Source organism: Micromonospora sediminimaris, assembly GCF_016863575.1.
Taxonomy (GTDB): Bacteria; Actinomycetota; Actinomycetes; order Mycobacteriales; family Micromonosporaceae; genus Micromonospora; species Micromonospora sediminimaris.
Genome location: NZ_BOPD01000025.1, coordinates 55307 through 112977 on the forward strand (window position 1 = coordinate 55307; position 57671 = coordinate 112977).

43 protein-coding genes and 2 pseudogenes (2 of these 45 running past the window's edge) are annotated in these 57671 nt (G+C 71.3%); 20 read left to right on the forward strand and 25 right to left on the reverse strand.

From position 1 onward, the window contains the following. Window positions 1-908, forward strand: partial view of a glycoside hydrolase family 13 protein gene (locus Vse01_RS20265; RefSeq protein ID WP_093410665.1) — the 3' portion only. Its footprint begins 736 nt before the window's first position; only the last 908 of its 1644 coding nucleotides appear in the window; its start codon lies off the left edge, out of view; the stop codon is at window positions 906-908. Between the two features lie 41 nt (window positions 909-949). On the opposite strand, the gene Vse01_RS20270 is transcribed toward Vse01_RS20265, so the two are convergent. The 3 genes from Vse01_RS20270 to xylA all read right to left on the reverse strand — a co-directional run bounded on the left by Vse01_RS20270 (window position 950) and on the right by xylA (window position 5162). Next, window positions 950-2374 carry an MFS transporter gene (locus tag Vse01_RS20270; protein ID WP_093410543.1) on the reverse strand — a complete coding sequence of 475 codons (1425 nt, stop codon included), beginning with the start codon at window positions 2372-2374 and terminating at the stop codon, window positions 950-952. A 132-nt stretch (window positions 2375-2506) separates the two neighbouring features. Then, a complete protein-coding gene (gene xylB, locus Vse01_RS20275; protein ID WP_093410545.1) occupies window positions 2507-3964 on the reverse strand; it encodes a xylulokinase in 1458 nt (485 codons plus the stop codon). Window positions 3965-3974: 10 nt separating this feature from the next. Beyond that, entirely contained in the window at window positions 3975-5162 is a 1188-nt protein-coding gene (gene xylA, locus Vse01_RS20280) for a xylose isomerase (protein WP_093410547.1), read from the reverse strand. Between the two features lie 49 nt (window positions 5163-5211). Here xylA and Vse01_RS20285 point away from each other — a divergent pair, with 49 nt between their 5' ends. Beyond that, window positions 5212-6471: an ROK family protein gene (locus Vse01_RS20285; RefSeq protein WP_093410549.1), complete on the forward strand. Its 1260-nt coding sequence runs from the start codon at window positions 5212-5214 to the stop codon at window positions 6469-6471. A 126-nt stretch (window positions 6472-6597) separates the two neighbouring features. After that, complete coding sequence (locus Vse01_RS20290) at window positions 6598-8277, forward strand: PP2C family protein-serine/threonine phosphatase (protein ID WP_232511449.1); 1680 nt, start codon at window positions 6598-6600, stop codon at window positions 8275-8277. A gap of 86 nt (window positions 8278-8363) precedes the next feature. Here the strand turns inward: Vse01_RS20290 and Vse01_RS20295 are convergent, their stop codons facing one another. After that, complete coding sequence (locus Vse01_RS20295; RefSeq protein WP_232511450.1) at window positions 8364-8915, reverse strand: MarR family winged helix-turn-helix transcriptional regulator; 552 nt, start codon at window positions 8913-8915, stop codon at window positions 8364-8366. A gap of 92 nt (window positions 8916-9007) precedes the next feature. Between Vse01_RS20295 and Vse01_RS20300 the strand changes: the two genes are divergently transcribed. Continuing rightward, the gene (locus Vse01_RS20300) at window positions 9008-10219 is read left to right on the forward strand and encodes a PP2C family protein-serine/threonine phosphatase (protein ID WP_093410551.1); all 1212 of its coding nucleotides are present in this window, start codon (window positions 9008-9010) and stop codon (window positions 10217-10219) included. On the opposite strand, the gene Vse01_RS20305 is transcribed toward Vse01_RS20300, so the two are convergent. The 7 genes and pseudogenes from Vse01_RS20305 to Vse01_RS20335 all read right to left on the reverse strand — a co-directional run. Next, entirely contained in the window at window positions 10148-11632 is a 1485-nt protein-coding gene (locus tag Vse01_RS20305) for a sugar transferase (RefSeq protein ID WP_093410553.1), read from the reverse strand. The genes Vse01_RS20300 and Vse01_RS20305 overlap by 72 nt on opposite strands. A gap of 206 nt (window positions 11633-11838) precedes the next feature. Continuing rightward, complete coding sequence (locus Vse01_RS20310) at window positions 11839-13602, reverse strand: substrate-binding domain-containing protein (RefSeq protein ID WP_093410671.1); 1764 nt, start codon at window positions 13600-13602, stop codon at window positions 11839-11841. A gap of 145 nt (window positions 13603-13747) precedes the next feature. Beyond that, window positions 13748-14782 (reverse strand): lactonase family protein, encoded by a 1035-nt coding sequence (locus Vse01_RS20315; protein ID WP_170863616.1) that lies wholly within the window; start codon window positions 14780-14782, stop codon window positions 13748-13750. Between the two features lie 129 nt (window positions 14783-14911). Beyond that, the gene (locus Vse01_RS20320; RefSeq protein ID WP_093410557.1) at window positions 14912-15514 is read right to left on the reverse strand and encodes a GTP-binding protein; all 603 of its coding nucleotides are present in this window, start codon (window positions 15512-15514) and stop codon (window positions 14912-14914) included. Further along, the gene (locus Vse01_RS20325; protein ID WP_093410559.1) at window positions 15495-15884 is read right to left on the reverse strand and encodes a DUF742 domain-containing protein; all 390 of its coding nucleotides are present in this window, start codon (window positions 15882-15884) and stop codon (window positions 15495-15497) included. Before Vse01_RS20325 ends, Vse01_RS20320 begins: the two co-directional genes overlap by 20 nt. Continuing rightward, a complete protein-coding gene (locus Vse01_RS20330; protein ID WP_170863617.1) occupies window positions 15874-16293 on the reverse strand; it encodes a roadblock/LC7 domain-containing protein in 420 nt (139 codons plus the stop codon). The genes Vse01_RS20325 and Vse01_RS20330 overlap by 11 nt, the downstream gene beginning before the upstream one ends. 200 nt (window positions 16294-16493) lie before the next feature. Then, window positions 16494-19127: pseudogene (locus Vse01_RS20335) on the reverse strand (sensor histidine kinase); the annotation flags it as partial. Between the two features lie 297 nt (window positions 19128-19424). Between Vse01_RS20335 and Vse01_RS20340 the strand changes: the two are divergent. From Vse01_RS20340 to Vse01_RS20350, 3 genes are all read left to right on the forward strand, one after another. After that, window positions 19425-20021 carry a hypothetical protein gene (locus Vse01_RS20340; protein ID WP_093410567.1) on the forward strand — a complete coding sequence of 199 codons (597 nt, stop codon included), beginning with the start codon at window positions 19425-19427 and terminating at the stop codon, window positions 20019-20021. A gap of 10 nt (window positions 20022-20031) precedes the next feature. After that, window positions 20032-20958 carry a hypothetical protein gene (locus tag Vse01_RS20345; protein ID WP_093410569.1) on the forward strand — a complete coding sequence of 309 codons (927 nt, stop codon included), beginning with the start codon at window positions 20032-20034 and terminating at the stop codon, window positions 20956-20958. 148 nt (window positions 20959-21106) lie between these two features. Continuing rightward, window positions 21107-21487, forward strand: coding sequence for a hypothetical protein (locus Vse01_RS20350; RefSeq protein ID WP_093410571.1), 381 nt, complete (start codon window positions 21107-21109; stop codon window positions 21485-21487). A gap of 201 nt (window positions 21488-21688) precedes the next feature. Here the strand turns inward: Vse01_RS20350 and Vse01_RS20355 are convergent, their stop codons facing one another. Next, complete coding sequence (locus Vse01_RS20355; RefSeq protein ID WP_093410573.1) at window positions 21689-23497, reverse strand: glycoside hydrolase family 6 protein; 1809 nt, start codon at window positions 23495-23497, stop codon at window positions 21689-21691. 532 nt (window positions 23498-24029) lie between these two features. On the opposite strand from Vse01_RS20355, the gene Vse01_RS20360 reads away from it, so the two are divergent. Next, the gene (locus Vse01_RS20360) at window positions 24030-25064 is read left to right on the forward strand and encodes a hypothetical protein (RefSeq protein ID WP_093410673.1); all 1035 of its coding nucleotides are present in this window, start codon (window positions 24030-24032) and stop codon (window positions 25062-25064) included. Beyond that, window positions 25048-25749: a class F sortase gene (locus Vse01_RS20365; RefSeq protein WP_093410577.1), complete on the forward strand. Its 702-nt coding sequence runs from the start codon at window positions 25048-25050 to the stop codon at window positions 25747-25749. Before Vse01_RS20360 ends, Vse01_RS20365 begins: the two co-directional genes overlap by 17 nt. A 32-nt stretch (window positions 25750-25781) precedes the next feature. Here the strand turns inward: Vse01_RS20365 and Vse01_RS20370 are convergent, their stop codons facing one another. After that, window positions 25782-30836 carry an NAD-glutamate dehydrogenase gene (locus tag Vse01_RS20370; protein ID WP_093410580.1) on the reverse strand — a complete coding sequence of 1685 codons (5055 nt, stop codon included), beginning with the start codon at window positions 30834-30836 and terminating at the stop codon, window positions 25782-25784. A 286-nt stretch (window positions 30837-31122) separates the two neighbouring features. Between Vse01_RS20370 and Vse01_RS20375 the strand changes: the two genes are divergently transcribed. After that, entirely contained in the window at window positions 31123-33078 is a 1956-nt protein-coding gene (locus Vse01_RS20375) for a penicillin-binding transpeptidase domain-containing protein (protein WP_093410584.1), read from the forward strand. 443 nt (window positions 33079-33521) lie between these two features. Here Vse01_RS20375 and Vse01_RS20380 read toward each other — a convergent pair. The 6 genes and pseudogenes from Vse01_RS20380 to Vse01_RS20405 all read right to left on the reverse strand — a co-directional run. Further along, window positions 33522-34497 (reverse strand): annotated as a pseudogene (locus Vse01_RS20380) (arginase family protein); the annotation flags it as partial. A gap of 177 nt (window positions 34498-34674) precedes the next feature. After that, window positions 34675-35586, reverse strand: coding sequence for a tetratricopeptide repeat protein (locus Vse01_RS20385; RefSeq protein ID WP_093410588.1), 912 nt, complete (start codon window positions 35584-35586; stop codon window positions 34675-34677). A 99-nt stretch (window positions 35587-35685) separates the two neighbouring features. Beyond that, complete coding sequence (icmA, locus tag Vse01_RS20390) at window positions 35686-37374, reverse strand: coenzyme B12-dependent isobutyryl-CoA mutase large subunit (protein ID WP_093410591.1); 1689 nt, start codon at window positions 37372-37374, stop codon at window positions 35686-35688. Window positions 37375-37478: 104 nt separating this feature from the next. Then, on the reverse strand, window positions 37479-37871 hold the full coding sequence (locus tag Vse01_RS20395; RefSeq protein WP_373870690.1) for an Asp23/Gls24 family envelope stress response protein: 393 nt from the start codon (window positions 37869-37871) through the stop codon (window positions 37479-37481). A gap of 97 nt (window positions 37872-37968) precedes the next feature. Beyond that, complete coding sequence (meaB, locus tag Vse01_RS20400; protein WP_373870693.1) at window positions 37969-38904, reverse strand: methylmalonyl Co-A mutase-associated GTPase MeaB; 936 nt, start codon at window positions 38902-38904, stop codon at window positions 37969-37971. 65 nt (window positions 38905-38969) lie between these two features. Then, on the reverse strand, window positions 38970-40169 hold the full coding sequence (locus tag Vse01_RS20405; protein WP_093410597.1) for an acetyl-CoA C-acetyltransferase: 1200 nt from the start codon (window positions 40167-40169) through the stop codon (window positions 38970-38972). A gap of 61 nt (window positions 40170-40230) precedes the next feature. Here Vse01_RS20405 and mce point away from each other — a divergent pair, with 61 nt between their 5' ends. The 7 genes from mce (at window position 40231) to Vse01_RS20440 (ending at window position 49386) form a co-directional block, all read left to right on the forward strand. Next, entirely contained in the window at window positions 40231-40704 is a 474-nt protein-coding gene (gene mce / locus Vse01_RS20410) for a methylmalonyl-CoA epimerase (RefSeq protein ID WP_093410599.1), read from the forward strand. Window positions 40705-40958: 254 nt separating this feature from the next. Next, window positions 40959-42314 carry a crotonyl-CoA carboxylase/reductase gene (gene ccrA / locus Vse01_RS20415; protein ID WP_093410601.1) on the forward strand — a complete coding sequence of 452 codons (1356 nt, stop codon included), beginning with the start codon at window positions 40959-40961 and terminating at the stop codon, window positions 42312-42314. 290 nt (window positions 42315-42604) lie between these two features. After that, complete coding sequence (locus Vse01_RS20420; RefSeq protein WP_093410605.1) at window positions 42605-43873, forward strand: DivIVA domain-containing protein; 1269 nt, start codon at window positions 42605-42607, stop codon at window positions 43871-43873. A 183-nt stretch (window positions 43874-44056) separates the two neighbouring features. After that, window positions 44057-46300 carry a coiled-coil domain-containing protein gene (locus Vse01_RS20425; protein ID WP_093410607.1) on the forward strand — a complete coding sequence of 748 codons (2244 nt, stop codon included), beginning with the start codon at window positions 44057-44059 and terminating at the stop codon, window positions 46298-46300. Between the two features lie 721 nt (window positions 46301-47021). Further along, entirely contained in the window at window positions 47022-47822 is an 801-nt protein-coding gene (locus Vse01_RS20430; protein WP_093410609.1) for a helix-turn-helix domain-containing protein, read from the forward strand. Then, a complete protein-coding gene (locus tag Vse01_RS20435; protein ID WP_093410611.1) occupies window positions 47813-47995 on the forward strand; it encodes a DUF397 domain-containing protein in 183 nt (60 codons plus the stop codon). Before Vse01_RS20430 ends, Vse01_RS20435 begins: the two co-directional genes overlap by 10 nt. 128 nt (window positions 47996-48123) lie before the next feature. Beyond that, a complete protein-coding gene (locus tag Vse01_RS20440) occupies window positions 48124-49386 on the forward strand; it encodes an AI-2E family transporter (RefSeq protein ID WP_232511453.1) in 1263 nt (420 codons plus the stop codon). A gap of 45 nt (window positions 49387-49431) precedes the next feature. On the opposite strand, the gene Vse01_RS20445 is transcribed toward Vse01_RS20440, so the two are convergent. The 5 genes from Vse01_RS20445 to Vse01_RS29655 all read right to left on the reverse strand — a co-directional run bounded on the left by Vse01_RS20445 (window position 49432) and on the right by Vse01_RS29655 (window position 54225). Then, a complete protein-coding gene (locus Vse01_RS20445; RefSeq protein ID WP_093410613.1) occupies window positions 49432-50241 on the reverse strand; it encodes an alpha/beta hydrolase in 810 nt (269 codons plus the stop codon). Between the two features lie 77 nt (window positions 50242-50318). Continuing rightward, window positions 50319-50606, reverse strand: coding sequence for an Rv1322 family protein (locus Vse01_RS20450; RefSeq protein ID WP_093410615.1), 288 nt, complete (start codon window positions 50604-50606; stop codon window positions 50319-50321). A 74-nt stretch (window positions 50607-50680) separates the two neighbouring features. Then, window positions 50681-52465 (reverse strand): 3-hydroxyacyl-CoA dehydrogenase family protein, encoded by a 1785-nt coding sequence (locus tag Vse01_RS20455; protein WP_093410617.1) that lies wholly within the window; start codon window positions 52463-52465, stop codon window positions 50681-50683. A gap of 161 nt (window positions 52466-52626) precedes the next feature. After that, window positions 52627-53691: an alpha/beta fold hydrolase gene (locus Vse01_RS20460; RefSeq protein WP_373870691.1), complete on the reverse strand. Its 1065-nt coding sequence runs from the start codon at window positions 53689-53691 to the stop codon at window positions 52627-52629. Between the two features lie 78 nt (window positions 53692-53769). Beyond that, the gene (locus Vse01_RS29655; RefSeq protein ID WP_093410621.1) at window positions 53770-54225 is read right to left on the reverse strand and encodes an FHA domain-containing protein; all 456 of its coding nucleotides are present in this window, start codon (window positions 54223-54225) and stop codon (window positions 53770-53772) included. 252 nt (window positions 54226-54477) lie between these two features. Between Vse01_RS29655 and Vse01_RS20470 the strand changes: the two genes are divergently transcribed. Continuing rightward, window positions 54478-55974: an aldehyde dehydrogenase family protein gene (locus Vse01_RS20470; protein ID WP_093410624.1), complete on the forward strand. Its 1497-nt coding sequence runs from the start codon at window positions 54478-54480 to the stop codon at window positions 55972-55974. A 12-nt stretch (window positions 55975-55986) separates the two neighbouring features. On the opposite strand, the gene nucS is transcribed toward Vse01_RS20470, so the two are convergent. After that, window positions 55987-56646, reverse strand: a complete 660-nt coding sequence (gene nucS, locus Vse01_RS20475; protein WP_093410627.1) for an endonuclease NucS — start codon at window positions 56644-56646, stop codon at window positions 55987-55989. Between the two features lie 71 nt (window positions 56647-56717). Here nucS and Vse01_RS20480 point away from each other — a divergent pair, with 71 nt between their 5' ends. Beyond that, on the forward strand, window positions 56718-57338 hold the full coding sequence (locus Vse01_RS20480; protein ID WP_093410677.1) for a DUF4126 domain-containing protein: 621 nt from the start codon (window positions 56718-56720) through the stop codon (window positions 57336-57338). 84 nt (window positions 57339-57422) lie between these two features. Then, window positions 57423-57671 carry the 5' portion of a DUF1540 domain-containing protein gene (locus Vse01_RS20485; protein WP_093410630.1) on the forward strand. Its footprint extends 51 nt past the window's final position, so 249 of the gene's 300 nt are visible here — the first part of the coding sequence; it begins with the start codon at window positions 57423-57425; its stop codon lies off the right edge, out of view.

Below are 57671 nucleotides of genomic sequence, written 5' to 3' on the forward strand. Positions count from 1 at the left end.
ACCAGGACGGCGTGCACGAGGTCTACCGCGACTGGCGACGGCTGCTGGACGGCTACCCCGGCGAGCGGATCCTGGTGGCCGAGGCGTGGGTGGAGCCGGCGGAGCGGTTGGCCCGCTACGTACGTCCCGACGAGATGCACCAGGCGTTCAACTTCGAGTACCTGCTCGCCTCCTGGACAGCGCCCGCCCAGTACGCCGTGATCACGCGATCGCTGGAGGCCACCGACGCGGTCGGCGCCCCCACCACCTGGGTGCTCTCCAACCACGACGTGGTGCGACACGCTTCCCGGCTCGGGCTGCCGATCGGTGCGCCCCGACCCAACGGCATCGGGATCGGCGACGAGCAGCCGGACGCCGCCACCGGGCTGCGTCGGGCCCGGGCGGCCACCCTGCTGATGCTGGCCCTGCCCGGCTCGGCCTACCTCTACCAGGGTGAGGAACTCGGGTTGCCGGAGCACACCACCCTGCCCGACGAAGCACGGCAGGACCCGACCTGGGAACGCAGCGGGCACACCCAGCGGGGCCGCGACGGGTGCCGGGTGCCGATCCCGTGGGAGGCCGACGCTCCCTCGTACGGCTTCGGGCCGACCGACGCGAGCTGGCTGCCGCAGCCGCCGGTCTGGGCCGAGTACGCGCTGGACCGTCAGCGCGGGGTGCCCGGCTCGACGTACGAGCTGTACCGGGAGGCGTTGCAGCTGCGCCGCGCGTACGGACTCGGTCGGGGCACCCTGGAGTGGCTCTCCTCCACCGACGAGGTGTTGACCTTCCGCAACGGCGATCTGGTGGTGTCCACCAACTTCGGTGCCGCCGCCCCGGTGCCCGAGGGCGAGGTGGTGCACAGCAGCGCCCCGCTGAACGAGGACGGCTCGCTGCCCACCGACGTCACCGTCTGGGTCCGCACCGCCTGAGCTGCCGGGGGTGGGGCCCGTCCGGGTCCTACCCCCGGGGCCTACAGCTTGTCGGCGCGGGTGTGCAGCAGCTCGCGGACGTCGGTGATGTCCTTCGGAGAGGTGCGGGCGGCAAGCCAGTACATGACGCCGGTGGGGATGAAGAAGAGCTGGAAGGCGGCCAGCCCGACGGCGTAGTTCAGCGGCGGTGGGAAGGCCAGCCGCAGCCCGTTGAAGGCCACCCCGACCAGGCCGTTGCCGGCCGCCCGCCCCACCCCGTTGACCAGGTTGCCGAGGCTGTAGACCGTGCCCCGGTGTTCCGGCGGGTTGACGTCGGCGATCAGCGCGAACCAGTTCGGCGAGTTCGCCGAGGTCAGCGCCAGGGCCAGCAACGCGGCGAGCAGGCTCAGCCCGACCGTCGGTTCGCTGACCACACTGGCCAGCACCGCCCGTACGACCGCGCCGGTGCCGGCGCCGTCGGGCACGTCGATGCGCATCGGCACGAAGAACAACACCAGGTAGAACGGAAGTGCGGCGAAGATGCCGACGGAGGCGACCATCGCCCGGCCCGAGGGCGTACGCCGTTGCAGCGCGTCGCCGATCAGCCCACCGACGATGGAGAACGCCCCGCCGAGTTGGAACAGTGTGGCGAAGACGCTGCCCACCACGATGGCGGTCGCCTCCGAATAACCCTGGTCCTTGGCCCGCTCGATGAACAGGTACGGCAGCCAGACCAGCGAGCCGAAGGCGGCCTGCGCGGTGAGGCCCTGGAGGATGAGCCACCTGTTGGTCCTGCGGCCCAGGATGACGGGCAGGTCGGCCCGGCTGATCCGGTAGTCGTAGTCCCCACCGGTGGCGAGCGCACCGGCCAGTGCCGGCTCGCTCTGGCCGCGCCGGATGTCGTACGTGAACAGGTAGGCCGCCGTGGCGACCAGACCGACCACGGTGAGCACCAGGAACGGCCGACGCCAGTCGGTCGCGCCGAGCAGTCCGCCGACCAGGGTGCCGGCCAGGGTGCCGACGCCCTGGGACAGCCCCCAGAAGCTCATCACCAGGCCCCGACGGCGCGGCGTGATCAAATCGGTGACCACCGAGTAACCGACCGAACCGACCGCGCCCAGGCCCACCGCGGCGAGCAGTTGCGCCGCCAGGAACGTGGGGTAGTTCCCGGCCAGTGCGCTCCCGCCCGTTCCGGCCGCCCAGATCAGCGTGCCGATCATCAGCAACGGCTTGCGGTTGCTGCGGTCGCCGAAGTACGCCCAACCGACCGCCGCCACCGCGCTGGTCAGGAAGCTGATCGCGGTGACCAGGCCGAGCAGCCGTTGCGGCACGTCGAAGGAGTCGGCGATCGCGCCGTACAGCGGCGGCACCAGACCGATCGCCACGTTGTCCAGCGAGGCGAGCAGCACGAAGACCACGACGCTGTAGAGCCGGCGCGGCGCGCTGCTGCCCCAAACCCGCGCGGGTCCGCCTGTGGTCGAGGTCATGCGGGCAGCCAACCAGGACGGGATAACGAGCCGATCACCGGGCCACCCCCGAGCGCGCCCGAGATCGTGCTCGGTCCCGGATCGGGTGGCTCCTCGTCACGCGGACGCCACCCGACCCGGGAACCGGCGTGATCACCCCTGGGACAACCGGTCCAGATGGCGTTCCCGGGCCTGCGCGTAGCGCTCCCGGATGCCGGGCACCGACTCGGCGGCGTGCTCCTCGGTGCCGGACGGTGTCCAGGACGGCGGTTCCCCCGTGCCCAGAGCCAACCACGCGGCCTGCCGGGCGGCACCGTCGGCGACGTACTCGCCGGGCGGTGGGACCACCACCGGGCAGCCGAAGACCTGCGCCGCGATGCGACGCACCGCCGCCGAGCGGGCGCCGCCGCCGACCAGGATCACCCGGCGTACGGCCGCACCCTGGGCGGTGAGCGCGTCGAGCCCGTCGGCGAGGGCGCAGAGCATCCCCTCCACGGCGGCCCGGGCCAGATGCGCCGGAGTCGAGGTACGCAGGGTCAGCCCGTGCACCGCCCCCGTGGCGTCCGGCCGGTTCGGGGTACGTTCACCCTCCAGGTACGGCACCATGACCAGCCCGTCCGCGCCGGGCGGCGCGGACAACGCCAGGTCGGCCAGCTCGTCCAGATTGACCCGCAGCATCGCCGCGGCGGCGTCCAGCACCCGGGCCGCGTTAAGCGTGCAGACCAGCGGCAGGAACCGGCCGGTCACGTCGGCGAAGCCGGCGACGATACCGCTCGGGTCGGCCGCCGGAGTGTCCGCGACGCTGAAGACCGTGCCGGAGGTGCCGATCGACACCACCACGTCGCCGGGACGCGCACCGACGCCGAAGCCGGCGGCGGCGTTGTCCCCCGCCCCCGGCCCGAGCAGCGCCGCGCCCGGGTCCGCAGCGGCCACGGCACCGGACAGCGCCGCCGGAGCCAGCGTGCCGGCGGCCTCGGCGGGGCCGAGCACCGTCGGCACCCGCACCACCCGGCCGAGCGCCCGCTCCAGCAGATCCGGGCGGTACTCGCCGGTGCCCGGGGACCAGTAGCCGGTGCCACTGGCATCGCTGCGGTCGGTCCGCAGCGCGTCCAGCCCGGGAGCACCGGCCAGCCGCCAGGTCAGCCAGTCGTGCGGCAGGCAGACCGCCGCCACCCGGTCGGCGTTTGCCGGCTCGTTGCGGGCCAGCCAGCGCAGCTTGGTGACGGTGAAGCTGGCCACCGGCACGCTGCCCACCGCATCGGCCCAGAACCGGGGCCCGGCCTGCCCCTCGCCCGCCTCCTGGATCAGCTCGGCCGCGGCACCGGCCGACCGGGTGTCGTTCCACAGCAGCGCCGGCCGTACCACTTCGCCGGCCTCGTCGAGACAGACCATGCCGTGCTGCTGACCGGCCACGGAAACTGCGGCGACGTCGGCCAGCCCACCGGCGGCGTCGATCGCCGTCTGGAGAGCCGACCACCAGGCCGAGGGGTGGACCTCGGTGCCGTCCGGGTGCGGTGCCCGGCCCTGCCGGACCAGGGCCCCGGTCTCCGCGTCCCGGACGACCACCTTGCACGACTGGGTGGAGGAGTCCACCCCGGCGACGAGCGGCATGCCGGCCGCCTCAGCGTGCGCCGAGCAGGTGCTCGACGGCGAGCTGGTTCAACCGGACGAAGCCGAAGCCCTTGGCAGCTACCGCGTCGACGTCGAACTCCTCGAACGCGCTGGTGTCGGCGAGCAGCTCGGTGTACCCCTCGCCGTCGCCGAGGGTCGGCACGCCCAGTTCGGCGACCTTGCTCGCGGACAGCGCCTCGGCGACCTCCGGGTCGGCCCGGAACGCCGCAGCCCGCTCCTTGAGCAGCAGGTAGGTGCTCATGTTCGCGGCTGCCGAGGCCCAGACCCCGTCGATGTCCTCGGTGCGGGAGGGCTTGTAGTCGAAGTGGCGGGGGCCGTCGTAGCCGGGGCCGCCGGCCGTGCCACCGTGCTCCAGCAGGTCGACCAGCGCGAACGCATTGAGCAGGTCACCGTGGCCGAAGACCAGGTCCTGGTCGTACTTGACGCCACGCTGACCGTTGAGGTCGATGTGGAACAGCTTGCCCTGCCAGAGCGCCTGGGCGATGCCGTGGACGAAGTTCAGCCCGGCCATCTGCTCGTGCCCGACCTCCGGGTTCAGTCCGACCCGCTCCGGGTGGGCCAGGGTGGAGATGAACGCCAGGGCGTGCCCGACGGTCGGCAGCAGGATGTCGCCACGCGGCTCGTTGGGCTTCGGCTCCAGCGCGAAGCGCAGGTCGTAACCGCGGTCGATGACGTACTGGCAGAGCAGGTCCACCGCTTCGCGGTAGCGGTCCAGCGCGGCCTGGACGTCCTTGGCGACGTCGTACTCGCCGCCCTCCCGGCCACCCCACATGACGAAGGTCTTCGCGCCCAGCTCGGCGGCGAGGTCGATGTTGCGCAGCACCTTGCGCAACGCGTACCGCCGGACGTCGCGGTCGTTGCTGGTGAAGCCGCCGTCCTTGAAGACCGGCTGCTGGAACAGGTCGGTGGTGACCATCGGCACCACCAGGCCGGTCTCGTCGAGCGCCTTGCGGAACCGCGCGATCTGGGCGTCCCGGGTGGCGGCGTCCGCGCCGAACGGCACCAGGTCGTCGTCGTGGAAGGTGACACCGTACGCGCCCAGCTCGGCGAGTCGGTGCACCGACTCCACCGGGTCCAGCGCGTCTCGGGTGGCGTGGCCGAACGGGTCTCGGCCCTGCCAGCCGACCGTCCAGAGCCCGAAGGAGAACTTGTCGGCAGGGGTGGGACGGGGTGCCATGGCAGACCTCCGGTGGTGTCATCCGCTATTTGTTCAGTGGTTGAATTAAATGACTGTGATGTGGCAGTGTCAAGGGGTGAAGCCACCCGCAGCCCCGGCCGGCGCGGTGCGGCAGGGCAGCCTGCGTGAGCTGAATCTCGCTCTGGTGCTCGGCCGCATCGCCGCCGCCCGTCGTCCCCCGTCGCGGGCCGCGCTGGCCGCTGACACCGGCCTCACCCGGGCCACCGTCTCGGCCGTGGTGGAGGATCTGGTCGCCGGCCGCCTCGTCACCGAGGCCGAGCCGACGCCCCGGGCCGGCGCCGGTCGTCCGGCACGCGGTCTGATGTTGGCCGGCGACGGTCCCGCCGGTCTGGGGCTGGAGATCAACGTCGACTATCTGGCCGCGTGCGTCGTCGACCTTGCCGGTCAGGTAAGGCACCACACGGTGCATCGGGCCGACCTGCGACCCGTCTCCCCGGCCGACGCGCTCGGCCGGCTCGCCGAACTGGCCGGCCGGGCTCGCGTCGACGCCAACGCCCAGGGCCTGACCCTGGCCGGTGCGGCCCTGGGCGTGCCCGGTCTGGTCGACGACGCCGGTCGGGTCCGCCTCGCACCCAACCTGGGCTGGCGGGACGTGCCGGTGCCGGAGCTGCTGGCCGACCATCCCCCGCTGACCGAGACGGTCGACGGGGTGCCGCCCCTGGTGGTGGACAACGAGGCGAACCTCGCCGCGCTTGGCGAGTTGCACGCGGGTGCCGCGCCCGGCAGCTTCCTGCACATCTCCGGCGAGGTAGGCATCGGCGCGGGCATCGTCCTGAACGGCGCGCTGTTTCGAGGTGCCCGTGGTTGGAGCGGCGAGATCGGGCACATTCCGGTCCGCCCGGACGGGCCACCCTGCCGCTGCGGCGGCCGTGGCTGTCTGGAGCTGTACGCCGGGCAGGAGGCGATCCTGTCCGCCGCCGGCCTGGCCGGAGCGGACCTACCGGCCGACCGGGCGTCGACCCGGCTGACCCAGCTCGCCACCGCCGAGCACCCCGCCGTGCTGCGCGCCCTGGCCGAGGCCGGCACAGCGATCGGAGTCACCGTGGCGAGCGTGGTCAACCTGCTGGACCTCGACACGGTGGTGCTCGGCGGCGGCTACGCCCCGCTCACCGGCTGGCTCCGGCCACCCGTACTCGCCGAGATCGAACGCCGGGTGCTCACCGCGGCCTGGTCGCCGGTCACCGTCCGACCGGCCACCCTCGGTGCCACGGCCGCCGCGGTGGGAGCGGCCGGATCTGTGGTACGCCGAATTATCGCCCGCCCCGGCGGATGGTTGGCCCGGCTCTGACGCTCTCGACAGGAGCCGCTCAGGAACAGCTCGGTACGCTTGCCCGCAGGCAACCAACCGTCACCCCGAGGAGTGCACCACCGGCATGCGTACTGGTCGACAGCGCCCGGCGCCCGGTGTCCGCCGGTGACCAGCACCCGACAGGGCGCCTTCACCGGTGCGGCCGGCGAATGGGCCGACGACGGGCGGTCGGGCCGCGCCGCCACCGAGGTACCGCACACCACACCTCCCGTGGACACCGATCTCGCCCGTGAGCTGCTCGACGGGCTCGACGAGGCGGTGCTGACCACCGACGCCGCCGGGCTGGTGGTGTTGGTCAACACGATGGCTGGGCAGTTGCTGCCGGACATCGTCGTCGGAACCGACCTGGCGGGCTGTCCGGTGCCGGCGCTGGCGGCCGCGAGCGCCTCAGGTGGGGATGACTTCGAGGGTGAGCACCACGGCCGGCGGCTGCGGGGGGTCCGCCGCGCCCTGGGCGGCAACCGATCCGCCTGGTACGTGCGGGACGTCACCGACGAGCACAGCCGGGTAACGGAGCTGCTGGCCGAGCGTCGACGTACCCAGTTCCTGGCCCGCGCCGGCCGTCGGCTGGGCCTGGCACTGGAGCGTGACCAGGCGCTGCAAGCCGTTGCCACCCTGCCCGTGCCCTATCTGGCCGATCTTGCCCTGGTGGTGCACCTGCCACCGACGCCGACCGAGTACCGGCCGCACTGGGTCCGGTACGCCGCTGACGACACCGCGCCGATCACCGGCACGGTGGACTGGGACGTGGTCGCTGCCGTACCCGGTCTCGTCGAGGCCCTCGACGGCGAGACCACCGATCCGCGCCCCTGGCCTACTCTCGGGCCGGAGAGACTCGACCCGTTGCTCCCGGCGGACCTCGATGCACCCGCGACCCTGCTGGTCAGCCCGATGCCCGGCGCCGGTCGGACGGCCGGTGCCCTGGTGCTGCTCCGCCGACCTGAGCGGGCCGGCTTCGACCGCCGCGACGTCGAACTGGTCCGGGAGCTCGCCGCCCGGGCCGGTGCCGCACTGGCCACCGCGCAACTGCACGACGCACAGAGTCACCTCGCCCAGGTGCTCCAGGACAGCCTGCTGCCGCCGAGGCTGCCCACGGTGGCCGGGATGAGCCTGGCCGGCGGCTATCGCGCGGCCGGGGACGGCCTGCGTATCGGTGGCGACTTCTACGATGTGCTGCCGACCGGCGATGGTGCGCTGTTCGCCGTCGGGGACGTCTGCGGCAAAGGCGTCGGTGCGGCGGTGCTCACCGGCCGGGTACGCCAGTCGTTGCAGACCCTACGTCTGGTCGAGCAGCAACCGCGGGAGCTGCTCCGGCTGCTCGACCAGGCGCTGCTCGACACTCCGGACGCGGCCCGGCGCGGCCAGTTCACCACCCTGCTGCTGGGTGCCGTACGCGTCGTACCCGAGGGTGGGCTGCGGGTGCGGATCGCCGGCGGCGGGCACCCGGTGCCCCTCGTGATCCGCGCCAACGGCACGGTGACCGCGATTCGGGTGGGCGGAATGCCGGTCGGCGCGTTGCCCGACGCCCGGTTCGCCACCGCCGACGTTCGGCTGCGCCCCGGTGAGTTGCTTTTCACCCGTACCGACGGAATCGCCGAGGCCCGGGGCGGCCCGCGCGGCACAGAGATCTTCGGTGAACGGCGGCTACGCCGGACGCTGGCGGCCGGCGTCGGGCTGCCCCCGGCCACGCTTGTCGACCACGTGCTGCACGAGGTCGACACGTGGTGTTCCGGCCACCGACACGACGACATAGCGATGCTGGCGATCGGCTCGGCCGGGGACTGATCCGACGGCCATCCGGCTGGCCGGCACCACCGACGACGGTGCGCCACCGGTGCCCGATACGGTGCGGCCCCGTCCGGTGCCCCCGGTCAGGCCGTCCGGAAGACGGAGGCGTCCCCCGCCGCCCAGCCCCGCGACGCCGCCTCGACGGCATCCCGGCCTTCGGTCTGTTCCACACGTGGTTCCTCGGCCTGCGGCACCAGCGGCGACACCGGTCGGACGACCCGCGCGCGGGCGGCCTCGTCGAAGGCGCGCAGCCCGCGCAGCAGCGCCTCCCGGGCCTCGGGAGTCATGTCGGCCAGGATCGCCGCCAGGTGCTGACGACGGTCGTCGCGCAGCTCGGCCAGCAACCGGCGGGCCTCGGCGGTCAGATGCAGCGAGATCTCCCGCCGGTCGGCACGACCCGGCTCCCGTTCCAGCATCCCGGCGGCCACCAGCCGGTCGCAGAGTCGACTGGCTGAGGAGAGCAGCATGTCCAGGCCGGTGGCGAGGCGACGCAGGTTGATCCCGTCGTGCCGTTCGACGAGCATGACGGCGCGAAGCTGGGCGGTGGAGATGCGGTTGGCTGCCCGCTCCCGCGCACCGTCCCAGACCGTCAGCAGGGCACCTGCCGCGGCGTCCAGCTCGGCAGCCATACTCATCTCGGGTCCCGGTGGACCATGCAGTTCCGCCATGGTGCGCCTGAGCGTACCCCGATTCCGTCGGCGGATGGGCTTGTGATCAAGGAGAGACCATGACCGAGCCGGTCGACAAGGGCCGCGCGGCCATCACCGCCGCCCCCGTGGACCTCCTCGTGACGCGCGTCGGGGAACTGTTCGAGCAGGAGTACGGCATCGCCGACACGGAACTCCTCCAGGTCGACTACCGGCTCGCGGCGCTGCTGCCACTGGGCGGTGGGGAGGCGGTGACGACCCCCGGGCACCCGGCGTGGCGCTGCTTCGACCACCAGAGCCCGACCCACGCCGACGGCGTCGGGTACCTGCCGGTGAGCATGCGTGGGGAACGGCGGGGCGTACTCCGGGTGACGCCGGTCACCGACGCCCGACTGGCCGAGCTGGCGGAGGTCGCCACCGCGCTGGCGCACGAGTTGGCCGCCGTCGACGCCGGCACGGACGTCTACCGCGTGGCCCGGCGCAGCCGCCGCCTGACCCTCGCCGCCGAGGTGCAGTGGGAGCTGCTGCCGGGGCGCAGCCGGCTCCGTCCCTCCTTCAGCCTCGCCGGTCAGCTGGAGCCGGCGTACGCGGTGCGCGGCGACAGCTTCGACTGGTCCGACGATGGTCAGCGGGTCTGGCTCGCCACGATCAACGGGATGGGTGAGGGGGTCGTCGCGTCGATGCTCACCACCCTCGCCACCTGCGCGTTGCGTAACGCCCGCCGGGCCGGCATCTCCCTGGCCGACCAGGCGTCCCTGGCCGACCAGGCCGTCTACGACCTGCACCGGGGCGAGCAGTACCTGGCGACCCTGTTGCTCGAACTCGACCTGCGCACCGGGCTGCTCACCGCCGTCGACGCCGGCTCGCCCCGGCTCGTCCTGCTGCGCGACGGCGAGGTCAGCGTCCAGCCGCTGGAGGAGCAGTTCCCGCTCGGCATGTTCGAGGGGACCAACTACCGCGAGCAGTTCGTCCAGCTCCAGCGCGGGGACCGACTGTTCATGATCAGCGACGGGGTGATCGAAGCGGCCGGGAGCACGGAGCGGTACGGCCAGACGGCGCTGGACCGGATGTTGCGCCGGACCGCACCGATGACGGCGCTGGACGCGGTTCGCTCCCTGCTCGGCGACCTACGGGCGTTCGTTGCCGGTGATCTCACCGACGACGCCGTCGTGGTCTGCCTGGACTGGCTCGGCCCGCAGCCGGAGACCCCGCCCGCCGAGTCAGTACGCGCCGCGGCTGTTGACCACCGCGCCGACCGTCTTCCACAGGATCGTCAGGTCAGCGGCGAGTGACCAGTTCTCCACGTAGTAGAGATCGAGCCGGATGCCGTCCTCCCAACTCAGATCGGACCGTCCGCTGACCTGCCAGAGCCCGGTCATTCCCGGTTTGACCAGCAGCCGGCGGGCGACGTCCCCGTCGTAGCGGGCAACCTCGGAGGGCAGCGGCGGCCGGGGACCGACCAGGCTCATCTGCCCCAGCAGGACGTTCACCAGTTGCGGCAGCTCGTCCAGCGACCACTTGCGCAACAGCCGGCCGACCCGGGTCACCCGGGGATCGTCGCGCATCTTGAACAGCAGGCCGTCGGTCTCGTTGCGGGCGGTCAACTCCGCCAGCAGCACGTCCGCGTTGACCACCATGGTGCGGAACTTGAAGACCCCGAACTCCTGGCCCCCCTGCCCGACCCGGGTCTGCCGGAACAGCACCGGCCCCCGGCTGTCCAGTTTCACGGCCAACGCGATGACCGCCAGCAGCGGCAGCAGCAGGGCCAGCGCGATCAGCGACATCGACCGGTCGACGAACCCCTTGACCAGTTTGCGGACGCCACGGAACTCGGGGGCCTCCACGTGGATCAGCGGCAGGCCGGCGACGGGCCGGGTGTGGATGCGCGGGCCAGCCACATCGGTCAGCGCCGGCGCCAGCACCAGGTCGATGCCGGTGCCCTCCAGTTGCCAGCCGAGCCGACGCAGCCGGGTGGCGGTGAGCTCCCCGCAGGCGGTGACGGCGACCGTGTCCGCGCCGATCGCGGCGGCGGATTCCGGGATGGCCCGGAACGAGCCGACCACCGGCACGTCGCCGAGCCGCTGGGCGACCGGGGCGAGCAGGGCGTCCGGAATGCAGGCGCCGACGACCTGGTAGCCGGCGTACGGCTCACGGCGCAGCGTGTGCACCAACTCCAGCACGTGGGCGGTGTCACCGACCACCAGCACCCGCCGTGACCAGCCTGACCCCTGCGACCGGGCGCGGTGCAGGCGCTTACGGGCAGCGAACCGGGCCACCTCCAGACCGATCGTGCCCACCGCGAAGGTGATGGCCAGGAAACCTCGGGAGACACCGACGTCGGCGACGTAACCCGCGATCGCGGTGGCGCCGGCCAGCCGCAGACTCGCCATGCTGACCCGTCGGTACTCGTCCGCGCCGTAGCCCACCACCCGGTCGTCGTAGCAGCGCAGCGCCTTCAGCGAGACCAGCCAGGCCAGGACGAGCGCCGGGGCGACCAGGACGTAGGGCACCGGGCCGCGGGGCGCGGCCTCACCGAACCGGACCGCGTATCCCACCAGCACCGCCACCGCCAGCACGGCGGCGTCCAGCACGACCAGGGTGCGGACGTACGCCCGCTGGTCGGTGCGCACCGGTCCCCCCGGTGACGGGTGGTCGTGCGGTCGCGATGACGTTCTGACCGGAGTCAACAGCGTCGCCGAGGTCACCAGCCCTCCCACTTCGCTCGCCGACGGCACGGGCCTGGCCGGGTGGGCCGGGTCTGCCGATGCACGACGACATCCTGCCCTGACAACCATGACTACCAATTGCTTCCGACGTATTGCCGTCAGTTTCCAAGGCGTAGGACAACAGGAAAGGAGCCTGTGGTACCGGCGAAACCGGTACCACAGGCCCCTTTTCGGGGTGTCTCAGGTCAGGCGGGCGCCTTCCGCAGCGCGATAGCCCGGAGGAAGATGTCACCGATCTTGGTGGGGTCGGTGGCGACGAACGCGCCGCCACCGGCGCTCTTGGCGATGGTGTCCAGCTCCGACTTGCTGACCTCGGTGCCGATACCGATGATGATCACCTGGATCGGCTGGTCCGGATCCTTGATCCGCTTCAGCTCGGCGAGCAGAGCCTTCTGGGAGATGCCGTCGGCGTCCTCGTTCTTGCCGTCGGTGAACAGCACGATCGAGTTGACCTTGCCCGGTTCCCAGTTCGCCTGGACGTCCTTGTACGCGGCCAGCAGCGTGTCGTACAAGCCGGTGTCACCGCTCGACGAGACCACCCGGTCCAGGCCCCGCTCCAACTCGCTGCGCTGCCGCGACAGTGGCGCGATCGGCACCAGTTCCCGGTGGTCCCGCGAGCCCACCAGGTTGGTCGAGAAGACCCACAGGCCGATCGACCAGGAGTCGTCGAACAGGTTCAGCCCCCGCCGGGCCGCCTCCGTGGTGACCTGCTGTCGGGTCGCGCCGTTGGCCGTCGGCACCTCGTTCTTCATCGAGCCGGAGACGTCGATGATGCAGAGCATCCGGCCGGACAGCGTGGCGATGGACCAACTGGAGACCGCCCGCTCCACCGCGTCCGGTGCCAGCCCACCGGCGGCGATGCCGCCCTGCGCCGGAGGTGCGATGGAGGCGTCCCCGCCGGCCGGGCTCGGCGCGCCCTGCGGCGCGTTGAAACCGGTGCCCCAGTTGCCGTCCGGGGCGCGCAACGACTGCGCGGCAAGCTTGTCCTTGAACGACGTCGTGGTCAGCGCCTCGAACAGCACCCCCGCAGCCGACGCCTTGGCCGGCTCGATCCCGGGCAGCACCGCGTACGGGTAGTCCAGCGGCAACGGCGCCGGCTTCAGGTAGAGCGCCGCCAACGGCACCGGAGGCTTCCGGGCGTTGTACTCGATGACATCCTCCTCGGACAGCGCCGCCGCACCGAGGGCGCTGGCCAGGGTGGTGGCGTCGGTGGCCGTCGGGAACTTGGCGAGCAGATCCTGGCGCAGCGCCGAGGCACCCGAGGCCAACGCGCGCAACGCGCCGACGCGCTCCTGCTCGGCGGTCTCGCCACCGGTCGATGCCGCGGCGGTCATCATCGACAACAGGCCGGACAGCCCGGCGGCGTCGCGGGTCGGCTCCACGATGCCGGTTTTCAGCGGCCGGTCACTGTTGAGGCGCGTCAGCAGGTCGGTCCAGCCGAGCTCCTGCTGCGGCCAGCCCAACCGGGTGGCGATCGGCTCCGGCATGGCGACCACCACCGGGCTGCTGGCGATGGACGAGCCGTTGCCGGGCTCGAAGGCCGCCGCGCCGCCGGTCTTGAGTCGGAGCAGCCAGGTCGAGGAGTCCGGGATCCAGACGTCCGGGCTGACCGCGGTGCCGCTGGCCTGCCCCACCCCGGCCAGGATGGCGCCGTGCTTGGCCGCCACCACGGCGGCCACCTCTACCGGGTCGGAGGCGGCGACTGTCACATCGATGCAGGTTCCATCGACCGCGGCGCCCTTCTCCTCCCATTCGGTGGCCGCCTGGTCGACCGCCGGGGCGAGCTCGCTCGCCACCGCGACGGACAGCTCGATCTTGCCCGAGCAGTCCTGGCCGGCGAGTTGGCGATAGCCGACCCACCCACCAGCGGTGACGACGAGTACGCCGACCGCTGCTGCGGCGGCGGCACCGTGAATACTTGAACGCATGCGATGGCGGCCTGCTGACACGCAGACCATCTTGCGTATCCGACCGTTGTACTGCCATGGCCGTTCGGACGAAAGTTACAGAGGAGAAACAGTTTACCCCGATTCCGTCACTTTGAGTGATGGGTCAGCGTCACAATGTGGATGCATCTATGTCTCAGGCCCACGATCAGGGCAGAACGCAAGTTGGGCTCGCGATCGGCAGCGGCTCTCCGACGGCCACCGGCACACCCGTGGCCGGCTCGACCCGGAAAGTGCGCACCATGTCCGCCCGTTCGTCGGCGACGTAGAGGTGTTCCCCGATGAGCGCGAAGTGGCGGGGCCACTCGCCACCGGTCTCCACCTCGGCCACGATTTCCGGCAGGCCCGCACCAAGAGCGAAGACGGTCACCGTGCCGACGCCTCGGTTGGCGACGTAGAGGAAGCGGCCATCCGGACCGATTCCGATCTCGGACGGTTGCACATGCCCACCCCGGTCGCTGGCGTCGATCCGGCCCCGCTGGTGCAGCGTCCCGTCGCTCAGCTCGTAGGCCAGCACCGAACCATCCAGCTCACCGGAGACGTAGCAGCGCCGCCCGTCGGGATGCCGGGCCAGGTGCCGAGGACCCACCCCGGCCGCGGTTCGCACCCGGGGCGCTCGGGGCACCAGTCGTCCGCTGGCGCCGTCAAGGTCGTAGCGGTAGATCGCGTCGGTGCCCAGATCGACCACCAGCAAGGGCGACCCACCCGGGCCCGGCGAGACCATGTGAGCGTGCGCACGCTCCTGGCGATCGGGGTCGGCCCCGTGCCCCTGGTGCTCCACCACGTCAGTGCGCTCGCCGGGCACACCGTCCGCATCGAGCGGGAAGACCGTCACGCTGCCGCCACCGTAGTTCGCCACGAACAGGTGCCCGCCGTCGGGCGCGACTGCCAGGTGGCACGGTTCCGCCCCACCCGTGGGCCACGAGCCGATGGACGACAGGTCGCCGTCGACCCCGACCTGCCACGCGCTGATCTGGCCGTCGGGCAGCTCGTTCACCGCGTACAGCACGGGCCGCGCCGGGTGGCGGGCGAGGAAGGAGGGCGACGGGGTGACCGCGACGGTGCCCAGCGACGTCAGCTCGCCGGTGCGCGGCTCCCGCCGCGCGGCGACGATGCCGGTGCCGCGCCCTCCGCTGGGCGCGGTGTACCCGCCGATGTGAACGATCTCGCCTCGACCTGCCACCGGCTGCCGCCCTCCGCTCGTTTCCGTCGAACCCATCTCTGAAGCCTTCCCCCGGCACCGGCGGATTAGACCTCCCCACCGCGATCCGGCCGCCCGTGGACGCACCGGACCGCCCTCCGGCCGGTCGACTCAGGCCGTCGGCACCGGCTCGCCCCGATGCCGGGCGACGTGCTCGACCAGGGAGATCAGCACGGTCTTGCCGGACTGCCGGTCCCGGGCGTCGCAGAGCACCATCGGCACCTCCGGGTCCAGATCCAGGGCCCTACGCACGGCCTCCAGGCTGAACCGACGGGAGTCGTCGAAGCAGTTCACCCCCACCACGAACGGAATGCCCCGCTGCTCGAAGTAGTCGATCGAGGGGAAGCAGTCGGCCAGCCGCCGGGTGTCGGCGAGCACCACCGCGCCGAGCGCACCGAACGCCAGTTCGTCCCAGAGAAACCAGAACCGGTCCTGTCCCGGGGTACCGAAGAGGTACAGCTGGAGGTCGTCGTTGATGGTGATCCGCCCGAAGTCCATCGCCACCGTGGTGGTCGACTTGGCCTCCACCCCGGAGACATCGTCGGTGTCGATGCCCGCGCCCGTCAGGATCTCCTCGGTCTGCAACGGCCGGACCTCACTCAACGCGCTAACCAGCGTTGTCTTGCCGGCGCCGAAGCCGCCGGCGATGAGGATCTTCAGCGCGATGGGCACCCGATGTCCCCGCTGATCGCCGTTATAACGCACGGAGTCCATCGACCACCGCCTTGAGGATGTTGTTGTCGGGCAGGTACGTGGCGCGTGGTGGCTGGTGTACGGCGACCAGTCCCCGGGACAGCAGATCACCAAGTAGCACCCGGACCACGCCGACCGCCAGGTCCAGGTCCGCGGCGAGTTCCACGACGGGGGTACCGCGGCCGGCCAACTCCACCAGCAGCCGGTGCTCCGGATACAGCTCCGGGTAGGCGGCGAGGTCCGGGTCCGGCTTCGCCAACACGTACGCGACCAGGTCGAATCCGTCCGTGCTGGGACGGACGCGCCCACCGGTGAGGGTGTACGGCCGCACCACCGGCCCAGCCTCGTCGTCGAGCCACTCGTGTCGATGCTCGGTTAACTCAGTCCGCATCGGTGGCACCCACCGACGCTCGGGCCGGCGCTTGCAGGTTCTCGCCCACCCGGGTCACCAGCATCGCCATCTCGTACGCCACCAGGCCGATGTCCGCGTCGGCGTCGCTGGCGACCGCCAGGCACGCGCCCTGCCCCGCCGCGGTGACGAAGAGGTACGCGGACTCCATCTCCACCACGGTCTGCCGGACCGGTCCGCCGGTGAGGTGCCGGCTCGCGCCCCGGGCGAGACTGGACAGACCGGACGCCAGCGCGCAGAGGTGCTCGGCGTCGGCGGCGTCCATGCCGGCGGAGGAGCCCAGCAGGAGTCCATCCGCCGACAGCACCACGGCGTGCCGCGCGGTCGGTACCCGCTCCAGCAGATCGTCCAGCAACCAGTCGAGATCTGCGTTCTGCCTCGTCGATTGCATCAGGCGTCCCTCTCAGTCGCGGTCGGGGAATCCACCGACGCCGGTGTGGTGCCCGGCGGAGAGCCGGGCGGTGCGGTGGTCCGGTCTCGGCCCGCCGGGCCCGACCCGGTCCGGTCGGGAACCTCCACCGGTGACCCGGCCTCGCCGGTCGGGCCCACGGCAGCTGCGCCGGACTGGTGGTCCGGCGCCGCCAGAGGCGGCACTGCCCGGTCGGTCGCGTTCTCCGGTGGTGGCGCTCCGCCCGGTTCCGGGTTCGAGCTGCGGGCGGCGTCCCGCCGGCCCCGGGCGGTGCCCGCCTGCAGCGCCGACATGACCCGCCGTGCCTCCTCCGGGCTTCGGGGCGTCGGATCGCGGTGCGGCCGGGCTGCCACCGACGGTTGTCGGACGGTCGGACCGTCGATCGCGGCCGTGCGGGCGGGCGGAGCGGTCATCGCCGGCAGCTGGATCGTGGGCGCATCCAGCCCACGGCGCGCGTCCGGATGGGCTGGGGCTGGCCCGGCACCAGGCTCGGGTGAACCGCCCCCGGGTGGCCGCGTCGGTGCCCGTTGTGGTTCCGTCCCGGTCTTGGCGGCGCGCGGGCCGGCGGGAGCCGCCTCGGTATCGGACGGGACGGTGACCGGCTCGGTGCCCGACGCGGTCGACGGGTCTGACGGGTCGGCGGCGGCGCGGCGTCGGATCCGACGGGGCAGGCCGTCGGCTTCCGCCGGCCCGACCGTCGAGCGTCCGCCCGGCGCCCGGACAGCCGCGCCGGACGTCGGAACGCCGGAGGCTGGGCCGCCGGACGACACCGCAGTGCCGCGTTCGACGGTGCGGGTCCGCGGCCGGGGCACCGTGGTCAGCCGAGTCGCCCGGACCAGCCGCCGCTGCTCCGGCGTGGCACCCCGGTCGTCGCCGGCCAGCGCCTCCGGGCCGGGCAACGGCGACGGTTCCTCGGTGATCAGCTCGGTCGGGATGAGCACCACAGCGGTGAGGCCGGTCCCCTCCGACCGACGCAACCGCACCCGGACGTCGTGCCGGGCGGCCAGTCGCGCCACCACGAACAGCCCCAGCCGGGCGGTCTCGCTGGGATCGAACTCCGGCGACCGGGCCAGCTTCCGGTTCGCCTCGTCGATGGCCGCCTCGCTCATGCCGAGACCCTCGTCGGTGACGGAGAGGGCGTAGCCATGGGCCACATGCGCACCGGAGACCTCGACCCGGGAATCGGGCGGTGAGAACGTGGTGGCGTTCTCGATCAGCTCGGCGAGCAGGTGGATGATGTCCCCCACCACCCGGCCGACCGTGCCGGCGGGCTGCACTGTGGTGATGTCGACCCGGTCGTACGACTCGACCTCGGAGATCGCCCCACGGATCAGGTCCACCATGGCCACCGGGTTACGCCAACCCCGCCCCGGCGCGGCACCGGCGAGGATGACCAGGTCCTCCGCGTGCCGCCGCAGCCGGGTGGCGAGGTGGTCGACGCGGAACAGCTCGGCCAGGTGATCGGGGTCCTCCGCATCGCGCTCCAGCCGGTCGAGCAGGGCCAACTGGCGGTGCACGAGCCCCTGGCTGCGCCGCGCGATGTTCAGGAAGACGTCGTTGAGGCCGTGCCGCAGGCCCACCTCGACCATGGCCGAACGGATGGCGACCCGGTGCACCTCGGTGAACGCCTGCGCGACCTGGCCGATCTCGTCGGCACCCTGATCGGCCACCGACGCCTCCCGCGCCAGGTCGACCTGCTCGCCCTTGCGCAGCCGGTCCACCACCTCCGGCAGGCGCCGTTCGGCGTCGGCGAGGGTGCCGCGTACCCGGGTCAACCGTTGCGCGAGGGAGCGGCCGACCCGGACCGCCACCACCAGCGAGAGCACGACGGCGATCAGGCCGAGCAGTCCGGCGGCGGCCAGCCGCACCATGGTTCCTACCGCCATCGGCACGGACCGGTCGGCCAGTCCGTCCGCCTGGGTCAGTTCGAAGTCTCGCAGCGACTGCTGCACCGTGTCGTAGCTCGTCTGCCACGCCTGCGGGTCGAGTCGCAGCCGGGCCGACGGATCCGCGGTCACGATGTCGTCCTGCATCGCCCGCAACCGACCGAACGCCTCCTGCTCGGTCAGCCGCTGGTACGCGGTCCGGTCCGCCTCGGGCAGGTCGGCCACCGCGGCCTCGGCCAGGAACCGCTGATTGCCAATGCCCTGCACGAGCAGGGTGTGCTCGCCCTCGGCGAACCTGCCGGCCGTCAGCACACCGGCCAGCAGCGCGTCGGTCTGGCCCAGCAGTTCCCGCGAACGACCGAGGCTGGTCAGCGCCAACGCCTCACGGTTGAGGTCGTGGTCCGGAAGGTTGGCCAGGGCGGTGAAGGTCTGGAAGGCAGAGGCGATCATTCCGCTGTAGAGGCCGACCGCACCGGCGCGGTCGAGATCCCGACGATCGATGAAGCCGCGTCCGGCCGGCAACGCGTCCAGCTCGCCGATGAAGCGATCGAGCCGAGCTTCGAGCAGCTCTCCGGCGGCGTCCCGCAGCTGCTCGCCACTGACCCGCCGACGCAATTCGGCGATGGCCGCGTCGGTGCGGGCCCGTTGTTCCACCAGGGCCGGTAGCACGCAGTTGGCCGGCGGCTGTCCACACTCGGTGCGCGGCGAGGCGAGATGGACCACGGAGAGCCGTCGCTCCCGTTGCAACTCGGCCACCACGGTCTCACCCGGCCGGCCGAGGTCGTACAGGAGAGTACGGGCGGCGAGCAGGTCGAGCGCCGGCCCGAAGGTGAGCGTGGTCGCGAAGATCCACAGTGCCAGCAGCGCGGTCACCGGCACGACGACCAACGCGGTCAGCTTCGAGCGGATCGGCCAGTCGCGGGTGTTCAATCGGACCTCGCCCGGAAGGGTGGCTGGAAGGGCTCCGGCACAGCCGGGCAGCGTCGTCGCCGGGGCGCACCCCGGTTGTCCCGCCGGGACGCCGGCTCGGGCGCCTTGGGCAGGATACGTAATCCGCGCCGGTCGCACTACCGTCCGTCGAGACTACCGGTACGTTGCCGAACGTCCCGGCGACGAACCGCCTGTCGGTTTCCGCCCCGCCGGCAGCCAGGTCGGGCCAGGAAAGTGCGCCGAAACGGGATTGGCGATCACTGCGTGGCGGGAATACCTGCAGGCGAAGGAGGAGCCATGTCGCCCACGCAGATAATCGTCATCGTCCTCGTCATCCTGGTGGTCGCCGCCATCGCCGCCGCCGTCGTCGTGGCCGGCCGCCGCCGGGCGCTCCGGCAGCGTTTCGGCCCCGAGTACGACCACGTCGTCGCCGAGCAGGACAGCCGCAGCGCCGCCGAGCGCGAGTTGCGGGACCGGGAACGCCGGCACGCCGAACTCGAACTGGTCCCGCTCACGCCCGAGTCCCGGGCCCGGTACACCGAGGCGTGGGAGGAGCTCCAGGTACGTTTCGTCGACTCCCCTGCCGAGACCGTCGGGCAGGCCGACGAACTGGTCAGCCGGCTCATCGCCGAACGCGGATACCCCACCGGTGAGTTCGACGACCAGATCGCCCATCTCTCCGTCGAACACGCGCGCACGCTGGGTCACTACCGCGACGCACACGAGATCCATCTGCGCAACTCCCGGGGCGAGGCCAGCACCGAGGATCTCCGCCAGGCCGTCGTCCACTACCGCGCTCTCTTCAGCGACCTGCTCGGCGAGGAGCCGCCGGTCGCTGCCGGAGCGCCGGAACAGCGCCACCCCGACGCCGCCCACGACGCCACCAACCGCTGAGGAGATCACCATGCGGCAGGAAGAGCAGCAGCTCAACAACGACCACCCGGAGACCGTACGCTCCGCCCCGGTGGCGGTGCCGGACACTGAGGACGACCGGACGACTGACGACGGGGCCGACATCGTCGACGAGCCGACGGATCGCGACCGGTCGGAGGCCGACCGGGGCCGCCCCTGGGACGGCCGTCCCGGCTCCGACAGCGAGCGGGCCGAGTTCAACGAGCCGGGTCCGGTGCCAACCACCTTCGGCGCGACCACGGTCGGTGGCGCGGTCGCCGCGTCCGCACTGGCCAGTCCGCGCCCCGAGGACGAGCGCGACCCGCGCGAGGAGGACACCGCCCGACCTGGTGACGGTGCGGTCGACGGGGAACGGGAGGGACGGCGGGCGGACCCGACGGCCGAGTTCAACCGGACCGGCGACGACGATGACCTCGACGACAACGACGCCGAGGCTTCCGCCGCCGACGATGCGGCGGACGACCGGCTGGCCGACAATCCCGTCGACGTGGACCGGGCGACGGACGACGGCTCCCTCCGGACGACGGCGGACGACGACACGGCGGCGGCGGGCGGGGCCGGCTTCGGCAGCGCCACACCCACGATGGTCGACCCCGACACGCAGACCTCGGGCGAGGCCACGGCCAGCCCCGGGGCGGCGGCTCCGGCCGGGGCGGCGACGCTGTTCGACGACACGACCGCACAGGGCTTCCGGGACCGCTGGCGCGACGTCCAACTGCGCTTCGTGGACGACCCCCGGGCGGCTGCCGGCGAGGCGCAGTCGCTGGTGGAGGAGGCCATGGAGGCGCTCTCGGCCGCGCTGGCCGAGCACCGCAACAAGCTCGGCGGCTGGCAGGAGGCCGGTTCGTCCGACACCGAGCAGCTGCGGGTGGCGGTACGCGAGTACCGGGACTTCCTCGACCGGGTGCTCGGCCGCTGACTCGCCCGCACCACGACGTTTCACCCGAAGGCGGGTGCCCCCGGATCCGGGGGCACCCGCCTTCGGCGTACCGCCGCAGGCATGGCCACCGGCGAGGCGGGTACGCCCAACAGGGCCGGAGAGCGCCGCGGACAGGAGGGCAGCAGCGATGACGGATCGTGATCGGCAACGACCGCTGGAGGAGCGCCCCGAGGCGGCCGCGGCGGTCGACGACGACAGCACCATCCCTCAGCTGATGACCGGGGGCGGTCCCGACCGGGACAATCCGACGTTCGCCGAACCGGATGATCCGACCGGAAGCGGGCCGACCGACGACATCATCGCCGATCCGTACGCCGCCGGGACCGGCGCGACGGGGACCGGCACCGGTGCCGGCGGGGACAACATCCGCACCGGCGCGGAGCAGCCCTGGGAGCCGGAGGACCTGGTGATGGCTCGGGGGCAGGACCTCACCGCCGAGAACATCGAGCGGGCCCGGCGCGAGTTGGACGAGACCGGCCGGACGGCGATCGAGAAGACGGTTCCCTGATCCGCCCGCGCCCCGGTGCGCCCTCGCCGCGGCGGCGGTAGCCGGTTGCGGCACACCCGCCGCCGTCGAGCGGGTGACGGCAACCGTGGCGCAGGCGGCGCGAGGGGCCCCTGGTCCGACCGGTGCGGTCGGACCAGGGGCCCGGGTGACCTGCCGCCGCAGCGCCTCACCTACTGTCGGCGGCGGGTGTGCCTGTGTCCGTCAGGACAGCGGCGGGTAGGCGTTGGCCATCAGCTCGGCGAACTGAGCCGCGAACCAGGCGCCCGAGATCGGGGCGTCCGGCAGGGCACCGCTCATGCTGTTGCCGTTGCGGTCGTTACCGGTGTAGGTCGGGTCGCACATCCGGTCGAAGCCCTTGCCGTCGTTGTTCGGGATCTCGCGGCTGGAGCCGTCCGACTCGCCCGGGGGCTTGGCCCAGACGTAGGCGTCGATGCCGGAAGCCGGCGCGGCCTTCGGCCGCTCGCCCATACCCGCACCGGACTGGTTGCACCAGTTGCCCTTGTGGATGCGGCGGTCGACCCGGCCACCGTCCACGTAGGTGTTCACGTTGGTCGTCGGGCCCGCGCTGGTGGGCCGGTTGGGGCCGCCCCAGCCGTTACGGGAGGTGTCGATCAACATGCCGATGCTGCTGGGGAAGCCCTGCCGGACCAGTTCCTGACGGAACGCCTGGGCGAAGCTCTGCTCGTCGTTGTACTGGTTCCAGTCGATCCAGTCGGACTGCCGCACCGTCTGCCCGTTCACCGAGTCGGTGACCTTCGCGTACGGCTCGATCAGGGCCGAGTAGTTCGCCGTGTTGGTGATGAACCCGTGCACGTGGTTGACGGTGCTACCGGAGGCCGTCGCGGCCTCCTTCAGGATCTGGGCGGTCGGGGTGAAGTTGCTGTCCCAACCGAGCCAGCCGTGGTGCCCGGCGTCCACGTAGTTGTAGACGTTCGAGAACGCGCCCAGCTGGGCCAGGGCGTAGCCGACACCCTGCACGTACGCGCCGTTGGCCTTGACCGTGTCGCACATGACGGTGCCACCCGGGTTGCCGGAGGTGTTGGTCACCAGGTTCGGCAGCGAGTCCACCTCGATGATGTTGATGATCCTGATGTCGCGGTACTTCGCGTCACCCTGGATCGCCGCGATCGGGTCGATGTACTCGGCCTTGTACTTCGGCAGCTCGTCCGCCTGCAGCTCACCGTTGGAGGCGAGCGCCGCGCAGTCGCGGCCGGGCAGGTTGTAGATGACGAACTGGATGTAGTCGGCACCCTGCTCCAGCGCCTCGTCCAGGTGGTCGCGGATCCCCATCGGGCCGTTGGACTGGCTGTTGTCGGTGCCCTCGATCGCCGCGATCCGGTCGATCCAGACCGCCGTCGAGATGTTCGACACCCGGTTACCGCCGGCGACCGACTCGGCCTTGGCCTTCCACTCCGGGTTCACGTAGCCCTGGGCGTTCAGGTACGGGTTGTCCACCCTGGTACCGGGAGGCGGCGGGCTGGTCGGCGGGGTGCTGGTCGGCGGAGTGCTGGTCGGCGGCGTACTGGTCGGGGGCGTACTGGTCGGCGGGGTGCTGGTCGGCGGCGTACTGGTCGGCGGCGTGCCGCCGTTGCAGGTCACCCCGTTGACGGTGAACGAGGTGGGCTTGGGGTTGCTGCCGCTCCACGAGCCGTTGAAGCCGATGCTGGTGCTGGCGCCGGTGGCCAGGTTGCCGTTCCACGACTCATTCTGCGCGGTCACGTTGCGGCCCGACTGGCTCCACCGGGCCGACCAGCCCTGAACGAGACGCTGGTTGGCGTCGGGGAACGTGAAGCCGAGCGTCCAGTTGCTGAGCGCGTCGCCGACGTTCCTGATGGTGACGTTGGCGGTGAAGCCGCCCTGCCAGTCGTTGGTCGTGTAGGCCACGTCGCACTGCGTCGCCGCGTGCGCCGCGGTCACCGGTAGCGTCACCAAACCGCCCGCGACCAGCGCGCTCGCGCCGGCCAGCGCGACGGCCCGGCGTCGACCGGACAGCCTTCTCCACACATTCATGCCACTGATCTCCTTGGGCGAGACCGGATCCGCGTACGGCCCGGCACGTGGCCCGAGGGACGTCCTGTGCGGACGACCGCCGGCGCCAACGGGATTCTTCGGGAGCGCCCGACCCGGACGGGCGTTGGTGGTGGTGCGACGACCGGCGTCACCGGTCGGCGGCCAGGTGGTCGTCCGGCGAACCGGATGCCCTCGACCCCTGCCTACGCGGTGTGGCTCTGCTCACCGCGTGCTGCGATTCTTGCATGGGAGCGCTTCCATGGCAATGGTTCGATATTTTCGAAACCCTACCGGGCAAATGCCGCAACACCACTACAACGCGAGCGGCGGGCCCTGGCAAGCCCTGCCACACCCATCCCACCAGGCGCCGGACAGGCCGGCACGTCCGGGGCAGGCAGACCGACAAAGCTCGACAGACCGAACGAATGCCAGAACACGAATTTTTCCCTGCATAAGTCATGAAACGGTCTAACGTCGGTTCTGGCTCGGTTGTTGCCGGCCGCAGGACAACAGGGATGGAGTGACACAGGTCATGGCTAAGAAGATGCTGGGGAAGGTCGTTGCGGGTGCTGCCCTCGGCAGCGCCTCCCTGCTGGTGTTCGCGCCAGGGGCCGCGTACGCCGACGGCCAACCGCAGACGGAAGAAGGCAAGGTCTTCGCCAAGCCGCACGCCGTCAAGGCGGGCGAAGAGGTCAAGCTCGTGCAGATCTGCCCCGAGGAGCAGGAGCACCCCTTCGTCTGGTCCAAGGTCACCGGGAAGGTGAAGCTCGAACCGGCCCGGGACGGCGACTCGCGCGGCGACCACAAGGATTGGCGCGAGGAGAACGGCGCTGCTGAAGGCGGCATGGACAGCGAGGGCTGGTCCGGCCACGAGCGTTCGCAGCCCGCCGAGGGCGAGTCCGGCGGCGGTTGGGGCGGCGGCGCCGACGTCCGCGACGACTGGAAGGGCGAGGAGCACGGCCAGGACGCTGAGGGCGGTCGCGACTCCAAGGACCACGACAAGAAGGACTGGAAGGGCCAGGACGAGGCGGGCTACTCGGCCAACGAGGAGTCCACCGGCGACTGGTCCGGTCGGCACGAGAGCGGCTCGGACTCCGCCGAGCGTGACTGGTCCGGCGAAGGCGACTGGTCGGGTGAGTCGCACAAGGGCGACTGGTCGAGCGAGTCGGGCGGGAGCGACTGGTCGGGCGAGTCGGGCGAGAGTGACTGGTCGGGCGAGCGCGAAGACCGCTCCGGCGAGGCTGACTGGTCCGGCAAGCGCGACTGGGCGGCAGACGCGGCCGACGCGCGGGGCAAGGACAGCTGGGAGCACAAGAAGGACTTCGTCTACTACGGCGAGGCCCACGTCGCCCGGGACGCCAAGCCCGGCACGTACAAGTTGGAGGGCTCCTGTGGCACGGGCGAGTTGGTCGTCCTGCCGCACGGTGGGGTCGACGGTGGCGACGGTGGCATCGCCACCGGCGCCGACCGTGGCCTGGCCACCGCCGGGGCGAGCCTGGTCGGCGCGGCCGCCCTCGGTGGCCTCGTGCTGATGCGCCGTCGTCGGGCCGATGAGTTCGCGGCCTGACGCGACGACGGGACGGGCCGGCGGCCGTCACGGGGGACCGTGGCGTGCCGTCGGCGCCGCCGTCGTCGTCGTGCTCGCCATGATGGGCTCCGGGCTCATCGGCGCGTCGCTGAAGACCACCGACTCGCCGCGCCCGCCGCAGCCCGTCGCGGGGACGAGCGATCCGTCCCCGAACGGTCCACTCGCCGAAGCCGACCTCGACGGCGCGCAGCAGGTACCGACGGGGTTGTCCCGCGCCACCCCCACCACCATCAACATTCCCCGCATCGGAGTCCGCGCCGGCATCATGGCGCTCGGCACCAACCCCGACGGCACCGTCCAGGTGCCCCCGCTCGACCAGGCGCTGCTCGCCGGTTGGTACGAGCCCGGCCCGAGCCCGGGCGAGCCGGGCAACTCCGTCATCGTCGGACACGTCGACTCGGCCGCGATCGGTCCCGCCGTCTTCTTCTCCCTCGGTGCCCTGCAACCCGGCGACACCGTGAGCGTCGAACGGGCCGATGGCCGGACGGCCACCTTCCGGGTGGACTCGGTGGCGTCGTACCCGAAGGACGCCTTCCCCACCGAGCAGGTGTACGGCCCCAGCGACCGGCCGGGCCTGCGGGTGATCACTTGCGGCGGCCAGTTCGACGAGGCGACCGGCGACTATCCCGACAACGTGATCGTCTTCGCCTCGCTGATCCCCTGACCCACCACCCCAGACCCCACCGCCCCGGGTGGTCAGGTGGCGGCGGAGGTGCGGACCAGGGTACGGATCTGGCGCAGCAGTACCGACAGTGCGGCGAGGTCCGCCCGGGACTCGTCGAACTCGCCCATCGCCCGTTCGGCGCGGTGGATCGAGGTGGCGTTCGACTGCTCCCACTGCTGTACCCGCTCCTGCGGCGACAGGTCACCCGGCGTGGAGTCCAGCACCTCCGCGGTGAGCGCGGCGAGTGCGGCGTACAGGTCGTACCGCAGCGCCATCCGCGCGAGCGTCTGCCACCGGTCCTCGCGCGGCAGCAGCGAGATCTTGGACAGCAGCGAGTCCACCCGGAACCGGTCGGAGAGCACGAAGTAGACCGAGGCGACCTCGCCGACGTCCCGCCCGGTGCCGGTGGCGGTCTCCACCACGTCCAGCAGACCGAAGCTGTACATCAGCCGGGTACTGCGCTCGGCCAGCTCACGCGGCACCCCACGCTCGGTCATCGAGTCGATGTGCGCCGCGATCGACTCGCGTTCGCTGCCGTAGAAGAGCGTCTCCATCTGGGGCAGCAGCCGGGTGATCCCGTCCCGCAGTCGCGCGATCTCCGCCGGCACGTCGATCGGCGAGCGGCGGTTGGTCACCAGCCACCGCACCGCCCGGTCGAGCAGCCGCCGGGTGTCGAGGTAGACGTTGGTCTGCAATTCCGGATCGATCCGATTGTCCAGGGCCTCGACCGCGTCCCACAGCTCACGCAATCCGAAGACCTCGCGGACCACCACGTACGCCCGGATCACGTCCGCCGCCGTCGCGGCGGTCTCCTCGACCACCCGGAAGACGAACGAGATCCCGCCCCGGTTGATCGCCTCGTTGACCAGCACCGTGGTCACGATGTCGCGGCGCAGCCGGTGCCGGTTCATCCGGTCGGCGAACCGTTCCCGCATCGGCGTCGGGAAGTAGTTGACCAGCACCTCACCGGTCCACTCCTCGTCGGGCAGCCCGTCGGTGAGGATCTCCTTCTCCAGGGCGATCTTCACGTACGCCAGCAGCACGGCGAACTCCGGCGCGGTCAACCCGGACTCGGTGCGTACCGCCAACTCCTCGTCCGGCGGCAGCGCCTCCAGCGACCGTTCCAGGACGCCGGCACGCTCCAGCTCCGTGATCATCCGTCGGTGCACCGGAAGCAGCGAGGTCGCCTGGGCCTGGGAGTTGTTGATCGCCCGGGCCTGGTCGTAGTTGTCCCGCAGGACAAGCTCCGCCACCTCGTCGGTCATCCGGGCGAGCAACTCGTCCCGCTCGGGGACACTCAGCTCACCGTCGGCGACCGCGGTGTTCAGCAGGATCTTGATGTTCACCTCGTGGTCGGAGCAGTCCACCCCGGCCGCGTTGTCGATGAAGTCGGTGTACATCCGGCCGCCTGCCTGGGCGTACTCGATCCGGCCGTGCTGGGTGAAGCCCAGGTTGCCGCCCTCGCCCACCACCCGGCAGCGCAGGTTGCGCCCATCCACCCGAATCGCGTCGTTGGACTTGTCGCCCACCTGAGCGTTGGTCTCACTGGACGCCTTGACGTAGGTGCCGATGCCGCCGTTCCAGAACAGATCGACCGGCGCGGTGAGGATGGCCTTCATCAACTCCTGCGGGCTGAGCTGGTCGACGTCGTCGTCGAGCCCGAGCACGGCACGGACCTGTGGTGACACCGGCACCGACTTCGCCGTACGCGGGTAGATCCCACCACCGGCCGAGATCAGCTCGGCGTTGTAGTCCTCCCAGGTGGACCGGGGCAGGTCGAACAGCCGCTTCCGTTCGGCGTACGAGGTGGCCGCGTCCGGATCCGGGTCCAGGAAGATGTGCCGGTGGTCGAACGCGGCCACCAGCCGGATGTGCTCCGACAGCAGCATGCCGTTGCCGAAGACGTCACCGGACATGTCGCCCACCCCGGCCACGGTGAAGTCCTGACTCTGGGTGTCATGCCCCATCTCGCGGAAGTGCCGCTTGACCGACTCCCACGCGCCCCGGGCGGTGATGCCCATCTTCTTGTGGTCGTACCCGGCCGAGCCGCCGGAGGCGAAGGCGTCGCCCATCCAGAAGTTGTGTGCCGTCGAGATCTCGTTGGCGGTGTCGGAGAAGGTGGCGGTGCCCTTGTCCGCCGCCACCACCATGTACGGGTCGTCGCCGTCGTGCCGGACCACGTCGTCGGGCGGCACGATCTCACCGGCCACGATGTTGTCGGTGACGTCCAGCAGCGCCGAAACGAACTCCTTGTAGCAGGTCACCGCCTCATCACGGTCACCCGGCTTCTGCTTGAGCACGAAACCGCCCTTGGCACCGACCGGCACGATGACGGCGTTCTTCACCATCTGCGCCTTGACCAGACCGAGCACCTCGGTACGGAAGTCCTCCCGCCGGTCGGACCAGCGCAGGCCGCCCCGGGCCACCGGCCCGAACCGCAGGTGCACACCCTCGAACCGGGGCGAGTACACGAAGATCTCGAACTTCGGTCGGGGCGCGGGCAACTCGGGGATCGCCTGCGGATCGAGCTTGAACGCCACGTACGGCTTGGGTCGCCCGCCCACCGGCCGCTGATAGAAGCTGGTGCGCAGGGTGGCCTGGATCAGGTTCAGGTACGACCGCAGGATCCGGTCCTGGTCGAGGCTGGCCACGTCGTCCAGCGCGGCGCGGATCTCGGCCACCAGTTCGGCGCCCCGCCGCTGACGCTGCTCGGCGTCGACCGGCCCCGGCTCGAACCGCGCCTCGAACAGCTGCACCAGCAACGTGGCCAGGCGCGGGTACGCGATGAAGGTGGACTCCATGTAGTCCTGCGAGAACACCGTGCCGGTCTGTCGCAGGTACTTCGCGTACGCCCGCAGCACCACCACCTGACGCCAGGTCAGCCCGGCGAGCAGCACCAGCTCGTTGAAGCGGTCCACCTCGGCTTCGCCCCGCCAGGCCGCCGCGAAGGCGTTCTCCACGTGCGGGCGCACCTCGGCCAGTTCCTGGTGCCCCTCCGGCAGTCGTAGCCCGAAGTCGTACAGCCAGATCCGACCGTCGACCCGCTCCACCTCGTACGGGTGCTCGTCGACCACCTTCACGCCGAGCGAGTGCAGCACCGGCAACACCGCCGAGAGCATCATCGGCTCGCCGTAGCGGTACACCTTGAACCGCACGTCCATCGACTCGTCGACGTCCGGACCCCGGCCGACGGCACGCGGCGCAAGCTGCTTGCGGAACAGGTGCATCTCCAGCTGGCCGGGCTCCTCCAGCAGCTCCAGCTTGGCCAGGTCCTTCATCGCCTCGTACGGCGTGTGCCCGTCCTTGTAGCCCTCCGGGAACGCGTCGGCGTACCGACCGAACAGGTGCTTGGCCTGCTCGTCACCGAGCTTGCGTTCCAGCACCAGCCGGTAGTCGTCGTCCCACAACCGGGTGGCGTCGGCCAACTCCTCGGCCAGCAGGTCGGCGTCGATGTCGCCGGGCGGGCTCGTCGGGTCGGTACGGACGATGAAGTGCACCCGGGCCAGCATCGACTCGGTCACCCGGGTGGTGTAGTCCACCCCGACACCGTTCAGCTCACGCAGCAGGATGTCCTGCATACGCAGCCGGTTCTGGGTGGTGAACCGGTCCCGGGGCAGGTAGATCAGACAGGAGATGAACCGCCCGTACGCGTCCCGGCGCAGGAACACCCGCAGCTGCCGGCGACCGGCCATCCGCAGCACCCCGATGACCGCGTGGTACAGGTCGTCGGTCTTGATCTGGAACAGCTCGTCGCGCGGGTACGTCTCCAGGATCTGCATCAGATCCTTGCCGGAGTGGCTGCGCAGGCTCAGCCCGGAGCGGTCCAGCACCTCGGCTACCTTGCGGCGGACCACCGGCAGCTCCTGGACGCTGGTCCGGTACGCGGCGGTGGAGAACAGGCCCAGGAAGCGCCGCTCGCCCACCACCTCGCCGTCCTCGTCGAAGATCTTGAAGCCGATGTAGTCGAGGTACGCCGAGCGGTGCACGGTGGCCCGCGAGTTCGCCTTCGTGATGATCAGCAGGCGCTTCTCGGTGACCTTCTCGTGCGCCTCGGGCGTCATCGAGGACAGCGCCCGCGCGTCCGGCGAGTCCTGACGCAGGATGCCCAGTCCGGTGCCGAGCACCGCTTCCAGCGCCGGCCCGCCCTCGGCCGAATTCGGCACCAGCCGGTACTCCCGGTACCCGAGGAAGGTGAAGTGATCGTGCGCGAGCCAACGCAGCAGCTCGACCGAGTCGGTGATGTCCTTCTCCGGCACCGGTGGCCGGTTGTCACTGGTGCGCGCGGCGGCCAGTTCATCGGCGAGGGCGAGGGCGCGCTGACGCATCTTCGGCCAGTCCTCGACGGCCTCCCGCACGTCGGTCAGCACCCGTTGCAGTTCCCGGCGTAGCTTGTCCCGCTCCTCCGGGTCGCGGACCGGGTCGATCTCGATCCGCATCCAGCTCTCGACCAGGTCGCCGGAGATCGCGTCGTCCGGCTCCACGTCGGCGGCGACCTCGACCAGCCGGCCCAACGGCTCCCGGCGGACCACTACCAGCGGGTGCACCAGCAGGTGGACGTCCAGATGGTGGGTGTTGAGCAGGGCGGTCACCGAGTCGACCAGGAACGGCATGTCGTCGGTGACGATCTCGATGACGCTGTGGTGCTGCTCCGCGTCGGGCGAGTGGATCCGCAGCTTCAACTCACCCGGTACCCGCTGCCGGGCCAGTTCCCGGTGCGCGCGGGCGGCGTCGAGCATCTCCTCGGCGGTGAACCCGATCAGCTCCTCGTCCGGCGCGAACCGCCAGAACCTGCCCACCAGGGTCGCCGCGTCATGATCGTCACCGGCCAGCGACACCGCCTGGGCCACCAGTCGCTCGGCGTTGGGCACCGGCTCGTCGAACTCGGCGTCCTCCGCGTCGTCGGTCAGCGCCTCCGGCGGTAGTCCCAGGTCGTAGAGGGTGTCGATGCTCGAACCGGTCATCCCGGTCACACCTGTGTCTAGCCGACCGAAACCGTCCCCGTCGGTCGCCGTGTCGAAACTGTCGTCCCGGCTGGTGTCAACCTGCCGGAGGTCGGGTTCCGGTTTGATCGCCGGACGCCGGTCCATCGGTGCCACTCCCCTCGACCCACAACGCTGTGGGTCACTCTGCCGCCAAGCCTAGGCCGACCGATCGGTTCTTCCGTCGGCGGACCACCGGCCGGACGTCCGGATCTCCGACGCCGTCCTTTCACCCGTTGCGGTACGAGGTTCGACCGGGTTCGGAGTACCCCGCCTGATGTTGTTCATCACACCGTCACGAGACCGTCTTTTCCCCTGACCAGACCCATCCGGGACAGTGGCCGTCGCGCCGGCGTACTAGCGTGCGGAGCAGCCGACCAGAAGGAAGCACGAGATGTACGTTCCGCGCCGACAACGCCGCAGCCGGTCGCCACTGACCGTCGTCGTCGCCTGCCTGGTCGTAGCGGCCGGTCTGGTCGCCTGCTCGGGCGAGGACGGCCCGCAGCGCACCGTCGACGCATTCCTCGACGGCTGGCGCAAGGGCGACCTGAACGCGGTCGGTTTCGTCGACCCGACCGGCGCGAAGGTTCCCGCAGCCAACGTCGTCCGGGAGATCCGGGAGCTCTCCGGCGAGCTTGTCGATGCTCCGCTCACGCTGACCCGCCAGGGCGATCCAGAGGTGGTCCGGGACACCGCCACCGCCACCATCCGCGCCGAGTGGACGTTACCGGGCGGGACGCTCTGGGCGTACGACCGTCCGCTGCGACTCAGCCAGGGCAGCGACGACCAGTGGCAGGTGATCTGGGAGCCGCAGATCGTTCAGGAACAGCTCACTCGGGGTGACCGGTTGGGGCTGCGGCGGGACCGTGCGCCGCGGGCGACCGTGCTGGACGGTGCCGGCGAGCCGATCGTGGCACCGCGCGACGTGGTCCGGGTGGGGTTGCGGCCCAGCGAGGTGACCGACGTCAAGGCCATGGTCCGCGAACTGGACACCGCGTTCCGCGCCATCCGGCCGGCGATCACCCCGCCGGTCGACCTGTCGGACCTCCCCAAACGGCTGAAGGAGGCCAAACCGGACGCGTTCGTCGAGGTGGTCACCCTTCGGGACGAGGCGTACCGGCAGATCAAGTCGCGCATCTACCCCCTGCCGGGGACGAAGTTCCCGACCGACAAGCTGGACCTCGCACCGACCCGCGAGTTCGCCCGGGCGGTGCTCGGCAGCGTCGATCCGGCGTACGCCGAGGACCTCGCCAACCACCCCGACCGCTACTCCGCCGGCGACCTCGTCGGTCACGGAGGATTGCAGGGCCGCTGGGACGAACGGCTACGCGGCGTACCGGGGCTGGCCGTCGTGATCAACCGTCCCGGGCCGGACGGGACCGTGGAACCGACCGGCACCGAGGTGTTCCGCCGTGAGCCCCAGCCCGGCCAGCCGGTTCGTACCACGCTCGACGTGACCACCCAGAACGCCGCCGACCGGGCGCTGCGCGGCGAACGCCGGCGCTCCGCCCTGGTGGCCGTACGGGTCGCCGACGGTGCCGTCCTCGCCGCCGCCAACGGCCCCGGTGCCGCCGGGGAGAACCTGGCCTTCACCGCGCAGGTGCCACCCGGCTCCACCTTCAAGATGGTAAGCGCGTTCGGGCTGATCGAACGCGGCGCGGTGACTCCGGACACCACCGTCGCCTGCCCGAAGAGATTCGTCGTGGACGGACGTTCCTTCAAGAACTCCGATGACTTCGCCCTCGGCGAGGTGCCGTTCCGCACCGACTTCGCCAAGTCGTGCAACACCGCCTTCACCGCGCTCGCCCCCCAGTTGGGCGCGGACGGTCTGGCCGCCGCCGGACGCACTCTGGGCCTGGAAGGCGAGTGGGGTGACCTGGGCCTCGACGCGTTCACCGGCAAGGTCTCCGCCGGTGGCGGTGCCACCGAACAGGCCGCCGCAGCGATCGGTCAGGGTACGACAGTGGTCAGCCCGCTGGCCATGGCGGCGGCGACCGCAGCCGTGGCCAGGGGCCAGTTCGTCCCGCCGAAGCTGTTGCTGGATCCGGCGCCGGCCCAGGTAGCCGAATCGGGGCCGCAGTTGAAGCCCGAGGCGGTCATGGCAGTCCAGGAGATGATGCGCGAGGTGGTGACCAGCGGCTCCGGCACGGCCCTGCGGGATGTGCCGGGCAAGCCGGTGCACGGCAAGACCGGCACCGCCGAGTACGACGACAACCCGGAGAACACCCACGCCTGGTTCGTCGGCTGGCAGGGCGATGTGGCGTTCGCCGTCTTCGTCGAGAAGGGTGGCTCGGGCAGCGGCACCGCGGTACCGATCGCCGAACGCTTCCTCCGCGCCCTACCCGACTGACCCCCTCAGCCCTCCACCGCCGCTGATCCCCCGCAACGCTCTCCGGTAAGCAACTTCGGGGTTGTTGCTGGGTCAGCGGGCCTCCAGGCAGCAACAACTCTGAAGTTGTCCGGAACGGCGGCGGGATGAGACGGCGGCGCTCTGTCAGGCGGCCGGCCCGCCGGTGGCGGTCGCCGGACGAGTGACTCCCGTCGAGAAAGCGGTGCCGCCCAGGTCACCACCGGCTACACCACCATCGGCCAGGCCATGATCAGCCAGGCCACCATCGACCGGGTCACCGCCGCCCGCGCTGCCGCCACCCACACCGCCACTGCCGTCGCCCGCGCCACCGCCGTCCGTGCCGCCACCGCCACTCCGGCGACCGTCGCTGTGGCGATGGTCGTCGGTCTGACCGCGGTCGACCGGCGCCGGTGCGTCCGGTGGGCCGGGTTGATCGAGGCCCCGGCGCGGGCCGGGGGTGGGACGGAGCCTCTCCTCGGGACGCAGCCGAGGTGGCGCCGAGCCGGGGGCAGTCACCGGGCGCAGGCCGGATACCACGGTGTTGACGATCTCCGTGGCGTACGCGCCGTCCGGGTCGTAGTCGGGGTCGAAGACGGTCAGCTCGACGCCGAGGCAGTGCGGGGTGTCGACCAGACCGGCGAGCAGAATCTCCAGCTCGGCGAAGGCGATCCCGCCAGGATCGGGCGCATCGACCGCCGGCATCACGGCGGGGTCGAGCACGTCCACGTCGACGTGCACCCAGTAGCCGGCGCAGTCGGCCAGTTGCTCGTGCGCCCACTGGGCGGTACGCGCCGCGCCCTCGGCGCGTAGCGCCGGCACCGGTCGGGTGATGATCCCGGCGGCCTGCAGGTCGAGCCGGTACTCGTCCTGGGCCCGGATGCCGAGCACCACCACATCGACGTCCCGAAAGTAGGGTCGCCGGCCCTCGATCGCCGCCAGGTCGGCCTGGCCCCGACCGGTCACCAGGGCGAGATCCTCACCGGCCGCCGCTCCCACGTACGAGGCGTTGCCGGGGTGTCGGAAGTCGGAATGGCCGTCGACGAAGACCAGGCCGATCCGGCCGCCGACCGCCTCACCCAGCCGGTGCATGGCCAGCGCCGAGCCGAGCAGAATCGAGCAGTCACCACCGAGGACCACCGGGAACTCTCCCCGGTCGATGATCGCGCCGATCCGGTCGGCCAGCGCCGCAGAGTAGTCGGCGATCTCCCGCGCGTGGCAGACGCCGTCCCCGGGTCGCCAGTCACCGGCGTCGTAACGGGGCGGGGTCAGGCAGCCCGCGTCACGGGCGCGCAACCGGGGCAGCAGTCCCTGGTCCCGTAGCGCGCCCGGCGCCTTCCCGCAGCCGGGAACGGAGGTGGGCGTCGGCGGGCGCAGACCGAGGTTGCTCGGCGCGTCGAGGACGGCGATCCGGCGCATCATGGGCCGCCTTCGTTCGCGACTGCGGGGCTCGCAAGCTCACTCCTCGCGCTCACTGAGCCCCCTTCCGTTCGCGACTGCGGGGCTCGCAAGCTCACTCCTCGCGCTCACCTAAGCTCCCGTCCTCGTGGTGTGGGGGCGGGCCGGCGACACGCCGGCCCGCGCTGGCGTGGCAGATACTCAGAACAGGGCGCTGGCCAGGGCCCGGCGGGCCGAGGCGACTGCGGGATCCTCTGGCCCGGCGATGGTGAACAGGCCGATCAGGTGCTGACGGACCTTCTCCCGATCGTCGCCGGCGGTACGGCGCACCAGCCTGACCAGGCGCTGGTACGCCTGATCGGCCAGGCCGCTCAGCACCTCGATGTCGGCGGCGAGCAGTTGGGCGTCGACGTCGTCGGGGTCGGCCGCCGCGGCGGTGAGCGCCGCCTGCGGGTCGGCCCCGGCCACCCGCCGGGCGAGTCCCACCTGAGCCAGCCCGGCCTCGGCCGCGGCGTCCGCCGGGGTTTCCGCGAGGATCTTGCGGTACGCCTGCTCGGCGGCGTCCAGGTCGCCACTCATCAGCGCGTCGTCCGCCTCGTCGAGCCGTGGGTCCTCCGGCTCGGCCACGCTCACCCCGCCGGCCTTGAGCACGGCCTGGAGCCACTGGCGAAGCTGCGCCTCGGGCACCACGCCGGAGAAGGCGTCCACGGGTTGCCCGCCGACCACCGCGTACACCATCGGGATGCCCTGGACCCGGAACATCTGCGCGAGCCTCGGGTTGGCGTCCACGTCGACCTTGGCGAGCACCCAGGCACCGCCGCTCTCGACCGCCAGCCGTTCCAGCACCGGAGAGAGTTGCTTGCAGGGCTGGCACCACTCGGCCCAGAAGTCGACCACGACGGGTGTGGTCAACGAGCGCTCCAGGACCTCCGACTGGAAGGTCGCCTCGGTCACGTCGACGACTGTGACTCCGCCGACGGCACCGCCGGGCGCCCCGGCGGGCGGGCCGGCCTGAACCGGAGCCGGTGTGGAACTGGGGGCAGGGGTGCGCAGCGCGCTGAGGTCGACCGCGCCGCGGGTAAAGATCGACGAGGTGATCCGTGGGTCGCTCATGGTTATCTAGTCTCGCACGCAGTTCGCCGAACTCGGATCAGCCTCGGCCCGCGCAGTTGCCACTGTCACCCCTGCCCAGCCGCCCTGATGGGGCGAAGGTCAGAACCGTGCGGGCTCGCGGTAAACGCCCCATTCGGCGCGCAGCGCGTCGCAGATCTCGCCGAGGGTCGCCTCCGCCCGGACGGCGTCGAGCATCGCCGGGATCATGTTCTCCCCGGTACGGCTCACCGCCACCATCGCCTCGACCGCGGCACGTACCCGGGAGTCGTCCCGACCGTGCTTGCGTTCGGCCAGCATCCGGCGCTGCTCCAACTCCACCTCGTGCGAGATGCGGAGAATCTCCAGCTCCTTGGCGACCGTTCCGGTGTGGCAGTTGACGCCGACGATCTTCTTGTCGCCCTTCTCCAACGCCTGCTGGTACGCGAACGCGGCCTCGGCGATCTGTCCGGTGAACCAGCCGTCCTCGATGCCCCGCAGGATGCCGGAGGTCATCGGCCCGATCTGGTGCGGGCCGTCGCCACCGAGCGCGCGGATCCGGGCGAAGATCTCCTCCGCCTCGGCCTCGATCCGGTCGGTGAGCGCCTCGACGTACCAGGAGCCGCCCAGCGGGTCGGCCACGTTCGTCACCCCGATCTCCTCCATCAGCACCTGCTGCGTACGCAGGGCGATCTCGGCGGACTCGTCGGTGGGCAGGGCGAGGGTCTCGTCCAGGGCGTTGGTGTGCAGCGAGTTGGTGCCACCGAGCACGGCGGCGAGCGCCTCGACGGCCGTGCGTACCACGTTGTTGACCGGCTGTTGCGCGGTCAGCGACACGCCGGCGGTCTGCGTGTGGAACCGCAGCCAGAGCGCCTTCTCACTGGTGGCGCCGTAGACGTCGCGCAGCCAGCGGGCCCAGATCCGGCGGGCGGCCCGGAACTTGGCGATCTCCTCGAAGAAGTCGACGTGCGAGTCGAAGAAGAAGCTCAGCCCGGGGGCGAAGACGTTGACGTCAAGCCCGCGTGACAGTCCCAGTTCGACGTAACCGAAGCCGTCGGCCAGGGTGTACGCCAGCTCCTGCGCGGCGGTCGAGCCGGCCTCGCGGATGTGGTAGCCGGAGACCGACAGCGGCTTGTACCGCGGGATCTCAGCCGCGCAGTACTCCATCAGGTCGCCGATCAGGCGCAGGTGCGGCTCCGGGTCGAACAGCCACTCCTTCTGCGCGATGTACTCCTTGAAGATGTCGGTCTGCAGCGTCCCGTCCAGACTCGACAGGTCGGCGCCCTGGCGCTCGGCGGCGACCAGGTACATGCAGAACACCGGCACTGCCGGGCCGGAGATGGTCATGCTCGTGGTGACCCCGGCCAGGTCGATGCCGTCGAAGAGCGCCTCCATGTCGGCGGCGCTGTCCACCGCCACCCCGCAGTGGCCCACCTCGCCGAGCGACTGCGGGTCGTCGGAGTCGCGCCCCATCAGGGTGGGCATGTCGAAGGCGACCGAAAGCCCGCCGCCACCGGCGCCCAGGATCATCTTGTAGCGCTCGTTTGTCTGCCGGGCGTTGCCGAACCCGGCGAACTGGCGGATGGTCCAGGTCCGCCCCCGGTAGCCGGTCGGGTAGAGGCCCCGAGTGTAGGGGAACTCCCCGGGCCAGCCGATCCGCTCGAACCCCGGGTACGCGGCACCCTCCGGTGGACCGTAGACCGGGTCGACGGGCATCCCGGAGAGCGTGGTGAAGTCGGCGTCCCGCTTGCGCGCGGAGTCGTAGCGGGCCTGCCAGCGGGCCCGCCCGGCTGCGATGTCGTCGGCGTTCATCCCCGGGCTCCTCCTCGAGTCCTCGACTGCAACCGAGTGTAGAGCCCTTACCTGAACGATCGATAAGGCAGTTCGTACCGACCGGTAACCTGAGCTGCCCGAACTCAGGCGGCGGGGCCGTCGATGGCCACGTCGTCCACCCGGATGTTGATCTCGTCGACCCGCAGTCCGTACGCCTCGACCGCCCGGGTCACCTCGACCCGCACCGCAGTGGTCACCTCAGGCACCGGATGCCCGGCGTCGGTCACGATTACCAGGTTGATCACGGCACCGCCGTTGGTGACGTGCGCGGAGCAGCCCCGACGCGCGTCGCCGACCTGGTCGAGCCCCACCCGGTCCAGCACCGCGTTGAAGAACCGGGCGACATCGCCACCCAGCTCGACCACGCCGGGCACGGCCTTCGCCGCGGCCACCGCGATCTTTTCCACCACCTCGTCCGAGATGTGGGTACGCCCGCCCGCCACCGCGTCCGGCGTCATCGCCAACTCCTGCGTCATCTCGTGGTCCATGCGTCCCCCAGCGGCCGTCGCAGTACCCGCGCACCCGCGCGGCGGTGCGAGCCTAACCGTCTCCGGCGGTCCGTAGTGGACGCGGTTACCCGGCCAGCTGAGCGAGCAACGCCTCGGCTGCCGCGTACGGATCGGTGGCACCGGCCGCCACCTCGGCGGCGAGCGCCGGCAGCTGCGTACCGTCGCGCAGCGAGCCGATCCGGGCGCGGAGCACGCCGAGCGCGATCGCCTCGACCTCGGCGGCGGCCCGCGCCTCACGCCGACGTCGCAACTCGTCGTGCTCGACCAGCCAGGCGCGGTGCTTGTCGATGGCGACGGCGACGTCGTCGATGCCCTCACCACGGGCGGCGACCGCGCGAACCACCTGCGGACGCCACTGGCCCGGACCGCGCTCGCCGAGGGCGATCATGCCCTGGATGTCCCGGACGGTGGCGTCGGCACCGTCCCGGTCGGCCTTGTTCACCACGAAGACGTCGGCGATCTCCAGGATGCCGGCCTTCACCGCCTGGATCGCGTCGCCCATGCCCGGCGCGAGCAGCACCAGCGTGGTGTCGGCGAGCGAGGCGACCTCGACCTCCGCCTGCCCGACCCCGACGGTCTCCACCAGCACCACGTCACAGCCGGCGCCCTCCAGCACCCGCACCGCCTGCGGGGTGGCCGCCGACAGCCCGCCGAGGTGCCCCCGGCTGGACATCGAGCGGATGTAGACGCCCGGGTCGGTGGCATGGTCCTGCATCCGCACCCGGTCACCGAGGATCGCGCCGCCGGTGAACGGGCTGGACGGATCGATGGCCAGCACCCCGACCCGGTGCCCGTGCGCCCGCAGCGCCCGGACCAGTTCGTTCGTGGTGGTGGACTTGCCCACCCCCGGCGAGCCGGTCAGGCCGACCACCTGGGCCCGTCCGGTGTACGGGGCGAGCGCCGCGGCGATGGCCGGCACGGTCTCGTCGCCCGACTCGACCAGGGTGATCAGTCGGGCCACCGCGCGGGGGTCACCGTCGCGGGCCCGTTCGACAAGCATCGGAACGTCCCGGCTGCGGCGTACCGAACCGGTGGCCGCCGCCGGGACGCGGGTGTTGGACTCGCTCACAGATCGGTTTCGGTGGGGTCGGGAACATGGATGATCAGTGCGTCGCCCTGTCCGCCACCCCCGCAGAGCGCTGCCGCGCCGGTGCCGCCGCCGCGCCGCTTGAGTTCCAGCGCGAGGGTGAGCACCAGCCGGGCGCCGGACATGCCGATCGGGTGGCCGAGCGCGATCGCGCCGCCGTTGACGTTGACCTTGTCGGGGCTGATCCCGAGGTCACGGGTCGACTGGATACCGACCTGCGCGAACGCCTCGTTGATCTCGATCAGGTCGAGGTCGGAGACGGCCAGACCGCCCTTGCGCAGGGCGTGCTGGATGGCGTTCGAGGGCTGCGAGTGCAGGGAGTTGTCCGGGCCTGCCACGTTGCCGTGCGCCCCCACCTCGGCCAGCCAGGCCAGGCCCAGCTCCTTGGCCTTCGCCTTGCTCATCACCACCACGGCGGCGGCGCCGTCGGAGATCGGCGAGGAACTGCCGGCGGTGATGGTGCCGTCGGAGGTGAACGCCGGGCGGAGCTTGGCCAGGGAATCGGCGGTGGTGTCCGGCCGGATGCCCTCGTCCTCGCTGATCACCAGCGGGTCACCCTTGCGCTGCGGGATGACCACCGGGGTGATCTCCTCGGCGAAGTGGCCGTTCTTCTGGGCGGCGGCGGCGCGCTGGTGGCTGCTGGCCGCGAACTCGTCCTGTTCCCGGCGGGTGATGCTCCGGGTGCTGCCGTGCCGCTCGGTGGACTCCCCCATCGAGCAGCAGTCCCACGCGTCGGTCAGCCCGTCGAGCGCCATGTGGTCCTTGATCACCACATCGCCGTACTTGTAGCCGGCGCGCTGGCCGAGCAGCAGGTGCGGGGCGTTGGTCATCGACTCCATGCCGCCGGCCACCACGATGTCGAACTCACCGGCCCGGATCAGCTGGTCGGCCAGGGCGATCGCGTCGAGCCCGGAGAGGCAGACCTTGTTGATCGTCAGGGCCGGTACGGACATCGGGATGCCGGCCTCGACGGCCGCCTGCCGGGCGGGAATCTGCCCGGTGCCGGCCTGGAGCACCTGGCCCATGATCACGTATTGCACCTGGTCAGGTGCGATTCCCGCCCGTTCGAGCGCAGCAGAGATCGCGATGCCGCCGAGTTTCGTCGCCGGTAGGTCCTTGAGGTTGCCCAGCAGGCGCCCCATCGGGGTCCGCGCGCCGCTGACGATCACCGAAGCCATACCTGCCTCCGAGGGGGTGCCGACCTGTACGCCTTAACGATTGTTCGGCCAGACTAACGTCATGCCTGAGAACTCCCCCGTCGAGCCCGCTGCCGACTATGTCACAGACATCGGGCTGCGCCGCATCGACCATGTCGGGATCGCGGTGCCCGACCTCGACGCCGCCATCGACTTCTACCAGCGCACCTTCGGGATGCGCTGTGTGCACACGGAGACCAACACCGAGCAGGGTGTCCGGGAGGCGATGCTGGCGGTCGGGCCGAGCACCGAGGGCGGTTGCGTCCAGCTACTCGCGCCGCTGACCCCGGAGTCGACGATCGCGAAGTTCCTGGACCGCAACGGCCCGGGCGTTCAGCAGGTGGCGTACACGGTGACTGACATCGACGCGGCCTGCGCGGCGCTGCGCGAGCGTGGCGTACGGCTGCTCTACGAGAACCCGAAGCGTGGCACCGCCGACTCGCGGATCAATTTCGTGCACCCGAAGGACGCCGGCGGCGTGCTGATCGAGCTGGTCCAACCGGCCGCGGCGCACTGATCCGAAGGGCCGCGCACGACCCGTCGCGAGCACGGAGGTGTGCGCTTGCCGGAGCGGGCATGCACCTCCGCGCAGCGGCCGATGCACTTTTTCACAGGAGGCTTCCGGCCCTAGCTACCGTTCAGTAACCTCCGGCCTCACAGGTAGCCCGAAGGCGCGGGATGTGGCGGCGGCCGACATGGTGATCGCCGCCGACCAGCGTCGACGATGGCAGCCCCAGGCCCGCCGCCCAGCGGCGAGAACCGGAGGTCACCGTGCAGGACATCCTCGAAGCCATCATGGCGGCGGACGGGTCGGTCGACCCGGCGCGCGAGTTGGGCGGTGTCGCCGGACTGCCGGTACCGGAGAGCTACCGGGGCGTGGTGGTCCGGGCCGAAGAGACCCGGATGTTCGACGGCATGGCCACCCGGGACAAGGACCCGCGCAAGGCGCTGCACCTCCAGGAGGTGCCCACACCCGAACTCGGCCCGGGCGAGGCACTGGTCGCGGTGATGGCCAGCGCCATCAACTACAACACCGTCTGGACCAGCATCTTCGAGCCACTGTCCACCTTCAGGTTCCTCCAGCGCTACGGCCGCACCTCCGAGTTGGCCCGCCGGCACGACCTGCCGTACCACGTGGTCGGTTCGGACGCGGCGGGCGTGGTGCTACGGGTCGGTGCCGGGGTGAGTCGCTGGCGCCCGGGCGACGAGGTGGTGGCCCACTGCCTGTCGGTCGAGTTGGAGGACGCGGCCGGTCACGACGACACGATGCTCGATCCGCAGCAGCGGATCTGGGGGTTCGAGACCAACTTCGGTGGCCTGGCCGAGCTGGCCGTGGTCAAGGCCAACCAGCTGATGCCCAAGCCGGCGCACCTGAGCTGGGAGGAGGCGGCCAGCCCCGGGCTGGTCAACTCGACCGCGTACCGACAACTGGTGTCGCACCACGGGGCGAACATGAAGCAGGGCGACGTGGTGCTGATCTGGGGCGCCTCGGGCGGCCTGGGCGGCTACGCCACCCAGATGGCGCTCAACGGCGGTGCGATCCCGGTCTGCGTGGTCTCCTCTCCGGAGAAGGCGGAGCTGTGCCGGCGGATGGGTGCCGAGCTGGTCATCGACCGCTCCGCCGAGGGCTTCCGGTTCTGGTCCGACGAGCAGACCCAGGATCCGGACGAGTGGCGTCGCTTCGGCGAGCGGATCCGGGAACTCACCGGCGGGGAGGACCCGGACATCGTCTTCGAGCACCCCGGCCGGGAGACCTTCGGTGCCAGCGTCTACGTCGCCAAGCGCGGCGGCACCATCGTCACCTGCGCCTCCACAAGCGGCTTCCTGCACCAGTACGACAACCGCTACCTCTGGATGCACCTCAAGCGCATCGTGGGCAGCCACTTCGCCAACTACCGCGAGGCGTGGGAGGCCAACCGGCTGGTGGCGCTGGGGAAGATCCACCCCACCGTGTCCAGGACGTACGCGCTGGAGCAGACCGGCCAGGCCGCGTACGAGGTGCACCGCAACGCCCACCAGGGCAAGGTCGGCGTCCGCTGTCTGGCCCCAGAGGACGGACTCGGCGTACGCGACCCCGAGCTGCGCGCCCGCCACGCCGAGGCCATCAACCGGTTCCGTGGGCGCTGACCTGAAGGCCGAGGCGTCGATGGCCATTCGGTGATCGCCGATTGGCTTTCCACACGGGTGCCCCGACGCCCATTCGTGCGAGCGGGCGACGTCGGAAACAAAGGGCCGTGCGCCACCGCGCCACGGCCCTTTTCCACGTCACGCTCCGTGCCATCCAGCTCGCCCCGGAGCTGGCAAGATCGCATGTCGCGCCGGTGGTCGGCCACCGCGCGGAGTTGACCATGTAATGCGGGCGGCAAAGGGCGGCACGCTCTTGCGAAGCACCCCAGGGAGTCTGCCAGTATGTCCCAATGCCCCAGCAGCAGTCCTCCCCTCTCGCGTTCTTCGATAACGCGAACTCGCAGCCAGATTTCACGGTTGGCCTGCGCGGATACAACACCGGTCAGGTCGACGACTTCATCGGCCGGCTCAACGCCGCACTGAGCCAGGCCAACAAGGACCGCGCCGACGCCGAGCAGGCGCTCAACGACGCGCAGCGCCGGCTCCGGCAGTCCGAGCAGCGGCTGACTGCCCTTGAGCAGAAGCTCACCGACACCAGCAAGCAGCTGGAGGAGAACAGCCGGCCCACGCTGTCCGGCCTCGGCACCCGGGTCGAGCAGATCCTCCGGCTCGCCGAGGAGCAGGCCAACGACCACCGCAACGAGGCCAAGCGCGAGTCGGAGGGGATCCTCTCCGCCGCCCGCCTCGAAGCGCGCGAGATCACCGACAAGGCACGCGCCGAGGCCGCGGCCATGAAGGCCACCGCCGAGCGGGAGGCGGGCAACGTCCGCACCGCCGCGGAGCGCGAGGCCGCCGAGGTGCGCGTCCAGGCCCGCCGCGAGGCCGACACGCTGCGCGCCGACGCGGATCGGGAGACCAAGCAGCTGCGTACGGTGACCGCCCACGAGGTCGCCGAGCTGAAGTCCACAGTGGAACGCGAGGTGGCCACCCTCCGGGCCACCGCCGAGCGCGAGATCACCCAGCAGCGGGCCAAGGCCGCCCGCGAGGCCGAGGAGAAGCGCGCCGAGGCGACCAAGCTGCTCACTGACGCCCGCGACAAGCGCGACAAGGACCTCCAGGCCCTGGAGCTGCAGCTAGCAGAACGGCGGGAGAAGGCCGAGCGCGAGGAGTCGGAGCGGCACGCCGCCCAGGTCGCGCAGACCCAGAAGCTGGTCAACGAGGCCGAGCAGCGGGCCCGCGCCGCGCAGGACCGGGCCAAGGAGATCGAGCAGCGGGCCGAGGCCCGCCGGGTCGAGTCGGAGCGCACCGCCACCGAGACGGTGGAGAAGGCCAAGGCGCTGTCCGAGCGGACGCTGAACGAGGCGCGCGCCGAGTCGCAGCGCCTGCTCAACGAGGCGCGCACCGAGGCCGAGCTGACCACCCAGGCGGCGCGCCGCGAGGTCGAGGACCTCACCCGGCAGAAGGACGCCGTCACCTCGCAGCTTGGGCAGATGCTCTCCGGCCTGGCCGGCATCGTTCCGGGCGTGCCGAACAAGGCCGCCGCTGCCGAGGGCGACAAGCCGGCGGCCAAGAAGGCGGACGGGGCGGACGACAAGGTGGCCGCGGAAACCACCAGCTGATCACACCCGGGGCATGATCCACGGCGCGGGGTGACATCGGGCGACCGGTGACACCCCGCGCCGCCCTGCGTTTCGCGGGGCCCGGGCCGGCTACCAGCGTCGCCTTCCCCGAGCCGTGAAGTAGGTCCCAACAGGGGCGTCCGTATCGCCCCAGGAGGGCCCGATGCGTGTGAGGATGGGAGCATGTCGCACGGCGAGGAACTGTTCGCGCTCGGCGGGGACGTGACCACGGAGCCCAGCTTCGAGTCCGCTCTGCGGGGGTACGAGAAACGACAGGTCGACCGATACGTCGCTCGTGCGGAGCACGAGATCGCCGCGCTCGCGGCCGAACGGGAGCAGGCGTACACCCAGATCCACAAGCTGGCCGGTCAGGTCGAGGTGCTGCAACGCGACCTCGCCCAGGTGCGCAAGCAGGTCGGGGTCGTCGACCGGGCCGCCTTCCGACACCTCGGGCCGCGGGTGGAGCAGATCCTCACGCTGGCCGAGGAACAGGCCGAGGACATCCTCTCCGCCGCCAACGAGGAGATCGAAGCCCGCCGGGCCGCCGCCGAGCACATCATCGAGGAGGCCCGCGTCGCGGCGGCCACCGCGCTCAAGGATTTCGAGATCGCCCTGGCCGCTCGGCGGGCCGAGGAGGAGCGGCAGGCCGCGACCCGCCGGGCCGAGTCGGAGGCCGCCGCGAAGTCGGCGAAGGAGGAGGCCGCCCGGCTGCGCAAGTCCGCTCAGGAGGCCCTGGCCCGGGCCCAGCAGGAGGCGACGCAGCTCCGGGACGCGGCCAAGGAGATCCACAGCCGGGCCCAGCAGGAGGCGACCAAGCTACGCGACGCGGCCCGCGAGGCGCTCGCCACCGCCCAGCAGGAGGCGACCCAGCTTCGCGACGCCGCCAAGGAGGTGCACGCCAAGGCCCAGCAGGAGGCGCGACGGCTGGTCGACCAGGCCACCGAGGCCGGCCGGGCCACCCACGCCAAGGCCCAGCAGGAGGCCAAGCAGATCATCGACGACGCCGCCGAGGCCGGCCGGGCCGCCCGCAACAAGGCCCGCCAGGAGGCCGAGCGGCTGAGCACCCAGGCGACCGAGGCGGCCAAGCGCACCCGCGCCGAGACCGAGGCGTACGCCCAGCGGATGCGCAGCGAGACCGAGGCGTACGTGCAGCACGCCCGGGCGCAGGCGCAGCAGGAGCTGGGTGCCTGGCGGGCCGGGGTGGAGAAAGAGGTAAACAGCCGACGCGAGGCGGCCGACCGGGAGTTGACCGAGCGCAAGGCGACCGCCGAACGCGAGTTCACCGCCCGCCGCGATCACCTGGAGAAGCAGTACAAGACCCGCAACGCCGAGCTGGACGAGCGGATCCGCACCCGTACCGCCGAGCTGGAGTCCGGCTTCGAGACCCGGCGGTCCCAGCTGGAGTCCGAGTACACGGCGCGGAAGAACGAAATCGAGCAGGGCGCCGACCAGATCCGCCAGGCCGCCGAGCAGGAGGCCGCCACGGTACGCGGGCGGGCCGAGGAACAGGCCGGTGAGCTGCTGCGCCAGGCGGAAACCGAGTCGGCCGCGAAGCGACGCGAAGCCGACGAGTACGTCACCGCCGTGCGGAGTGAGGCCGACGAGTACGCGGCCAGCACCCACCGCGATGCCGACCAGTACGCCGAGACCACACGGCGGGAGGCGGACGAGCACGTCACCGCCGTGCGGCAGGAGGCGGACGAGCACGTCGCGGCGTCCCGCCGCCAGTTCGAGGAGTACGCGGCCACCACCCAACAGCATCTGGCCACCACCCAGCAGCACCTCGCCGCCACGCAGCAGGAGGCCGCAGCCGGCCGGCAGCAGCTCGCCCAGGTGATGCTGGAGATCGCCAAGGCCCAGCAGCAGCTCGCCGACCTGCGTCAGGAGACGTGGAAGTCCCGGCAGGAGTCCGACGAACTGGAGCGCAAGTTGCTCGGCCTGCGGCTACAGGCCACCTCAGCGCCCGACGGCTCGACGCCACCGACGGTTGCCGCAGTGTCCGCCAACGGGGCACACCCCACCGGCGTCTCGACGAACGGCACTCAACCCTCCGGCGACCCGCTGGCGGTCGCTCCCTCCGGCGGCGCTGCCACCCGCCCCGGCGACGAGGCCCCGGCCGGGGGCGGCCGAGCCGGTGACCGTCCGAGCGGTGACGATGCCGGGCCGGCGACCAAGCCGGCGGCGGAACCGGTCACCACGGTCGAGGATCCCTCGCCGAACAAGCCGACAGCCGAGCCGACAAGCGTCGACGGCGGCACCGCCAGCGAAGGGCTGGACGGCGAGCCGACGGTGGCGGCGGTACCCGGCGAGGGTGGCCGAGGTGCCACCCCGACGAAGATCACCAGCACCGGCGAGAACGGCAAGCGTCCGACCAAGCCGACCACCGACGAGCGCAGCGCCAAGCCCAGCAAGGTCACCTCTGACTGACGTCTCGCCCTGAGCGTTGGCCCGGATCGGCTACGGCCCACCTCCAACGGCGAGCCGCCGCCGCGGGCGGCTGACGTCGGCGAGGACGCTGTCCCAGGCACGGCCAGGCCACCCCGCCCCGGAAGTCCGCACCCGCACCCGCACCCGCGATCTTGCAGTTGTGGTCGCGGCATACCAGGCGTTAGTGGACGAATCAGGGACCACAACTGCAAGATCGGCGAGTCGGTGGGGGGTGGCGGCGGGGTCTGGTCCAGGCGAGGAAGCGGGAGAAGCCGGCGAGGTAGATCGACAGGCCGGTCGGGTTGTGTTCGTACTCCGCCCGCAGCAGTAGTCGCGCCTCCCCGCAGGGCCAGGGCTGCCCGTCGGTACGGCAGCACCAGGTCGGCCGTAGCGGGGTGTGTGGTGGTCGGGCTGGTCCGGCCGCGCGCTCTTTGAACACATCAAGCTCCGGCGAGGAAGGCTCTGGGTACATCTGTTGTCGCCAGAGCAGCAACAGATGTACCCAGAGCGGGCTGGGTGAGGTTGCCCGCGGGGGATGCGGGCGGCCCCCGCCTGAACCCGTCCGCGCCCTCCGGGCCACGACCGAATCCGGCATAGCTGACAGTCTGGTGACCGGACCACTACTGTCGGAAGGCATCGAGGCTGGTGGTGGCCCTGGTGCGCACCGGAGCTGCCGCCGAGAGATACCGAGTGGTTCTCGGCAGATGGTTGTGGAGGCAGTGTGGAACAGACGACGGCGGATCTGATCCGGTCACAGTTACGCCGACTGCGGGTCGCCGCCGGGCACACCCAGGAGGAGTTCGGAAAGCTGGTGCACTACTCGGCGTCCATGGTCTCCGCCGTCGAGACCGGCACCCGACCGTACGATCGTCAGCTGCTGGCCCGGGCCGACGAGGTGCTGACCTCCGGCGGCCTGCTGGCGTCGCTGCTGCGGATCGCCGAGCGGGAAGGACAGCCGTCCTGGTTCCTGCCCTGGTTGGACGCCGAACGCCAGGCCCGGCAGCTTCGGGTCTTCCAGCCCACGCTGGTCCCCGCGCTGCTTCAGACCGAGGGCTACGCCCGCGCGGTGATCCGCTGCGACGACCTGCTCAGCGACGAGGAGGTGGAGCAGCGGGTGGCCGCCCGGCTGGACCGGCAGACCATCCTCGACCAGCCCGACCCGCCGCAGCTCATAGCGGTCGTCGACGAGGCCATCGTGCATCGGCGGGAGGAGCGTCTCCGGACGCCCATGGCGCACCAGATCGAGCACCTGATCGCCTGCGCCGAGCGGCCGAACGTCAGCGTCCACGTCGTGCCGCTCAGCGTCGGGCTGCACGTCGGCCTCTACGGCTCGTTCTCGCTGGCCCGAGGTGTGGACGGTGGCTGGGTGGCGAGCCAGGAGACCCAACTGACCGCGTCACCGACCGACAACGAGGCGAATCTGGCTACCCTGTTGGCGCGCTGGGAGACGGTGCGCAACGAGGCGCTGTCCCGCCAGCAGTCGATCGCACTCCTCAACGAGATGGTGAAGTCATGGCCCTGAACGGCGCGACCTGGCGTACCTCCACCCGCAGCGGGAGCACCGACTGCGTGGAGGTGGCCGACAACCTGCCCGGCGTGGTGGCCGTCCGGGACAGCAAGGACCGGCAGGGTCCGGTGCTCGCGTTCACCCCGTCGACCTGGCGGTCCTTCGTCGACAAGGTCAAGCGGCCTTGATCCGCCGCACCGTCCCACGCTGAGCCACCAACGCCCTCAGCTCGACAGCGCGCCCGCACCACACCTCAGGGCTCGCCGGCCGGAGCAGCACGATCCGGCGGCCGCCGGAAGACCGACGGGGAGACCGGATGGCACAGCACGAGCCCGACGAGCCCGACGAGGCCGAGCCGAGGCCGGCCGAACCCGACCGGCCCGAGGCAGGTCGAGGTGACGCGACGCAAGCCCGGGAGGCGACGCCGGAGGGCGCGCGGGCGGCAGGCCTCGGCGGGGATACGAGGAACGCGTTGCCAGCCGGCGAGACCGCCACGGTCGGCGGTGCGCAGCGTCCGGAAGGGGCCGACTCCGGCCGCTTCGGCACTCCCGGGCGACCGCTGCGACGCAACAGTTTCCTGGTCGGATTCACCGGGGCGCTCGGCGTGCTGCTCGCGTACGCGGTCTATCTGGGGGTGCGCAACGCCGCGGGGATCCTGGTCCTGGTGGTGATCGCGCTCTTCCTCGCGGTGGGCCTGCACCCGGCGGTGATCCGGCTGCGGTCCTGGGGGTTCCCGCGCGGGTTGGCCGTGGCGACGGTCGTGCTTGTCGTGCTGGCGCTGCTCGCCGCCGGGGTGCTGGCGCTGGTGCCGCCGATCGTGACCCAGTCCGGGCAGTTCATCGAGCAGTTGCCGAGCTACCTTGAGTCACTGCGCCGCAACGAGACGGTGAACGACCTGGTCGAGCGGTTCGACCTGATGCGGCGTGCGCAGGAGGCGGCCAGCGCGGACGTGGTCGGTCGGGCGTTGGGCGGAGTGCTCGGCGGCGCCCAACTGGTCTTCGGCACCGTGTTCCGGGTGCTGACCGTGCTGGTGCTGACCATCTACTTCCTGGTCTACTTCGACCGGCTCCGCGACCTCGGCTACGCCCTGGTACCGCGCTCCCGTCGTCAGCGGGTGCAGCTGATCGGCGACGAGATCCTGACCAAGGTCGGGGCGTACATGGTCGGCGCGCTCGCCATCGCGGTCCTGGCCGGTGCGAGCACCTTCGTGTTCGCGCTGATCGTCGGCCTGCCATATCCGTTCGCGCTGGCGGTGGTGGTCGCGGTGACCGACCTCATCCCACAGATCGGCGCCACCCTCGGTGCCGTGATCGTCAGCCTGGTCGGCTTCGCCACCGACCCCTCGGTCGGCATCGCCTGCGTGATCTTCTTCGTGATCTACCAGCAGGTCGAGAACTACCTCATCTATCCCAAGATCATGCGACGTTCGGTGCAGGTCAACGAGGTCGCGGCGCTGGTAGCCGCGCTGCTCGGGGTGTCGCTGGTGGGGGTGATCGGCGCGCTGATCGCCATCCCGACGGTGGCCGCCATCCAGCTGATCCTCCGTGAGGTGATCCTCCCCCGCCAGGATGCCCGCTGACCCGCCGGCCAGGGCAGACCGGCACCGGCTCGCCGGGCCGGGAGCTCAGTCGGCCCGACGCTGCGGTGGGCCGGACACCGGCGTGTCGGCGAACGCGGCGACCGTCCGGTCGGCGTACGCGCTGGCGTCGCCGGTCTCCATCGGGCCGTCCCAGGTGGTCGGTAGCGGCACCGGCACCGCCGGGTTGACCCGCCGGACCACCTCGTCCAGCACGGTCTCGGCGTCGCCGACCCAGAGGTGCTTGGCACCGGGTACACCGACGACCTCGGCCTGTGGCACCGCCGCGAACTGCTCACGGGCCTGCTCCGGGCGCAGGTAGTCGTCGAACTCCGGCACCAGCGCGGTGAGTGGCTTGCCCGACTCGGCCCACTCGTCGAGGTCGGACCGGCCGGAGTAGCGCAGCGGCGGGGAGAGCAGGATCGCGCCGGTCACCGCCGGGTCGCAGCCGTAGCGCAGCGCCAGGTCGGTGCCGAACGACCAGCCCAGCAGCCAGACGTTCGGCAGTTCGTGGAACTCGGCGTACTCGATCGCGGCGGCGACGTCGAAGCGCTCGCCGACGGCGGAGTCGAAGCTGCCCTCGCTGGTGCCGCGCACGCTGCTGGTGCCCCGGGTGTTGAATCTGAGCACGGCCAGGTCGGCCAGGGCGGGCAGTCGCCAGGCCGCCTTGCGGAAGACGTGGCTGTCCATCATCCCGCCGTGGGTGGGCAGCGGATGCAGGCAGACCAGCGTCGCGGCCGGTTCCCGGTCGACCGGGCGGGCCAACTCGCCGACCAACCGCAGCTCATCCGCGGTGTGCAGCTCGATGTCCTCCCGGTGCCCCGGCAGGATCGAGGAGGCACGGATAGCTTTACTCACCCGCCCATTGTCCCGTGCCGCCCACCGCTCCGCTCTCGACGTGACCAAGATCGCGAAGGTGACTCCGGGCCGCGCCGTCAGCCGTGGCGGGGCGCGTTGCGCCCGCGCTGGATGACCGGGGCCCGGCGGTCGCGGGCACGCCAACAGCCGGTGTGCCAGTGCCGCCGGTCGGTCAGGTCGCCCCGGCCGTCCGCCGGCCAGGCGACCACGTGCGCCACGCCGGGCCGGATCTCCTGGTCGCACCCGGGGCAGCGGTACGTCTTTGTGGACGCGCCGCCGCTGATGCCGCGCACCTGCCACTCGCCGTCCCGCCACTGCTGGACTGCGGCAACGCCGTGCCGGGCGCGCTCGGTGTCGAGGCGCACCGCGTCGTCACGGCGGGGACGGTTGCGACGGGGACTCACGTCGTCAAGCGTACGGTCGAGCTGCCGTGCCCCGGTCAGCGGCGGGTGTGGTCGCGGAAGCCGCGGCCGGTCTTGCGGCCCAGGTAACCCGCGGTGACCAGGTGCTCCAGCAGCGGCGCCGGGGCGAACCCGGGCTCCCGCAGTTCCAGGTACAGCTCCCGCTGGATGGCCAGCGCCACGTCCAGGCCGACCACGTCGAGCAGCTCGAACGGGCCCATCGGGTAACCGCAGCCCAGCTTCATCGCGTGGTCGATGTCGTCGGTGGTGGAGTAGCTGGCCTCCAGCATCCGCACCGCGTCGTTGAGATACGGGAACAGCAGCGCGTTGACGATGAAACCGGACCGGTCGCCGCAGACCACACCGGTCTTGCCCAGCGTGGCACTGACGGCCTGAGCGGTGGCGATGGTCTCGGCCGAGGTACGGATCGTCCGGACGATCTCCACAAGCGGCATCGCCGGGGCCGGGTTGAAGAAGTGCAGACCGACCACGTCGGCCGGGCGCTGGGTGGCCATCGCCACCTCGATCACCGGCAGCGACGAGGTGGTGGTCGCCAGCACCACGCCCGGCTTGCAGATCTCGTCCAGGCTGGCGAAGAGGGCCTTCTTGACGCTGAGTTCCTCGACCACCGCCTCGACCACCAGATCCACGTCGGCCAGGTGGTCCAGCGTCGCCGACCAGTTGATCCGGCCGAGCGCGGCGTCCCGGTCCGCCTCGCTGAGCCGGCCCCGGACCACGCCCTTGTTCAGCGAGGTCTGCACCGCCTCGAAGACCTTGGCCGACTGCTCCGCACCACGGGTCACCGACACCACCTCGTAGCCCGCCTTGGCGAAGACCTCGATGATCCCGGTGGCCATCGTCCCGGAACCCACGATGCCGATCTTGGTCACGGCCGCGTCGGACACTGCCGGTTCCGTCGTGGTCGGCGTCTGCTCGTCCGGTACGACCTTCGGCGAACCGGGCCGCTCGTAGGTGTAGAAGCCCCGGCCGGACTTCCGCCCGAGCAGCCCTGCGGTCACCATCTGCTTGAGCAACGGCACCGGGGCGTGCCGGCGGTCCCGGCCACCACGCCGGTACATGGTGTCCAGGATCTCGTACGCGGTGTCCAGGCCGATCAGGTCCATCAGCGCGAGCGGACCCATGGGCAGTCCGCAGCCGAGCTTCATGGCCGCGTCGATGTCCTCACGGGTGGCGTACCGGGACTCGAACATGTCGACGGCGTGGTTGAGGTAGCCGAAGAGCAACGCGTTGGCGATGAACCCGGCCCGGTCGCTGATGGTCACGTCGACCTTGCCGAGCCGTCCGCAGAGCGCCTCCACGTCGGCCACCACGTCGGCTGAGGTGACCACCGTGCGTACCACCTCGACCAGCTTCATCACCGGTGCGGGATTGAAGAAGTGGATGCCGACGACCTGGTTGGGGCGCGCGGTGGCCACGGAGATCTCGGTGACGCTCAGCGACGAGGTGTTGGTGGCGAGGATGGCCTCGGGCTTGCAGACCCGATCCAGCTCGGCGAAGAGCCGCTGCTTGAGGTCGAGGTGCTCGGGCACCGCCTCGATCACCAGGTCCACCGAGTGCAGCGCGTCCAGACCGACGGCGAAGGTGACCCGGGCCAGCAGGGCGTCCCGGTCGGCCTCGGTGAGCTTGCCCCTGGCCACCGCCCGGTCCGTCGAGCCGGTCAGGTTCGCCCGCCCACGGTCGAGCGCGGCGTCGGAGATCTCCACGGCCACCACGTCGATGCCGTTACGGGCGAAGACCTCGACGATGCCGGCACCCATGGTGCCCAGACCCACCACACCCACGCTGGTGAACTCGCGCGCCACGACCCGGCCTCCCCTGTCCGCAACGACACGGCCCGAAATGAACGGCCGCTAAGGTTATGCGCGCGAGTCTGCCACGTGACGCACGGTTGTCGAGGCGCCGTGGCACATGTCACCGATGCCCGGTTTACCCACCTGGCGGGTAGTCGGGTGCTCCGGGCTGGTCAGGCCGGAGCGACCCCGGCGAGAGCGAGCAACTCCGCGACAAACTCCGCCGGGCGCTCCAGGTGTGGGCTGTGCCCGCAGCCGGGCAGCGCCACCTCCCGGTAGCTTCCGCCAGCGGCGACGTACCGGTCGAGCACCGCACGGATCTGCCCGATCATCGGCTGCGGTGGGCACGCCTGCGCCCCGGGCCAGCCGGGCACCACGCCCAGCGCTCCGAGCTGCGCCAGATCGAACAGCGAGGTGTCCGAGACGATCACGTCAGACTCACCGCGGATCCAGGTGACCGGGGGCTTGGGTGTCACGGCCACCAGCTCCTCGGCGACCCGGAAACGCGCGAGTGCGTTGAGCACGCCACGGCCACCCGGTGCGCTCCCCGGCCAGTTCGTCGAGGACACCGCGTCGCCGGGGTAGTTGTCCGGGCCGGTGGCGGTGGAGAGCAGGCTGTCGAGCAGCAGTTCCTCGTCGTCGCCGAGGCAGGCGGGGTCCGCCACGTACGCGGACCGCAGCACACTGCGCGGGCTGGTCCGCGCCTCGGCGCCGCGGTCGCCGGCGGCCAGCCGCGCGACGAAGTCGCCGCTCGTCGCGCCCGCGCCGGAGCCGGCGAGGTCGGGCGTGGTCGGGGTGCCGGCCAGGTCGCGGGTGGCTCCGAAGCCGTACGGGGACACCGGTGCCGCGAGCAGCAGCCCGGCAATTCGGTCCGGGTGGTCCACCAGCAGGCGCATCGCCACTCCGCCACCGAGCGAGTGGCCGACCACCAGGGGCCGGGCGCCCTCGGCGAAGAGCGACGGCTCGTCGAGCAACGCCGCCACGTCGTCGGCGAAGTCGGTCAGGCCACGGTTGGCGTCTACCGGGGCGGTCTGCGTGGCGCCGTAGCCACGCAGATCCGGCGCGACCACTCGGACGGTCTCCGGCAGGCGGCGCACCAGCGGCTCCCAGAAGGCGGCCGAGGAACAGTTGCCGTGCACGAGCACCACCGGTACGCCGTCGACCGGTCCGGCCACCCGGACGGCCTGGGTGATTCCGTTCGCGGTGACGACCTGCTGCTGGGTCTCCATCCGCGGCATGCTGCCACGATCGACACCGCCGGTCCATATGGTCGGCACCCATCTGCGGCCGGGCCGACGTGTGACCGAGGCTCGTCGTCAGCGGCGGACGCCGACCACGGCTGCCGCGCCGGGCTGCCCGGGCACCACAGGTGTCTCGACCGTGGCGGGCAGCGGTCGGTTCGGTCGCCGCTCCTGGCGGGGCAGTTCGAAGCTCAGGCCCACCGGGTCCGTCCGGGCCAGGCCCGGGTCGAAGAACCTCAGCTCGCTACCGCCGATCCGGATCACGTCGCCGTCGCTGAGCCGGACGACCTCGGTGACCCGGCGGTCGTTCACCCAGGTGCCGTTGGTGGAACCGAGATCCACCAGAGAGGCAACCTCCCCGGCCCGCCAGATCTCGACGTGTCGACGGCTCAGGTGCGGATCGTGCACGACGATGTCGACCGCCGGGTCGCGACCGATCACCTGTGGCCGACGCGGCAGCCGAAAGCGCTGCCCCCGCATCGGCCCGGCAGCCACCGTCAACAGCGGCATCAGTTGCGGATGTTCCTCCATGGACAGTCAGTCCTTCCACCCGTGCGACGATCCCGGATCAGGGTTTCACCAGCGGGTGTCCACCTTCACCATCCAGCCGGATGCGTACCGGCAACCATCCGGGTGCTTTGTGTTCACATCTTCCACGGCGGCCGGCAACGGAACTGTCGGCCGGACGCGAGGTTCGTCCGGTTCAACCACCCGGACGGCCGGGAGGATTCGCCCGTTTCCCCACCCCTACCGGCGAGTAATTCTCGCGTCTAGACTTCCGCCATGACGGCTGTGCTACCCCCCGGCACCCCAACTGTTCAGGGCAACCACCTGATCTCCACCAGCCCGGCCACGGGCGACGAAGCGGGACGCGTTCCGGTCGCCGCCGCGGTGGACGTCGAACGTGCCGTCGAGCGGGCCCGCGCCGCCGGCCAGTGGTGGGCGGGGCTCGGCTACACCGAGCGGCGGGAGCGGCTGCTGCGCTGGCGGCGGCTGCTCGCGCAGCGGATGGAGGAGTTGGCCGGCCTGATGCACGCCGAGGGCGGCAAACCGGTCGCCGACGCACTCGTCGAGATCGTGACCGCGGTGGAGCACGTCGACTGGGCGGCCCGTAACGCCCGGCGGGTGCTCGGCCCCCGGCGGGTCCGCTCACGGCTCGTCCTGGCCGAATTCTCGGCGCACCTGGAGTACCAGCCGCATGGCGTGGTCGGCGTGATCGGGCCCTGGAACTATCCCGTCTTCACCCCTATCGGTTCCATCGCGTACGCACTGGCGGCCGGCAACGCGGTGGTCTTCAAGCCGAGCGAGTACACCCCGGTCGTCGGTCAGTGGCTCGTCGACAGCTTCGCCGAGGTGGTGCCCGAGCATCCGGTGCTCACCGCGGTGCACGGCCTCGGCGACGTCGGCGCCGCCCTGTGCCGGGCCGGCGTCGACAAGCTCGCCTTCACCGGCTCTACCGCCACCGCGAAGAAGGTGATGGCGGCCTGCGCCGAGTCGCTGACCCCGGTGCTGCTGGAAGCCGGCGGCAAGGACGCCATGATCGTGGACTCCGACGCCGATCTGGACGCCGCCGCCGAGGCCTGCGTCTGGGGAGCGATGACCAACGCCGGGCAGACCTGCATCGGCATCGAACGGGCCTACGCCGTCGAGCCGGTCTTCGACGCGTTCGTCGACAAGGTCGTCGAGCGCGCCGGGCGGCTCACCGTCGGACCCAGGGACGCCGACATCGGACCGATCACCATGCCGAGTCAGCTCGACGTCATCCGGCGACACATCGAGGACGCGGTGGCCCGGGGCGGTCGGGCGGTGCTCGGCGGGCCGGAGGCGGTACGACCGCCGTACGCGCACCCGACGGTGCTGGTCGAGGTGCCGGAGCAGGCTGCCGCCGTACGCGAGGAGACCTTCGGGCCGACCCTGACCATCAACCGGGTCCGCACCGCCGACGAGGCGCTCGCCCGGGCCAACGCCCTGCCGTACGGGCTGGGTGGTTCGGTCTTCGGTCAGCGGCGCGCGGTCGCGATCGCCCGGCGGCTGCGCTCCGGCATGGCCTCGGTCAACTCGACGCTCACCTTCGCCGGCATGTCCACCCTGCCGTTCGGCGGCGTCGGCGAGTCCGGTTTCGGCCGGATCCACGGCGAGGACGGGCTGCGCGAATTCGCCCGCGCCAAGGCCGTCACCCGCCGCCGGGGTCGTTCACTGCTGCCCTCGACCACGTTCGAGCGCACCCCGGCCGACGTCGCCCGGCTGGTGAAGGCGGTCAAGCTGCTCTACGGCCGGTGACCGCGGCACCGCCTAGAAGAGCGTCAACTCGTCCCGCTCGATGCCGCGCAGCCGGTCGTAGTCGACCACCACGCAGCGGATCCCCCGGTCGGTGGCGAGCACCCGGGCCTGCGGCTTGATCTCCTGCGCCGCGAACACCCCGGCGACCGGGGCGAGCAGCGGATCCCGGTTGAGCAACTCCAGGTAGCGGGTGAGCTGCTCCACGCCGTCGATCTCGCCACGGCGCTTCACCTCGACGGCGACCGTGCCCTGGTTGGCGTCCCGGCAGAGCAGGTCGACCGGGCCGATCGCGGTCATGTACTCGCGGCGGATCAGGGTGTAGCCGTCTCCCAGCGCCTCGGGGTTGGCCGCCAGCAACTCCTGGAGGTGAGCCTCCACGCCGTCCTTGCGCAGCCCGGGATCGACACCCAACTCGTACGAGGTGTCCTGGAAGATCTCCTCCAGGGTGATCCGCAGCTCCTCGCCGGCCTTGTTGACCACCCGCCAGACGCCCGGGGCCTCCTCCAGCCGGCACGGCGGGCTCATCCAGTTCAACGGCTTGTACGCCCGGTCATCGGCGTGGATGGAGACCGATCCGTCCGCCTTCACCATCAGCAGCCGGGTGGCCGGCGGCAGGTGGGCCGAGAGTCGTCCGACATAGTCCACCGAGCATTTCGCAATCACCAACCGCACCCGAGCAGGGTAGCGGAGTCACCGGACATCGCCACCGAGCGGCGCTGGCGTGCCGGTGCCATGCTGTGCTGGTGCTCGAAGTGCTCACCGGTACCGGCCTCGCCGCCTCGGCGGGGCTGAACGCCTACATTCCGTTGCTGGCGATGGGGCTGCTGGCCCGCTACACCAGCGTCATAGACCTGCCTGGCGGGTGGCAGTGGCTCGGCAACGAGTGGGTGCTGGGCATCCTCGCGGTGCTGCTCGTCGTCGAGGTCGTGGCGGACAAGGTGCCAGTGGTCGACCACGTCAACGACATGGTGCAGACGGTCGTCCGGCCGACGGCCGGCGGGTTGGCGTTCGGGGCCGGATCCGCGTCCGAGACCGTGACGGTGAGCGATCCGGACAGCTTCTTCGCCAGTGGCGGCCAGTGGTTGCCGGTGCTGGTCGGGGTGCTCATCGCGTTCGGCGTACACCTGCTGAAATCGACAGCCCGTCCGGTGATCAATGCGGCCACGGCCGGCGTGGGCGCGCCGGTGGCGAGCACCGCCGAGGACGCCACGAGCGTGGTGATGTCACTCGTCGCGATCATCCTGCCGGTGCTGGTGCTCGTGTTCCTGGTCGGCCTCGTGCTCTTCCTCCCGTGGCTGCTGCGCCGCCGGGCGGACCGGCGGCGGGAGCGGCAGGCCGCACGGGAGGCGGGCTTCCGCGTCTGACTACGGACCACCGGCACGGCCGAAACGCCACCCCAACCTGCCCTAAAGCCTAAAATTGGGGCAATCAACGGAGGAGGTTGGGTCATGACCGCAGCAATGGAGATGCCCCGGGTCCAGGAGTGCGTGGTTGCCGCCTGCGCGTACAACCACACCGGCGACTGTCACGCCTTCGCCATCACCATCGGCAGCATGGACCACGCCCACTGCCACACCTTCATCGAGATGCCCGCCGTCCGGGCCGGCCTCGACGGGCAGATCGCCCAGGTCGGGGCGTGCCAGCGCGCCGACTGCCGGCACAACGAGCAGTTGGAGTGCCAGGCACCGGCGATCCGG

What these genes read in the sequence shown, in the direction of transcription:
- Vse01_RS20440 (WP_232511453.1), top strand. Translation starts at nt 48,124, where the DNA reads ATGGCACAGCACGAGCCCGACGAGCCCGACGAGGCCGAGCCGAGGCCG.
- Vse01_RS20375 (WP_093410584.1), top strand. Translation starts at nt 31,123, where the DNA reads ATGTACGTTCCGCGCCGACAACGCCGCAGCCGGTCGCCACTGACCGTC.
- Vse01_RS20350 (WP_093410571.1), top strand. Translation starts at nt 21,107, where the DNA reads ATGACGGATCGTGATCGGCAACGACCGCTGGAGGAGCGCCCCGAGGCG.
- Vse01_RS20300 (WP_093410551.1), top strand. Translation starts at nt 9,008, where the DNA reads ATGACCGAGCCGGTCGACAAGGGCCGCGCGGCCATCACCGCCGCCCCC.
- Vse01_RS20365 (WP_093410577.1), top strand. Translation starts at nt 25,048, where the DNA reads ATGAGTTCGCGGCCTGACGCGACGACGGGACGGGCCGGCGGCCGTCAC.
- Vse01_RS20285 (WP_093410549.1), top strand. Translation starts at nt 5,212, where the DNA reads ATGACTGTGATGTGGCAGTGTCAAGGGGTGAAGCCACCCGCAGCCCCG.
- mce (WP_093410599.1), top strand. Translation starts at nt 40,231, where the DNA reads ATGCCTGAGAACTCCCCCGTCGAGCCCGCTGCCGACTATGTCACAGAC.
- Vse01_RS20395 (WP_373870690.1), bottom strand. Translation starts at nt 37,871, where the DNA reads ATGACGCAGGAGTTGGCGATGACGCCGGACGCGGTGGCGGGCGGGCGT.
- Vse01_RS20270 (WP_093410543.1), bottom strand. Translation starts at nt 2,374, where the DNA reads ATGACCTCGACCACAGGCGGACCCGCGCGGGTTTGGGGCAGCAGCGCG.
- meaB (WP_373870693.1), bottom strand. Translation starts at nt 38,904, where the DNA reads ATGCTTGTCGAACGGGCCCGCGACGGTGACCCCCGCGCGGTGGCCCGA.
- xylB (WP_093410545.1), bottom strand. Translation starts at nt 3,964, where the DNA reads ATGCCGCTCGTCGCCGGGGTGGACTCCTCCACCCAGTCGTGCAAGGTG.
- Vse01_RS20370 (WP_093410580.1), bottom strand. Translation starts at nt 30,836, where the DNA reads ATGGACCGGCGTCCGGCGATCAAACCGGAACCCGACCTCCGGCAGGTT.
- Vse01_RS20460 (WP_373870691.1), bottom strand. Translation starts at nt 53,691, where the DNA reads ATGCCGCGGATGGAGACCCAGCAGCAGGTCGTCACCGCGAACGGAATC.
- Vse01_RS20435 (WP_093410611.1), top strand. Translation starts at nt 47,813, where the DNA reads ATGGCCCTGAACGGCGCGACCTGGCGTACCTCCACCCGCAGCGGGAGC.
- Vse01_RS20405 (WP_093410597.1), bottom strand. Translation starts at nt 40,169, where the DNA reads ATGGCTTCGGTGATCGTCAGCGGCGCGCGGACCCCGATGGGGCGCCTG.
- Vse01_RS20385 (WP_093410588.1), bottom strand. Translation starts at nt 35,586, where the DNA reads ATGAGCGACCCACGGATCACCTCGTCGATCTTTACCCGCGGCGCGGTC.
- Vse01_RS20425 (WP_093410607.1), top strand. Translation starts at nt 44,057, where the DNA reads ATGTCGCACGGCGAGGAACTGTTCGCGCTCGGCGGGGACGTGACCACG.
- Vse01_RS20470 (WP_093410624.1), top strand. Translation starts at nt 54,478, where the DNA reads ATGACGGCTGTGCTACCCCCCGGCACCCCAACTGTTCAGGGCAACCAC.
- Vse01_RS20325 (WP_093410559.1), bottom strand. Translation starts at nt 15,884, where the DNA reads ATGCGGACTGAGTTAACCGAGCATCGACACGAGTGGCTCGACGACGAG.
- Vse01_RS20330 (WP_170863617.1), bottom strand. Translation starts at nt 16,293, where the DNA reads ATGCAATCGACGAGGCAGAACGCAGATCTCGACTGGTTGCTGGACGAT.
- Vse01_RS20355 (WP_093410573.1), bottom strand. Translation starts at nt 23,497, where the DNA reads ATGAATGTGTGGAGAAGGCTGTCCGGTCGACGCCGGGCCGTCGCGCTG.
- Vse01_RS20360 (WP_093410673.1), top strand. Translation starts at nt 24,030, where the DNA reads ATGGCTAAGAAGATGCTGGGGAAGGTCGTTGCGGGTGCTGCCCTCGGC.
- Vse01_RS20340 (WP_093410567.1), top strand. Translation starts at nt 19,425, where the DNA reads ATGTCGCCCACGCAGATAATCGTCATCGTCCTCGTCATCCTGGTGGTC.
- Vse01_RS20320 (WP_093410557.1), bottom strand. Translation starts at nt 15,514, where the DNA reads ATGGACTCCGTGCGTTATAACGGCGATCAGCGGGGACATCGGGTGCCC.
- Vse01_RS29655 (WP_093410621.1), bottom strand. Translation starts at nt 54,225, where the DNA reads ATGGAGGAACATCCGCAACTGATGCCGCTGTTGACGGTGGCTGCCGGG.
- Vse01_RS20295 (WP_232511450.1), bottom strand. Translation starts at nt 8,915, where the DNA reads ATGAGTATGGCTGCCGAGCTGGACGCCGCGGCAGGTGCCCTGCTGACG.
- Vse01_RS20420 (WP_093410605.1), top strand. Translation starts at nt 42,605, where the DNA reads ATGCCCCAGCAGCAGTCCTCCCCTCTCGCGTTCTTCGATAACGCGAAC.
- xylA (WP_093410547.1), bottom strand. Translation starts at nt 5,162, where the DNA reads ATGGCACCCCGTCCCACCCCTGCCGACAAGTTCTCCTTCGGGCTCTGG.
- Vse01_RS20345 (WP_093410569.1), top strand. Translation starts at nt 20,032, where the DNA reads ATGCGGCAGGAAGAGCAGCAGCTCAACAACGACCACCCGGAGACCGTA.
- icmA (WP_093410591.1), bottom strand. Translation starts at nt 37,374, where the DNA reads ATGAACGCCGACGACATCGCAGCCGGGCGGGCCCGCTGGCAGGCCCGC.